This window comes from Cupriavidus sp. H39 (genome assembly GCF_050271075.1).
In the GTDB taxonomy this organism is placed as follows: domain Bacteria; phylum Pseudomonadota; class Gammaproteobacteria; order Burkholderiales; family Burkholderiaceae; genus Cupriavidus; species Cupriavidus necator_B.
Map to the genome: position 1 here is coordinate 283172 of NZ_CP189848.1, position 57671 is coordinate 340842.

Consider the following 57671-nt stretch of genomic DNA (forward strand, 5'->3'; position numbering starts at 1 on the left):
GACCCCGCCGCGGCTGGCTTCCGCACCCGCCTGTCGACCTTCCCGATGCACGACGCGCTGGCGATGTTCGCCGAGGGCGATGCCGATTTCCTGCTGTGCTACAGCCCGCCCGACCTGCCGGTGATGCTGGACGACGCGCGCTACCAGTTCCACCTGGCGGGCGTGGAGCGGCTGGTGTGCGTCAGCGCCGCCGATGCGCACGGCGCGCCACTGCACCGGCTGGGGACGGGGAAGGCCGCCGGCAAGAGCGCGGCCAGGCCGGTGCCGATGATCGCCTACGCCGAGACCCTGACGCTGGGCCGCATGGTCAACCAGGAGATCGCGCGCCGCAAGCTGGCGCCGCGGCTGGACGTGATCGCCGTCAGCGACTTTGCCGAGTCCGTGCACGAGATGGTGCGCCAGCGCATGGGCCTGGCGTGGCTGCCCGCGCGGCTGATTGCCGATGACCTGCGCGACGGCCGGCTGGTGCGCGCCATCGCCGCCGCGCGCGAGGACGACGGTGGCGACCTGGCACTCGATATCCGCCTGTACCGCCCGCGCGCGCCGATGCGGCCGCTGGCCGAGGCCTTCTGGCAGGCGGCGGTGCAGGCGCCGCGCTGAACCGCGCCGGCGCCCCTTGCCGAATTGGCAATCGCGGTTGCCAAAGCCGCACGGCCGGCCCGGTTCCGCGCTTCTACCATCGGTCCACAACCATTATTCCGGGACCTCGAGCCAAGACCATGAAAACCACCCTGCGCGCGGCCGCTGCCGCACTTTGCCTTGCCGCATCCGCCGGCGCCATCACCCAGGCCGCGGCCGCCACCTGGCCCAACAAGCCGATCACGCTGGTGGTGGGCTACACCGCCGGCGGCAGCGTCGACCTGGTGGCCCGCACCATCGCGCCGGAACTGGGCAAGCGCCTGGGCCAGAGCGTGGTGATCGAAAACCTGGGGGGCGCCGGCGGCACCATCGGCGCGGCCAAGGTGGTCAAGGCCGAAGCCGATGGCTATACCCTGCTGATGGGCTCGGGCAGTGAAGTCTCGATCGCCCGCCTGACCAACCCGGCGGTGCGCTATGACGGCGAGAAGGACCTGGCGCCGGTGACCTTCGTCGGCACCCAGCCGATGGTGCTGGTCGGCAAGCCCGGCCTGCCGGCAAAGAACGCGGCCGAGCTGATCACGCTGGCCAAGGCCCAGCCCGGCAAGCTGTCGTATGCCTCGTCCGGTGTCGGCACCCCGCTGAACCTGGCGGGCGAGCTGATCAAGCAGCAGGGCAAGGTCGAGATCACGCACGTGCCGTACAAGGGCGCGTCGGCCATGGCCACCGACCTGCTCGGCGGCCAGATCGACCTGGCGGTGATGGTGCTGTCGTCGGCGCTGCCGCATATCCAGGCCAACCGCGTGCAGGCCTACGGCGTGACCGGCGCCAAGCGCTCGCCGGTGGCGCCGAACGTGCCCGCGCTGGCCGAGACCCCCGCGCTCAAGGGCGTGGACATGGGTGTGTGGTTCGGCCTGATGGGTCCGGCCAGCTTGCCCAAGCCGGTGGTCGAGCGCCTGAACACCGAGATGCAGGCCGTTCTGGCCATGCCTGACGTGAAGAAGAAGCTGGCCGAGGCCGGCGTGGAAGTGGCGCCCGCCAATCCGGCGCAGTTCGGCAGCTTTATCAAGCGCGAGACCGGGCGTTATCGCACGATTGTGCAGACGGCGGGGATTCGCGAGTAAGCGATGTAATGAGCGAAATCGCTCTTGCATACGCTCACCCTCACCCCCGCCCCTCTCCCGCGTGCGGGAGAGGGAAGAACGCAATCGGCGACAGTGGGGCTGCAGCTTCACTGGATCTGCCGGTTTGCTCCCCTCTCCCGCCTGCGGAAGAGGGGCGGGGGTGAGGGCCGGCGCTGGCAGTACCGCTACCCTCATCCAACCCATCTCAAACACGACCCGGCCGGCACCGACCCGCCAGGCACCCTGAACGCACCAACTCCCATGACCCACCAGCCCACACCGATCGACGCCTACCCCGTCGACGTCGCCTTCCCCGACATCCGACCCTACGCCGCCGGCAACACCGGCATCCCCTACCTGTACACCTTCGACAGCGGCCAGCCCGGCCCGCACGTGATGGTCAACGCGCTGACCCACGGCAACGAAGTCTGCGGCGCCATCGCCGTCAAGGCGCTGCTCGACCACGGCCTGCGCCCGCGCCGCGGCCGCCTGACGCTGGCGTTTGCCAACGTCGACGCGTACCACCGCTTCGATCCCGCCAGGCCGGATGCGTCGCGCTTCGTCGACCAGGACTTCAACCGCGTCTGGACCGCAAAGGTGCTCGATGACGCCAGCCTCGATTCATCGGAACTGCGCCGCGCGCGCGCCATGCGGCCGGTGATCGACACCGTCGACCTGCTGCTGGACCTGCATTCGATGCATGAGAAAAGCCGGCCGCTGATCGTCTCCGGCCCGCTCGACAAGGGCATCGCGCTGTCGCGCGCGCTCGGTGCGCCGGCCGATGTGGTCGTCGACGAAGGCCACCCCGAAGGCCGCCGCATGCGCGACTACGATGGCTTTGGCGATGCCGCCAGCCCGCGCAACGCGCTGCTGATCGAATGCGGCCAGCACTGGGAACCGGCCGCCGTGACAGTGGCGCAGGACAGCACCGCGCGCTTCCTGCTGCATGCCGGCATCGTCGCGGAAGGCGACCTGCCGGCCGGCTGGCTGCAGCCGCTGCCCGCCGCGCAGCGCGTGGTGCGCGTGACCGAGCCGGTGGTCGCCACCAGCATGGACTTCCGCTTTGCCGGCCCCTACACCGGGCTGGAGACCTTTACCGAGGCCGGGACCGTAATCGGCTGGCGCGACGGCGAGCCGGTGCTGACGCCGTATCCGGATTGCGTGCTGGTGATGCCGTCGCTGCGCCAGTTGCGCCCGGGCGTGACCGTGGTTCGCCTGGGCCGGCTGGAGCGCTGACCCGGGTACGCTGGGCCGGGCGCGGCTGCGCCCGGCAGGATGCTGCGCACAGGGACATGGCGCGGCCCTCCGGTTGACTGCAGATGGTCTATGCGGCCGGCGTGGGCCCCGTGCCTGCGGGCGGCGGGGGCGGCGGCAGCATGCCGGGGAACAGCTGCTCGACCAGTTCATCGAGCTTGGACGACGGCTGCACGAAGTTGCTCAGGTTCAGCCCGCCCGCGCTGCGGTTGGCGTTGTAGACCGCCTTGCCGACCCGGTCGCCGTTGCGGAACACGGTGATGTCCGCGTTGTTCAGGTACGCCGTCCAGTACCAGGCACCACGCGCCGTGTACAGCGCCACCATCGGGCACGCCGCGATCGAGCTCTGCGCCTGCAGCACCTTCACCTCGAAATTGCGCCGGCGCAGCGACGACAGGAAGTTCTCGACAAAGTCATTGCCGGTGACCGGGTTCACCACCACGCACAGCAGCGTGCCGTTGGCGCCATAGTGGCCCAGCGGGCCGCCGCCGGCCGGCACCTGGAACGCCACTAACGGATCGGTGCGGTCGGGGCGGTCGACCGGCGTCACGGCCTGGTAGGTCGAGCAGCCGGTCAGCAGCAGGCCGAGGCCGGCCGCCAGCAGTGCTTTATGCATGGAAGGTCCTGGATGGCTGGGCGGCGTGCCACGCAAGGCGCAATGGCCACCGCATACCTTCACACTGTAGGCGCCGGCATGCCGATCCAATCGGCCAAACAGAAGCGCAAAACGGCCGCTTCTGGCGCGGCGGATGGCGCCTCAGCCGCCCGCCAGCCGGCCCACCAGCACCAGGCACAGCGCGGCCAGGCAGACCCCGACCACCGCCACCTGCACGCGCGTCACGGGTTTGCCGCCGAACAGCGTCTGGCTCAGCCACGCGGGCGAGATCACGCCGACAAGGGTCGCCACCATGATCAGGATGGCAAGGACGGACAGCACGGATTGCATGGCAGGAAACTCCGGGAATCGTCGCGGGCGATCAGTTGGCGCCGCCGCGCAGCAGGCAGTCGCGCAGCAGCGGCATGCCCTCGGCCAGGCCGGCGCCGTTGCACTCCACCGCCACCTTCTGGCCGCGCCGCACCATGGTGGCGCGGGCTTCCACTTCGCATTCGCGTCCGGCCGGGCCGCAGATCTGGCGCGGCAGCAGCAGCGCGCGCACATTGGCGCCCGGGTCGTTGGTGCGGATATCGACAAAGACCTGCTCGCCTTCGCGGCGGATGCCGCTGGCAACGCCTTCGACGATCAGGTACTGGTTCAGGTAGTCGCGGTCCGCTTGGCCGGGATTGTCGCGGTACGCATTCAGCAGCGCATCGGCCTGCAGCTGCGGCAGGCGGTCGGCGGGGCGTTGCGGGTCGATGCTGACCGGATCCAGCGTGCCGTCGCGCGGCACGCCGCGCACGTCGCTGGCCGCCGCCTGCGCTTGCGCCGGCGCTTCGGCCGGTGCCGCGGGCACGGCACCGCCGACATCGTCGCGGCGGTCATTGCCGGCAAACCACAACATGCCAAGGACAGCCACGGCGACGATGGCAATAAGGATTTGCTGGGTACGGTTCAACATCGGGAAGGTCCTGCGTCAGTGAAAGCGGAAGGCGAAAGGCGGATTATGCGCCCTGCCTCCGGCAAAAGCGTTCGATCGCCGCCACGGCATGGTCGACGCCGCGCTCGGCCGCCACCGCGCGGCCCAGCGTGGCGGCCCGTGCGCGCGTGTCCGGCCGCTCGGTGAAGGCGATCATCGATGCCAGCCGCGCCGCATCGATCTTGTGCCCGGCCACGTGCGGCGGCGCCACCCCCAGCGCCGCCAGCCGGCCCGCCCAGAAGAACTGGTCGCCCGCGAACGGCAGCACGATCGACGGCACCCCCGCCGCCGCCGCCGCATGCGTGGTGCCCGCGCCGCCGTGATGGATCGCCGCGGCCACGCGCGGCAGCAGCCAGTCATGCGGCGTGGGGCCCACCACATGGAAGCTGGCCGGCAACGCGGCCACGTCGATGCCGCTCCAGCCCGGATAGAACAGCGCCCGCCGCCCATCGACCGCCTGCACCAGCGCCGACACCACCTTCTGCCGGTCAAAGCCCGCCATGCTGCCGAAGCCGATATAGAGCGGCGCCTCGCCCGCCGCCAGGAACGCGCGCAGCGCCGGGTCCGGCTGCCAGTCCGGCTGCGGCGGCACGGTCCACGCGCCGGTCACCAGCCAGTCGTCATGCCAGTCAGGCGGACGCGGCACCAGGTGCGGCGACATCGCATATAGCGTCGGAAACGCCGGCCACATCGCCTTGCGCGCCGGCACGCCGAACAGCCTGGCGCGCGCCGCATTGGTGGCATTGCGGAACATCCGCCACAGCACGAAGTTGATCAGGTGATGGCTGGCGCGGTTGGCCCACCCCGGCATGCTCAGCGGCGGCAGCAGCGCCGACGGAAACGCCCGCGTCGGCGAAATCGGGAACATGCCCGCGCCAATCACCGGCTTGCCGAGCTGCTCGCCCACTGACAGCGCCACATACGCCGTCAGCCCCGAAAACACGATGCCATCCGCATCGCGCGCCGCCTGCGCCAGCTGCGCCATCCAGGCCTCGGTGTTGTCCTCGGCAATGCGCCCGAACGCGCGCGTGGCCTCGGCCACGTTGCCGCCCTCGGTCATCAGCTTGTGCAGCGCGCCGCCGGGCGTCAGCGTCTGCTGGATATCGCCGGCCATGGGCGCGAACGGGACGCCGTGCTCCGCAGCCAGCGGCGCCGCCGAGCGTTCGCCCAGCATCAGCACATCGTGGCCGGCGGCCCGCAGGCCCACGGCCAACGCGACGATGGGGCGGCAGTCGCCCTGGGTGCCAAAGGTGATGAGGGTCAGGCGCATTCTTTTGGTGCTATGCCTTGGTATCCACCTGCTATTAGCTTGCTATCAACCAGCCAAGCGTAGTTTGGTCGATATAAGTTGTTGATTTGTATGGGATTTTCAGATCACTAAAGGTTCGTGCGTCATTTTCGCCCCAGATATGGGTAGGCTTGGTCAATAGAACCGCCTCACGGCACGACGCGGTACCGGCGCCATCGCCGCTCGCCAGTAAAGCTGACCTCGCCTCGGGTAATCAGGCCATCCAGCACCCGCTTGAGTTGCCTGATATGGATTTCGCCTCCGACACGATCGTGGATCTCGCCAATGGAGGACTGGGGGTATCTGCGCAAATCCTCCTGGACGAGGGCGGCAAGGCGATGTGGCTCGATCCGCTTTAGGGTGGTGCCCACAGAAAATTGCAGGCTCCGAAGCAGTTCAGGTGCGACAAAGTAGCGCGTGGCCTGGGTGCGTCCTGCCCGATGGACGACGCCCCAATTGAGAAGCCGCGAAATCCAGGGGAGCAGTGCTTCCGTCCCGGGCAACTCTAGCGTCCCAGCAAGCTCTCGCGCCGTCAGTGCGTCATGCTGAGCGAGCAGACCCAACGTGATCCGCTCACGTTGGGTGAGTTGGTATGCCTGGTCAGCCTTGGCGAGGAAGTCGACTACCTCGGGTTTGAGGATGCGCCGGTGCACGGTGACCTGGACCCGGTCATAGGACTCCAGCACTTCCGGCAAGGGCCGGCCTTGCGAAAGCAGGGTCTCGTAGATTTTGTCGAAGCCACTGCCCTCGCGCTCCATCAATTTGAGATCGTGGAACAGGCGCGCAAGATGCTCATTACGGCGAACCGTGGTGTGCAGAACGTTCTGTGGCGTGACCCCCAGTGGCAAGGGACCCGGATTGACAATCTCAAGCCGCTCCGGATGCAGATTGAGGAAGATGTCGCCGCGCTGCGTATAAGGACGATGCACGAGCGCATTCACCAGCAATTCACGAATGACCACCTCGTCGAAGGCCGGAAGCTGTTGCCGATACAGACCATCTGGCAATTCGTGGTGTTCGCGAAAATCCGGAACCTCCAACCATACACTGTCGATCAGCGCCATAGGGCTCAGCGTGTGATCGTCCCACACCAACTTGTTGACCTTTTTCTCGTGCGCGTCGAACTTGATGAACTGTATGACGGGTGCAGAGCTTAGTTGTGCGCGGTGGTACTGCCGGCCCACGCACAGGATACCGAGATGGGTCAGGTAGGGGCCGCGGGCAAGCTGGTAATGATCCAGCGTCTCGTCGGCCGTCTTCTCCTTGATCGACGGTTTGACGCGGTCGGAGGCCCGCAACGCCGCGATCAATCGCTCGCACAGTACCGGGTCAGCTTCAGCGCGAGGTATCTGTAGTGTGGTTAATGTTTCCCAAGGCAGGGCAGCTCGTTCAGACGCCAGTCGCACGACGTCTTCTCCGACCAGAGGCCTGCATTGATCCGCTATGCGAAGGTAATAGCGGCCGTCCGTAGTTGAGGCGATCGAGGCGGAGCGCGGAATGGCCAGATCAATGTACTGTCCGCCATTTTTTGCAGTTACTACCGTCGGAAGGACAGAGACATTGACGGTCAACTCCGAAAGCTTGCGACGCAGTTGGTCAGGCAGCTCCGGTGCGATGCGCTGACCGGCTGGCGGTTCGTTGTGATTGTCTTCGATGCCGATGTGCAGGTGTCCGCCAGTGGCGTTGGCGAATGCGACACAATCCTTGGCCAGGTTTTGCCAGTCGGCAGCCTTGCCCGATACGGCGCGCAGTGATTTGTTGTCAAGCAGCTGTCCTTCTTGGCTCACCGACGCGCTCTCCGCATTTATTTCCCGATACAAAACCGCGTAAAAATCGTCCCCAGCAGATCATCGCTGGTGAACTCGCCGGTAATGCTGTTCAGGTGCTCCTGCGCCAGCCGCAACTCTTCCGCAAACAGGTCCAGCGCCTGCGCCTGGCGTTCGCTCTGGTCAGCGGCCACGTCCAGATGCGATTGCGCCTGCCGCAGCGCGGTCAGGTGCCGCTCGCGCGCGAGGAAGGTGCCTTCGTTGCCGGACTGCCAGCCGATCAGCCGCAGCAGTTCGCGGCGCAGCAGTTCGATGCCGGCGCCGGTGCGGGCGGAGATCCAGATCTCGGTGGGGTTGGGGCCGTTGGCGGCGACCACGTGCGGGCGGTTGCCGGCGAACATGAGCTCGCCCACCGCGGGGGCCTTGTCGATCTTGTTGACGATGCGCACGATCGGCGCGCCCGGCGGCAGCTGGCCGCTGAGCTGGTCGTCGATGGCGTCGTCGATCTCGGACAGGCCGTGGCGCAGGTAGTCGGTGGCGTCGACCAGGTGCAGCACGATGTCGGCGCGGCGGATGGCGTCCCAGGTGCGTTCGATGCCGATGCGCTCGACTTCGTCGGCGGCGTGCTCGCGCAGGCCGGCGGTGTCGATGATATGCAGCGGAATGCCGTCGATCTGGATGGTCTCGCGCACGCGGTCGCGCGTGGTGCCGGCAATCGGCGTGACGATGGCCAGCTCGGCGCCGGCCAGCGCGTTCAGCAGCGACGACTTGCCCACGTTGGGCTGGCCCGCCAGCACCACCGACAGCCCCTCGCGCAGCAGCGCGCCCTGGCGCGCCTGCGCCAGTACCGCGCCGAGTTCCGCGCGGATCGTGGCAAGCTGGCCGCGCGCGTCGGACTGCTCGAGGAAATCGATCTCTTCCTCGGGGAAATCGAGCGTGGCTTCCACCAGCATGCGCAGGTGGATGACCTTGTCCACCAGCTGGCGGATGGCGTTGGAGAACTCGCCCTCCATCGAGCGCGCGGCGGAGCGCGCTGCGGCCTCGGTGCTGGCTTCGATCAGGTCGGCCACGGCCTCGGCCTGGGCCAGGTCGAGCTTGTCATTGAGGAAGGCGCGGCGCGTGAACTCGCCGGGCTCGGCCAGGCGCAGGCCGATGCCGTCGCCGGCCTGCAGGCAGCGCGTCAGCAGCATCTGCATCACCACCGGGCCGCCGTGGCCCTGCAGCTCCAGCACTTCCTCGCCGGTATAGGAGTTGGGCGCCGGGAAATACAGCGCCAGGCCATGGTCGATGACCTTGCCGTGGCCATCGAGAAACGGCAGGTAAGTGGCGTGGCGCGGCTTCAGTGCCTGGCCGCAGACGGCGCGCATCACGGGGCCGACATCGGGGCCGGACACGCGCACCACGCCGATGCCGCCGCGGCCGGGCGCGGTGGCGATGGCGGCAATGGGAAGCTGGGGAGCAGTCATGGCGGTATTGTCGCAGATCGGGTGCGGCTGGCGTGGCACGCCATGGCACGTGGAAAGCGGGCCGCCATGGCTGGCGGGGTGTCAGTTGACGTCGGGCAGCGGCGGCGGCGTGTCGTCGGGCGTCGCCGGCACGCCCAGGCAGTCGGCCATCAGCCGGCGCGCGACGATGCCGTCGACAAGGCTGCCCAGCTTGCCCTGGCGTTTGACCAGCTTGCGATGCAGGCGTTTGCTATAGCGTGCCGGCAGCACCGGCGCCAGGGCCTCGATCACATAGCGCAGTCGTTTGCCGGCAATGCGTAACGCGTGCACCGTACCAGGATCGCCCTGGCGCGCGGCCTTGCCGAGCGCGCGCAGCCGCTTGCGCCCGCGGCGCACGCGCTGGCGGGCAAACGGCGCCAGCCGGCTGCCATCGTTGCGGGCGCGCGCGGCCAGGTGGGCCAGGTGCGCCAGGTCGCGATGCAGTGCGGGCAGCGGCCAGTCGCGGTAGGCGGCCAGCGCCGTCAGCATGGCTTCGCGCGCGCTGTCGCGGCGCATGCGGGCGGTGTCGGCAATGGCGGCCAGCACCGTGTCGTCCGGCTCCAGTTCACGGGCCGGGCCGATGGTCTCGGCCAGGAACACGTCCCAGTCGCGCACCTCGCTGGTGGCGCGCGCCAGCGTACGCAGGTCGCGCTTCCAGCGGTCGCGCTCTTGCCGCGGCAAGGAAGGGCCCAGCGCCCAGACCACCGCACGCGCATGGCGCAGCGCGACGCGCAGCGCGTGCAGGTCTTCCGGGTCGTCGCGGTGGCGCAACTGGTCCAGGCACGCGTCGATGCGCGCCAGGCTGGCTTGCGTCAGTGCGGCAAAGGCAGCGGCGGGCCGCGTCTTGCGGCGCAGCTTGGGGGAATTGGCGTCGGCGTTCATGGCGGTCTGCATGCGGTCAGGCGCGCACGCGGGACGCAGATGCTCTCAGTGTAGGCGACAGCACGCGCTTGGACGGGATGCGGCGCCAACGCCGCTTCGGCGGTTGACACGCCCCGCCCTTCACGCTGGAATGCGCAGATCCCGCCGGGACCAGTGCCCTGACCCCACAAGGAACAGCCATGACCACCGAACAGGAACGGCTACTGCTGCGCGATACCATCGGGGCCGGCTTCCGCCAGGCCGCCTTTGTCAGCGATGTCGGCATCGCGCTGGCGGATTGCGGGCCCGGCTGGTGCGAGTCCACGCTGGCCATCGCGCCGCGCCATCTGCAGCACGGCGGCATCGTCCATGCGGGCGTGCAGGCCACCATGGCCGACCACACCGCCGGCGCAGCGGCGTCCACCATCCTCGAAGCCGGCCAGCACGTGGTCACCGCCGAGTTCAAGATCAACCTGCTGCGCGCGGTGCGCAGCGAACGACTGCGCTGCCGTGCCGACGTGCTCAAGTCCGGCCGCGCGATCATCGTGGTAGAGGCCGACGTGTTTGCCGACGTCCACGGTGAGTCGGTGCTGGTCAGCCGGCTGAACGCCACCATGAGCGTGCTGGACCTGGCCTGAAGCCTTTTCCGTTGAACTTGAAAGGAGCCATCCATGATCGACCACACCGGCGTCGGCGTCAGCGATTACGCCAAGAGCCGCGCGTTCTACCAGGCAGCGCTGGGCGCCATCGGCTACGTGCTGGAGAAGGAGTTCCCGGCCAGCGTCACCGGCAGCACCGACGTGGCCGGCTTCGGCACGCCGGGCCACCCTGATTTCTGGATCCACCGCGGCACGCCCAACCAGCCGCCGGTGCACGTGGCGTTCCGCGTCGACAGCCGCGCGACCGTCGATGCGTTCCATCGCGCGGCACTGGGCGCCGGCGGGCGCGACAACGGCGCACCGGGCCTCCGCCCGCACTACCACCCCGACTACTACGGCGCCTTCGTGCTGGACCCTGACGGGCACAACATCGAGGCGGTCTGCCACAAGCCCGCGTAGCGCCTCAGCGCGTCGCCACGATGAACAGGCGCGGGAACGGCAGCAGCACCGAGCCGTCCGGCAGCGCCGGGTACGCCTTGGCAATCTCGGTCTGGTAGCGCGCCAGGTAGGCGGCGCGCTCGGCGTCATCCAGCGGCTGCAGGAACGGGCGCAGGCCGCTGCCCTTGAACCACTCCACCACCGCGGCCGGGCCGCCGGCGAGCGGATGGTGGTAGGTGGTCAGCCACACGTCCACGCGCTGGCACAGCGGACGCAGCAGTTCGTAATACCAGCGTGCCGGTGCGCGTTCGGCGCGGGCCTTGCTGGCGCCGGCGAGCTTGTCGGCCCAGGGGCCTTCGGCCGCCACGCGGCGCATCAGCTGGTGCGCCGGTTCTTCCAGGTTGTCCGGCATCTGCACGGCCAGCGTGCCGCCGGTTGCCAGCTTCGACACCAGCGCCGGGAACAGGCTGGCGTGGTCGGGCAGCCATTGCAGCACCGCGTTGGCAAGGATCACGTCGTACGGGCCGGCATCGTCCCAGGCACCGATGTCGGCCACGCGGAACTGCACGTCGGGCAGGCGCTTGCGCGCGGCGTCGACCATGTCCTGCGAGCTGTCCAGCCCGGTCACCGACGCACCGGCGTAGCGCGCCAGCAGCACCTCGGTGGAATTGCCCGGACCGCAGCCGATATCCACCGCGCTGCGCGCAATCTCGTTGGGAATGGCAGCCACCAGGTCACGGACCGGGCGGGTGCGTTCGTCTTCGAAGGCGACGTATTGGTGGGCGGACCAGCTCATGGGGACTCTCCTGACGGTAAGGGCAGGCCAGTAGCATACGCCTGCCGCAGAAAGCAGAGGCCAGCCGTAGCCAGCACCGCGGGAACGAGGCTCCCCTCTCCCGCGTGCGGGAGAGGGGTGGGGGTGAGGGCCGGAGCGTCAACGAAGTAAAGGCCGTCGCTATCGCCAACGCCCGCCCTCACCCCCGGCCCCTCTCCCACTTCATGGGAGAGGAGAGCAAACCGCGCGACATTCCAACTCCATCCGTCAACGACCAAACAAAAAGCCCGGCATCGCTGCCGGGCTTCCCGATTACCGCATCTTGCTACAGGCTCAGCTCTTGGCCACCGCCACGGCCTTGCCCTTGCCGAGCATCCGGTTGATCTGCCACTGCTGGGCGATCGACAGGATGTTGTTCACCACCCAGTACAGCACCAGGCCGGCCGGGAAGAAGAAGAACATGAACGAGAACACCAGCGGCATGATCATCATGACCTTGGCCTGCACCGGGTCCGGCGGGGTCGGATTCAGCTTGGTCTGCACGAACATCGACACGGCCATCACGATCGGCAGGATGTAGAACGGATCCGGCACCGACAGGTCATGGATCCAGCCCAGCCACGGCGCGCCGCGCATTTCCACCGACGACAGCAGCACCCAGTACAGCGCAATGAACACCGGGATCTGGATCACGATGGGCAGGCAGCCGCCCAGCGGATTGACCTTCTCGGTCTTGTACAGCGCCATCATCTCCTGGTTCATCTTCTGCGGGTCGCCCTTGTAGCGCTCGCGGATCGACGTCATGCGCGGCTGCAGGTCCTTCATCTTGCCCATGGACTTGTAGCTCGCCGCCGACAGCGGGAAGAACACCAGCTTGATCAGCACCGTCAGCGCGATGATCGACCAGCCCCAGTTGCCCAAGAAGCCATGCAGCTTCTCCAGCAGCCAGAACAGCGGCTTGGCCAGGATGGTCAGCCAGCCATAGTCCTTTACCAGCTCCAGGCCCGGGGCGATCTTCTCGAGCATGTGCTCTTCCTGCGGACCGGCGAACAGGCGCGCGTCGGTGGTCACCGTGGCACCCGGGGCCAGCTGGCCCAGCGGCTGCTGCACGCCCACGCGGTACAGGTTCGGGTCGATCTGCTGGACGTAGAAGCTGTGCTCCTTGCCGGTCTGCGGGATCCAGGCCGAGGCAAAGTAGTGCTGCACCATCGCCACCCAGCCACTGTTGGTGGCGGCCGGCACGCTGGCCTTGCCCTTGGCGACGTCTTCGAAGCTGATCTTGTGGTACTTGTCGGCGTCGGTGTAGATGGCCGGGCCGGTGAAGGTGCTGTAGAACTGCGATTGCTCAACCTTGCTGCCGTCGCGCGCCAGTTCCAGGTACAGCGTCGGCGAGACCGGCGCAGCGCCGCCGTTGGTCACCGCGAACTTGGCGTCGACCACGTAGGTGCCCTTGTGGAACACATAGGTCTTGGTGAACTTGACGCCATTCTTCTCGGCGGTCAGCGCCACTTCCAGCTGCTCGGCGCCGTCCAGCGTGCGCGGGCCCGGGGCGGCGGTGAACACCGTGGTGTGGTTGGGCAGGTCGCCGCCGATCAGGCCCGAGCGGGCCATGTAGGTGCGCACGTTGTCGCGCTCGAACAGCACCACCGGCTTGCCGTCCTTCTCATGCTCCTTGAGCAGCTCCAGGCGCGACACGATGCCGCCGGCGGTGTCGATCTCGGCGCGCACCGTGTCGGTGGTCACCACGATCTTCTCGCCGGTGGGCTGCGCCGCGGCCTGCGGCGCGGCGCCGGCTGCCGGCGCGGCTGCGCCAGGCTGGACGTTGGCCTTGGGCACGTCGCCCTGCGCGGCAGCGCCGCTGGCGGCGGGCGCCGAGGCGGCCTGTTGCGTCGTGCTCGGGAAGAACATCGACGCATGGCCGTTGGCGCGCTGCCAGTTGTCGTAGAGCAGCACGAGGGACATCGAGAAGATGACCCAGAGGATGGTGCGTTTGATATCCATGTCTGGCTGTGGTCGGAGAAATCAGGGTCTGGGCAGACGGATCGCCACGGGCGCATGGCCCGCGGCGGCATGGACGGATGTGTCAGCTTCCGTGCCCGGCACGGGATCATACCCGCCTTGGGCGAAAGGATGGCAACGGCACAGCCGGCAAGCGGCCATCCAGCTGCCGCGCGCGGCGCCATGATGGATGACGGCGTCGCGGGCGTAGTCGGAACAGGTCGGCAGGAAGCGGCACTGCGAGCCCAGGTAGGGACTCAGGGCGATCTTGTAGATTCGCAGCAGGGCTAGCAGGATGCGCTTCATGGCGGGGTGGTCAGGCTGGCTGGCCTGGTGGCTGGCTTTGCGAGGGGCTCGCCGGTGGCGCCGCGGTGGGCGGTGCCGGGGGCGAGGCAGGCGGCGCGGGTGGCGGCAGTGGTTTTGCCGCTACGTCGAGCAGGCTGGCGATTTCCGCCGCGCATGCCCTTCGGACCGCCGCGCGCGTCGCAAATTCCGCGCGCGGAAACTTGGCTTGCAGGCGCAGCAGCACGTCGCGCCCCGCCAGGTGCTCACGGCGCTGGCGGAACAGTTCGCGCGCCATGCGCTTCACCAGGTTGCGCTCGGCCGCGCGCGGCGCGAACTTCTTGCCCACCACCACGCCAAGGCGGCCTTCCGGCCGGTCATTGGCGCGCACGTAGAGCACGAAATGGGGGCTGCGCCGCCGGGGCCGCAAAGCAAAAACGGATGAAAACTCATCCGTCTTTGTAAGCCTCGCGGCTTTGGGGAAGGCATGGGCTGACACGCTGGGTGACACTGGCAAGCGCTCGCAAGTAAGACTGCTGGCGCAAAGCGGCGCCCTGCGGCAAGCTCCTGGCCGACCTGAAGCCGGGGCGGTGGGCGTTGACGGGCACGCGGCACGGCTGCGGTATGCTGCAGCCGGCGCCAGGCGCGCCGTCAGGCCGGTCGCCCGGGCCTCAGATGGCCAGGCGCTTGCGGCCCTTGGCGCGGCGAGCGTTGATGACGGCACGGCCGCCGCGGGTCTTCATGCGCACGCGGAAACCGTGGGTACGCTTGCGGCGGGTAACGGAAGGTTGGTAGGTACGTTTCATGTTGCACTCTCTGGTTGATCTTGGCTTGCCCGACTCCGGCCGGTGCCGGGGTGCCGTGGCCGCCGCGTATGGTTCGCATGGGGCTGCCGCTTGCGAGGGAACTGCAGCGGCGTGTCCGACGATTCTGGTTCTGTCTTAGCTGCCGGCCGAAGGGCGCGCGCTGCAGGCTGGGTAGCCTGTGGGCGCGGACGGCACGGACAGGCCAGACCCGGCGATGCGCATACGTGATCCCCTGCCGCATCGCAGAACCCGCCATTTAAACGATTTTCGGCGACGCTGTCAAGGCGCCCCTCTGTGTGCGACGGCACAATTGCCACACCGCCGCGGAGCCCGTGGTGCGCCATTGTCCACAACGGCCAGTGGGTAACTGAAAGCGCCCCGAGCGCCACCTCTAGCGCACTCATCCACAGGCGAAGTCCCTGTTTTGCCTGAATTTTTGCCCCTTTCCGCACCCCGGAAACCCGCGCCGCAGCAGGGGTTGTGCACATCAATCCACTGCATTTGCACAAGTTGTCCACAGACTTATCCTTTGTGGATAACTCAGGGGCGGGGGTACAATCCGGGTCCAAACACAACACGGGCTGCGTGGCGCAGGCGCAACCCGGGCTCCCACCGCGGCAACGCATGACTTTACGCACGCCAGTGCGGCGAACCTGAAGGCTCGCTGGCGGCGGCATGGCATGTCGCGGAGGCCTGGACCAAGGGTATTGATTCCCAATTCGGTCGAGGCGGCCCGGATTACGCGGCGCATACGCCGCCCGTGGCGTATCCACGCCGCTGAACCAGCGGCGCCGGGTGCGATTACCCAACAACAAACAATGCAAGATTTCTGGCAGGCGGCAGCCGCGCAACTCGAGCGCGAGCTGACGCCGCAACAGTTCAAAACGTGGATCAAGCCGCTGGCGCCCGTTGCGTTCGATGAGGAAACGCATGCGCTGCGGATTGCCGCGCCCAATCGTTTCAAGCTCGACTGGGTCAAGAGTCAGTTTTCGGGGCGCATCACCGCCCTCGCCTGCGAATACTGGGAAGCGCAGGTCAGCGTCCAGTTCGTGCTCGATCCCGCCGCGTCGGGCCGCGCCGCTGCCTATATGCAGCCGGCCCAGCCCGGCATGGGCGCGGGCGGCATGGACCGCATGGAGCATCACGCAGCACCAGGTACGGGCATGGGCGGCTATCCCGGCGCCCAGCCTACCCAATCGTTGGGCGGCCAGCCCCCGTTTGCCATGCCCGGCCAGCCGGGCCAGCCCGGCTATGGCGAATACCCCACCGCGGCCGCGTACGGCCTGGGCCAGCCGCAGTACGGCAACCCGGCCGGCATGCCGTCCGCCGCCCCGGTTCCGGCCGGCGCGCGCGGCCAGGCGCCCGGCATGGGCGGGCAGCATCCCGGCCAGCACCACCCGCAGCACAACGCCGACCTGGGCGAGATCGACGTGGTCCACATGGATCCCGCCGAAGCCAGCGCCCGCTCCTACCGCGCGCCGCAGCAGGCCCAGCATCCGCATGCCGCGATGGGCCACGGCGCCACGCCGATGCCCGGCCACCAGCCCAGCGACACGGTGCATGAGCGCTCGCGCCTGAACCCGATCCTGACGTTCGACAACTTCGTCACCGGTAAAGCCAACCAGCTGGCACGGGCCGCTGCGATCCAGGTCGCCAACAACCCGGGCAAGTCGTACAACCCGCTGTATCTCTATGGCGGCGTCGGCCTGGGCAAGACCCACCTGATCCACTCCATCGGCAACCACATGCTGATGGAGAACCCGCGCGCGCGCATCCGCTACATCCATGCGGAGCAGTACGTGTCCGACGTGGTGAAGGCGTACCAGCGCAAGGCGTTCGACGAGTTCAAGCGCTACTACCACTCGCTGGACCTGCTGCTGATCGACGATATCCAGTTCTTCTCCGGCAAGAACCGCACGCAGGAAGAGTTCTTCTATGCCTTCGAGGCCCTGATTGCCAACCGGGCGCAGGTGATCATCACCAGCGATACCTACCCCAAGGAAATCACCGGCATCGACGACCGCCTGATCTCGCGCTTCGACTCAGGCCTGACCGTGGCGATCGAGCCGCCCGAGCTGGAAATGCGCGTGGCGATCCTGATGAAGAAGGCCGCCGCCGAGAACGTCAACGTTCCGGAAGAAGTCGCCTTCTTCGTCGCCAAGCACCTGCGCTCCAACGTGCGCGAGCTGGAAGGCGCGCTGCGCAAGATCCTGGCGTTCAGCAACTTCCACGGCAAGGACATCACCATCGAGGTGACGCGCGAAGCGCTGAAGGACCTGCTGACGGTGCAGAACCGCCAGATCTCGGTCGAGAACATCCAGAAGACCTGTGCGGATTTCTACAACATCAAGGTCGCTGACATGTACTCGAAAAAGCGGCCTGCCAATATTGCCCGTCCGCGCCAGATTGCGATGTACCTGGCCAAGGAGCTGACGCAGAAGAGCCTGCCCGAGATCGGCGAGCTGTTCGGCGGCCGCGACCACACCACCGTGCTGCACGCCGTACGCAAGATTGCCGACGAACGCAGCAAGGATGCGCAGCTCAACCACGAGCTGCACGTGCTGGAGCAGACGCTCAAGGGCTGAACGGCATAGTCCTGGCTGGAAGTCAGTTTTGAAGGGCCGGCCCCCCGGGGCTGGCATACTGTAGGGTGCGCGCCACGGACAACCCGTGGCGCCTGGGGAATCAACGTCAGCATCGCCGGAGCAACAGTCCGGAAAGTGGCCACCGATAAGGCTTTGCGGTGAGTCGGGCCGGGATGGCAAGCGCAGTCGGGGGCAGCGTGGCTTTTTGTGCACAGCTGTCCCGCCAGCCGGTCCCGCCCCGCTTCACCGCAGCGGCTTATCCTTGGTACAATGGCATATTAACTCCTTGATTCCTAAGTGAATTTGGAGTTGTTTGCGTTCTGCGGTCGCCGACTACAAACGACGAAGGATAAATTCAATGCAATTGGTCAAAACCTCGCGAGACAACCTGCTGCGACCGCTGCAAATCGTGAGCGGCATCGTGGAGCGCCGCCACACCCTCCCGATCCTGGCCAACCTGCTGATTCGCAAGTCCGGGTCGAACGTTTCCTTCCTGTCGACCGACATCGAAATCCAGATCACCACGCATGCGGAATGCGGCGTCGGCAGCGACAGCGTTGCCACCACCGTGGCCGCGCGCAAGCTGCTGGACATCCTGCGCGCCATGCCTGACGGCGACGTAGCCCTGTCGCTCAACGACAAGCGCATGACGGTGCAATCCGGCAAGAGCCGCTTTGCCCTGCAGACGCTGGCCGCCGAAGAATTCCCCACCGTAGCCGAAGCCAGCGAATTCAACGCCAGCGTGACGCTGCCGCAGAAGACCTTCAAGCACCTGCTGGCGATGGTCCACTTCGCCATGGCGCAGCAGGACATCCGCTACTACCTGAACGGCATGCTGCTGGTGGTGGAAGGCAAGAAGGTCATGGCAGTCGCCACCGACGGCCACCGCCTGGCCTACTGCGGCGTGGAGCTGGAGAATGAAGCCGCTGGCGTCGGCTCGCGCCAGGAAGTCATCATCCCGCGCAAGACCATCCTGGAACTGCAGCGCCTGCTGGAAGACAACGACGATCCGGTGACGGTGCAGCTGGCCGCCAACCAGGTCAAGTTCACGTTCGCCAATATCGAACTGATCTCCAAGCTGGTCGAAGGCAAGTTCCCCGACTTCCAGCGCGTGATTCCCAAGGGCTACAAGAACGCCTTCGCGATCGACCGCGTGCGCCTGCAGCAGGCGCTGCAACGCACCGCGATCCTGACGACGGACAAATTCAAGGGCGTGCGCTGCATCCTCGACACGCACATGCTCAAGATCAGCTCCACCAACGCCGACCAGGAAGAGGCGCAGGAAGAGCTGGAACTCGATTACTCGGGCGACGCGCTCGATATCGGCTTCAACGTGACCTACCTGCTCGACGTGCTTGCCAACCTCAAGACCGAGCAAGTGCAGGTCAGCCTCGGCGACTCGAATTCGAGCGCGCTGATCACCGTGCCGGACGACGACAACTTCAAGTACGTCGTCATGCCGATGCGCATCTGATGATCCGGTGACAGGACCTGTGCCACAACCAGCGCAGACAACAACCGGAGCAGCAAACGGCACGCTACGACACCCGGCCCCGGCCGGAACGTCCAGGGGATGACCATCCCGCCGCGGGGGCAGGATCGTTACGACGATCCGCCCCTTTTGCCGTTTTTAGTAACCCGCCATGCGGACCCATCGCGCCCCGCCGCCGGCATGCCAGCCATGCCCGCCCGGCCCCGATCCCGCATTCGCCGTAAGTAGGAAAGACATGACCGAACAGCAGAAACCGCAACAGGAAAACACCTACGGAGCCTCCTCGATCCAGATCCTGGAAGGCCTGGAGGCGGTACGCAAGCGCCCGGGCATGTATATCGGCGACACCTCGGACGGCACCGGCCTGCACCACCTGGTGTTCGAGGTGCTGGACAACTCCATCGACGAAGCGCTGGCCGGCTACTGCACCGAGATCCAGGTCACCATCCACAGCGACAACTCGATCTCCATCGTCGACAACGGCCGCGGCATCCCGCCCCTGGTCAAGTTCGACGACAAGCACGAACCCAAGCGCAGCGCGGCGGAAATCGCCATGACCGAGCTGCACGCCGGCGGCAAGTTCAACCAGAACAGCTACAAGGTATCGGGCGGTCTGCACGGCGTGGGCGTGTCCTGCGTGAACGCGCTGTCCAAGTGGCTGCGCCTGACCGTGCGCCGCGACGGCCAGGTTCACCTGATCGAATTCGCCAAGGGCGACGTGCAGAACCGCATCGTCGAGACCGTGAACGGTCCCGACGGCCAGCCCGTTGAAGTCTCGCCGATGAAGATCATCGGCGCCACCGACAAGCGCGGCACCGAAGTCCACTTCCTGGCCGACGAAGAGATCTTCACCAACGTCGAGTTCCACTACGAGATCCTGTCCAAGCGCATCCGCGAGCTCTCGTTCCTGAACAACGGCGTCCACATCAAGCTGGTCGACCAGCGCACCGGCAAGGAAGAAGACTTTGCCTTCTCCGGCGGCGTGAAGGGGTTTGTCGAGTACATCAACCGCTCCAAGAGCGTGCTGCACCCCAATATCTTCTACGCCAACACCGAAAAAGACGGTATCGCCGTGGAAGTGGCCATGCAGTGGAACGATGGCTACAACGAGCAGGTGCTCTGCTTCACCAACAACATCCCGCAGCGTGACGGCGGCACCCACCTGACCGGCCTGCGCGCCGCGATGACGCGCGTCATCAACAAGTACATCGAAGAAAACGAAGTCGCCAAGAAAGCCAAGGTGGAAACCACCGGCGACGACATGCGTGAAGGCCTGTCCTGCGTGCTCTCCGTAAAGGTGCCGGAACCCAAGTTCAGCTCGCAGACCAAGGACAAGCTGGTCTCGTCCGAAGTGCGCCTGCCGGTGGAAGAACTCGTCGGCAAGGCCCTGAACGACTTCCTGCTGGAAACCCCGGGCGACGCCAAGATCATCTGCGGCAAGATCGTAGACGCCGCCCGCGCCCGCGAAGCCGCCCGCAAGGCCCGCGAAATGACGCGCCGCAAGGGCCTGATGGACGGCATGGGCCTGCCCGGCAAGCTGGCCGACTGCCAGGAAAAAGACCCCGCCCTGTCAGAACTCTTCCTGGTGGAGGGCGACTCCGCAGGCGGCTCCGCCAAGCAGGGCCGCGACCGTAAGTTCCAGGCCATCCTGCCGCTGAAGGGCAAGATCCTGAACGTAGAGCGCGCCCGCTTTGACAAGATGCTGTCCAGCCAGGAAGTGCTGACGCTGATCACCGCGCTGGGCACCGGCATCGGCAAGGACGACTACAACCTGGACAAGCTGCGCTACCACCGCATCATCATCATGACCGACGCGGACGTGGACGGCTCACACATCCGCACGCTGCTGCTGACGTTCTTCTACCGGCAGATGCCTGACATCATCGAGCGCGGTTATGTGTATATCGCGCAGCCGCCGCTGTACAAGATCAAGCATGGCAAGGAAGAGCGGTATATCAAGGATGATGTCGAGCTCAATGCTTATCTGTTGAAGCTGGCGATGGAGAAGGCTGTGCTGGTGCGGCCGGATGGGTCGGAGATCAATGGTGACGCCCTGACCGAACTGGCTCGCCAGTATCAGCTAACTGAAGGCGTGATTGGCCGTCTGTCGCGTGTTGTGGATACGGACGCGCTGCGTGCCATTGCGGACGGCGTGACGCTGGATCTGGATAGTGCTGCGGCGGCGGAGGCTTCAGCGGTGGCGCTGAAGGCTAAGCTGGCGGAGATGCATGCCAAGACGTTGATTGGGGCTGCGGTCAACGACGATGGTACGGCTGATGTGTATGCGCAGTTTGATGAGAAGACCGACAAGCATCGGCTGATGATTGCGCGGCGTCATCATGGCAACGTGCGGTTGTCGCATCTGGATGCGGACTTTGTCCACGGGGCGGATTACGCGGCGCTGTCCAATGCTGCCAAGACTTTCCAAGGGCTGACGCCTGAGGGTACCAAGGTGCAGCGCGGGGAAGGGGACAAGCTGCGCGATCAGACGGTCAACGATTTCCATGGCGCAATGCAATGGCTGCTTGCCGAGGCCGAGCGCGGCGTCTCGCGTCAGCGCTATAAGGGTCTGGGTGAGATGAACCCTGAGCAGCTGTTTGAGACGACGCTGGATGTTACCCAGCGGCGTTTGCTGAAGGTGCAGATTGAGGATGCTATTGCGGCGGATCAGATCTTTACGACCCTTATGGGGGATGAGGTGGAGCCGCGGCGGAACTTTATTGAGAGTAATGCATTGGTGGCGAGGAATATTGATGTTTGATTGACCCACAAAGGCGTAGGGCGCCAGAATAATTGCGACTGAGACGCCTTGGTTTTGGGACTGAGTTACCTGACTGGTGCGACTAGTTGTCGGGTGATGAGGGAAATGAGAGCTGTGTCAAATTACTAAAAAAATAATGACACGATCAATAAAAAAAGCCACCTGAGGGTGGCTTTTTTTGTTTATCTCGGATCTGAGGGTAGGTAAAGGATAGTAAAACGCCAAGTGACTTTGGCGAAAAGGTTCTGATTCTTGGCCCCGGGCGAGGTGCCGAGGCAATGGAGGCCAGGTCCTGATATGCTGGGTATCGAAAATGGGCTGCATCTCGAACCCTGAGAAAGTCTCCTGCGGCTTTATGGAATCGCGTCCCCGCAGAGGCATAGACCTAGCCTTGCCTCCAAGGCCCCGACCGGGTACGCCTTGTCAGTGCTAGAACGGCAAGGAGTCCTAATGGTGGCCTGAGGCCGCCGTCGCAGCCCCACGTCCCATTGATCGGCTGCTGGTCTTCACAATGTCAGCCGGAGCCTTTCCGGCGCAAGGTGTCCGCCAGACTATAAGAGGCCTCGGTTTCGTACAATGGCTCACGGTTGTCCGGAGACCGACTGCGCTACCCTTCATTAGTAGGGGGTTTCTCGCGAAAAACGGAGGATTCCAACGGTGACGCGGTCCGGAAATACCCCCGTAGGGCGTCCGCTGCGCCATAATCGGGAGCGGCCGGGTGCTTTGTGACGGCAGCCTCGCGAAGTTGTCTGATTGCTTGACACTAAAGTAAGAATTATTAACTGTCGGAAAGTTCGACGGCTAACTTCGCCGGTCCGCCATGCGGAACAGGGCGTTTGCATCATCTCAGTACGCGATAACTAGAAGAAATCTGGGTTGGCTTAGGTCATGCGCTACTTTGAAGAAAATGTCGAGTATGAAAGCGTCCCGCGGTGGGTTAGGGCGGCGCTTAATCTGGCCTACCGCTGGCGCGAAAAAGGTGGAGGGAGCCGTCGGATCGGACTGCTCTCTATGCCCTGCGAGTCCGAGGTTGCAGGCCTCATTGCGCTAGGCGCTCTCCGGCGCGATCTTGAGTGCGCTACCGCAAACTGCCTTGATACTCAGTTTGATCTCCTGCTGGAGGTGTGCCGGGATCGGGTGGGTGCATCCTCGCGGAACCGGGAGCCTTCAGGCGAGGCCACGTGGGACGTGCGCAATACCGCCGATGGAAGCTGCTGGAACTTTGTAAGCTACGAAGCCACCTCTGACCAGATTGTTGTCAGAGACCACCGCTACCGGGAGTTCGTCAGGCGCGCTGGCAGACAGATGCCCAATCCGAACGGCGCGTGTCTGTGCTACATCGGGCGGGAACAGGCAATGGAGTGGCAGTTGCATGGCTTTGCCCCGCCGGAGGTATCGTCAGACGGAAGTGCTCTTGATCATTCGACATACAGTGCACTGCCCGACTGCGATGGGACGATTCACGAAGCCAATCTCCGCAGATCGTATTCGGGTCTGATTCTCGTGGGACAAGGCGGCGGGCGCGATTCCGCCTACATGCAAAAGTTCTATTCTGCTGGATTTCAGTTCCATGGCCAGCGTCTGCCGTTGGGTGAGCTACTGACACTGCACCACAATGAGCGCAAATGCATTCAGCGCCTGCGTTTTGTCAGCCAGCGTGCGCACAAGGACGAGCAATGCAGCGCAGCATCACTTGTGGTCGCCGACGGGATTACGGCGTTTCGCGATGCAGAAAGGCTCTTTCCTGCCAGCGACATCATCGGCGTGTGCAATCGTGATGCGTCCCCCGAAGCCGTAGACCAGTTGAGATCTTGGCTGAACGAAGGTGTCCGCTATTACTCGGACACGAATGCCGCGCACTTTCTGCAGCATAAGCTCCCTTCCGGGATGCTTCTGCGAGTGCTCCAGCAGCGGAGAACATAGCGATGCGTGCGCCATCAATGCCGACAACTGCACGGATGCAGCTTCTGGAGCAGAGTCCACCGGTTCAGGAAATCCATATAGGGGAGTCAGCACTGTTTTCTGCGATCCGCAGGCACATGCGGGTTCTCTTCTCTACCATGTACCGGCAGGAAGGGGATGCGCATGAGAATGAGCAGGCGCTAGCACTGCGATTCGAAATGATGAAATGGCTAACGTCGCCTTTGATGCCCGATCAAGGCATGTTTCAGCGGTGCGGGCTGGACGATGACCGCCGTGTCCGGCAGCAATGGGGCGTAGAAGCGTCGCAGGCCGTTTTATTGTTAAGGGATCTGATAGATCGTTACGCCAAAGAGGGTTCCGTACTCAATAGCGAGTTTCTCCGGCTCATTGTCGACCTTGCAGGAGAGCTAGCGGAAGACCGCGTCAGGATCTGTTGCCATACCAAGGAGCGCGATCTGTTCCGCGATCTGCTCAACGGGCTTTGCGAGCTTGATGACTATGCCTTCATATGTAACCTTTCCGAGTACCGCAGCAATTTACCCTTCAATACCCTGATCCGCTTCGGGCCGTTGCGCACGAGCGGCATGGCAAAGTTACCAGAAGCCGTAATCGCCTCGCCCTTGTATCGGCGCATCGTGCGTTTTGTCTGGTCGGGCCTGAGCGATGAGGAAGGGTTTTCTGCAGATCCGGTGCTGTCTGCTCACAATTATCTGGCAAGCATGGACACTGTGCGGCTTCCAGCCATTGCGAGGCCGGTGATATGGGGCCATTCTGCGGACACAGAGGCGCCCGCGGTGATGGAAGAGGCGGATGATGTCGCGTTCTATTCCGATACTGTCAGGCCACCGGCAGCTTCGGTTCGCTGCGTCATGGTGGAACTTCCCGGCGAGTATGGAGTGCTGCTGCGCCCGGGCGCCCACCTGCTTATTTACAGCCCTCGTAGCGAAGGCCCGCGGCCGATCGGCTACCGTACCCTCGGCGAAGTCGAGCCTGGCGATTACCTGTTGGTGCACGATGCGGATGCAAATCTGGGTGAGGTGAGCGTCGACGCAGCCAGCGCGCCGCTGGCCTCCCTGTGGAAAAAGGCGTTGCGTGACCTTTACGAACGGGATGCTAGGCATTGTGTTCAGAAGATGAAGCGCGCTGGAATCGAGTTGCAGGACCTCCATCGGGCCGTCGAGTCATGGACCGCCATGCACGGCACCGTCATCCGCGCTCCCCGGCGAAGAGACCATTTCAGGGCGTTGCTGACACAGGTGCTTGATCCGGAACTGATTGCCTCCCGGATGGAGAGCGGAGTGCGGGTGCCCGGCTGGCGCCGCGCCTGGGTTGAGGTGGAGTCTTCGCGGGCCTCAGCCATCCGCCATGGTGTGGTCGAGAATGCCATTGTCAATGAAGTTCTTGTGACGGAACTCAGTCGCGAAGTCGATGACGATTTCCGCGCCATGATTTCCGGTAGCGTTGCCTACCGTCACAGGCTGTCGGCGGCCAGCGGCCTGGTCGGAAGCGTGTTGTTCCGACCGGTAATAGCGCTGTCGACAGACTTTGCCGCCCCGGCGGACACGTTCGGAAAACCGCTCAGGCTACCGGTTATCGAGCAGTATCGCGCTGACACTGAGGGAGAGCGCTTATGCGCATGATTCCTGGCTATATCGATGAGGCGGCTCCTCCGGGGGAGGTCGCTGTGTTCCGGAAACTGGAGAGTGCCGGTTCCAACTGGACCGTGATTCATGCGTTGGATCTCGCTCCCTACAACCGGCACAGGCGCACCGAGCTCGACTTTGTGATCCTGATACCGGACATCGGCATACTTTGCGTGGAGGTCAAGTCGCAACGCGAGATCGGTTTTGACGGCGAGCGCTGGTACCCGGACAGTATCAGCCGATCGCCGTTCAGGCAGGCGCAGGATGCCCGCTATGCGTTGCATCGCCGACTGGCCGAGCGCCTTGCCAGCTTCGCGCACGTTCCTGTTGTCCACTGCTGCATTTTCCCCAAGGCAGACTTTGCCGTACCGGCGAACATGTCGGTCCAGCCATTCGAAGTTATGGACCGCGGCCGGTTTGAGGCGTGTGCCACAGGGGATCAATTCTGTGATGCGCTCAAACGCATGGCCAGACGGATAGTTGATTCGGATCCGGTGATCAGGCCCTTAAACGCATCGCTTACCGCGCTGCAGATCGAGAGCTTGGTGAGTTTCTGCTTTCCGATCCGTATGCGGCGGCCTGAGAAGGAGACTGAAAGCCGCTATCGCGAAGAGGAACTTGAGAAGCTGCTGAGGGACCAGCAGCGCCCGGTGATGCAATTGACCCAGTACAACCAGCGTGTCCTCGTCGAAGGCGGCGCCGGGACGGGAAAGTCGCTGATCGGACTTGAAGTCGCCCGACGCAAGGCCGCGGAAGGACGTCGGGTCGGATACCTGTGCTTTAACCGCCTGATCGGTCAATGGGCAGCCAGGGAACTCGAGGCTGACCGTCATCCGCACCTTGCCGGCGGCTCTGCCTACAGCATGCTGATGTCCCTGACGGGTATTGAGCCCCCCGTAAAGCCCGACGCTGAATTCTGGTCGGATCTGCCCCTGCAGATCCAGGACCGTCTCACGGACCCAGCCTGCGCGCAGGATGCGCGCTTCGATTATCTGATCATTGATGAAGCGCAGGATATCCTCGGACGCCCCGATCTGCTGGATTGCATCGGACTGCTGCTGGACAAGGGCATAGCCGAGGGCAACTACCTGATGCTGGGCGATTTCCGCAATCAGGTTCTGACCAATGCCTCCGGCGTCAAAAGCAACCTAGAGGCGGTCGGAGGCCGTGCCGCCCGATGGATGCTCACTGAGAACTGCCGCAACTACCAGTCCATTGGCGAAGCAGCGATGACCCTCTCGAAGGCAGAGCCGGACACCTATTCCGGCTACCTGCGTCACGGCGGCGGCTTGGAGACCTGGCAGCTGGCCCTGTACGAAGACGAGAAGGACCAGGTGCAACGGATAAGTACCTGTATCAGCCAAGCCGTGGCGAGCGGCTTTCGGGAGGACGACATCACCATCCTCGCGTTCGGTGCGCAGCAGCAGTCGCTGCTGAGCCAGCTGCACGAATCTTCAGCGCGGCATTTCGTCCCGGCGGGGGCGGCAGCCAAAACAGGAGTGCGTTTCTCAACGGTTTCAGCCTTCAAGGGGATGGAGAGTAAGGTCGTCATCATTGCGGACGTCATGCCATCAGAGACCGGGTTCGATCGCAGTCGTTTCTATACGGGTATCACGCGGGCCAGAGAGCGGCTCTATCTCTTTTGTCACCAATCTGGAAAATCACAACTGGCCGGATGGCTGAGCGGGAAAGAACAATGAATACTGAGCGTTCGGCGGAGATTGAATTTCTGCGCGGCGAACTGATGGGTCCGGCGCGACCGTTGAATATCGATCGTTCCGGCGTCACGGTTACGTTTGATGCGCAGGGTTGCTTCCAGACGCCGGCCGAGACGGCCGGGACACTCTATTGGATGCCCGATAGCAACGGCACCCTGCAAGAGATCGTGCATTACCGCGGTGAGACGCCCCTGCAGAGGTATGGCGCAGGTCTGTTGCATCCGAAGAACCAGGTGCGCGGCCAAGTTATTGATGAACCGGCGGCGCAGCCCGGCAAGTCTCATCAGGCCGAAGAGGATGCGTCGGTAGAAACCGTGCAGGCGGTGGTTGATGAGCTTACCGAACCCGCACTTCCAGCGACACATGGCGAGAGCGGCGACAGCGCCGGATCGGGCGATGACGATGACTTCGAAGTCAATAGCGCCGACATGTATCAGCCGTCGGTGATGGGCATCAGTTTCTGTCTGGACGACGTACCGGGCGAGATCGTGGTGGCGCTTCCGCCAGAGAAGCGATTCTTCTGGCAGCGGCCCGACGCAACGCCTTTTGCGCTCAATGGCCGCTATGAGCGGTGTACCCGGATCATGCGGCCCGAGGGGGCCAGCGAACAACGCTTCGATGCATGGCGGCGGCTGCCGGCGACCACTCCCGACACGCTGGAACGATTTGTTCTGAGCGACCTGCGCACGGGCATCACCGTATCCCGGATCGTGGCATCGAAAGGCGGGCCTCGTCTGCAGATTCAGCTGTTTCCCCGCCTCATGCATGGAAAATGGATTATTACGTGTGTGCTGCGAAACCTGACGGACGCACGTCAGTTGCAGACCGAGGAGGCGCGCATCGGTGGCGTTCTTTTCCAAGCGTATTTTGAAGTACGGGTGGAAGGGGGAGCGCAATTCAGCCGGTACCCCGAAGGGATCAGACCCTTCGAGCAGTTTGATGCCGATGAGCAGACGCTTGCACTGTTATACCGCGACGCTGCCACTTGGGCTATCGGGCATGGATGCGCGGGTGGCTGGGACGTAACCGGAGGCGAAACTCCAAAGGCAGTCTTCGCGGACGCAATGCCCGCCGTGGAGTTGCCGAGCATGACCCCCGACATCACCGGCCTCGACGGAAAGCCCGTCACGCTGTCGATGCGCCAGCTGGCTGGGATAATGTCTGCCGAGGTCGCCGCAGAGGGCTGGAAGGCGCTCGATAGCCTTGCTCATGAATACGCAACGTGGATGGCTTCAAGGGAGGGGGACGTTGCCGGGCTGGAAAAGCGCTACCATCCCGTCGCTTCGCGCCATCTTGAATCGTGCCGGACGTGTCTGGACCGCATCCGGAACGGCATAGCGCTGCTACGCAGCGATAATAAGGTACGTGAGGCATTCTGTCTGGCAAATCAGGCCATGCTGCTGCAGCAGATTGCGTCTAAACAGATTACCCGACGACCGCTTTTCCGCTTCGACGGGTACGTTGCAGCAGCAGAACTCCCGCGCAACCAGCCGCGCACGGCATGGGATGTCTGGGAGGCGGGTGCAGAGAGCGGCAATATCGGGCGTTGGAGGGCTTTTCAGGCGGCATTCCTGCTCATGAGCCTTGCAGGTCTTGCCGATAAGGATTCGGCCGACCGTGAGGTGGTCGATCTCATCTGGTTCCCGACAGGGGGCGGCAAGACCGAGGCGTATCTGGCGGTGGCAGCGTTTTACATGTTCCATCAGCGCCTCATTGCCCGGGACGATGAGCCCTTACGCCGTGATGGAACGAACGTTTTCATGCGCTACACACTGCGTATGCTGACGACGCAACAGTTCCAGCGTGCAGCCAGTCTGATCTGTGCCATGGAACAGATTCGCGCACGCAGGCGGCACGACAGTCTGTCGTCACTCGGCGACAAACGTTTCTCACTGGGCCTGTGGATCGGCGGCGACGGCTCGCCAAATACCTGGGAGGAGGCAAACACACGGATCGGCAAGTATGCAAGGGGCGACAACGAAGGCAATCCACTCGTGCTCACGGAATGTCCATGGTGCCGCAGTGCGATCGGCCGCATGGAGTCCGGGCCGCCCGGCCGCGCCAGAAGGGGTCCTCAAAACAATATTGCGGGGATCTCAGCAAAAGACCGGCGCCCGTTCCTGAAGTGCTCTGATCCGCTATGCGCGTACGGCGGCGAGCATGATAGCCTGCCGGTCGAAGTCATCGATGAGTCGATGTATAAAGAACCCCCGTCCATGTTTATCGGCACGGCGGACAAGTTCGCCATGCTTGCCTGGAAGCCGGAAGCTGGCGCGCTATTTGGACTTCATCACGGGAGTGCGGGCGCTGTTCAGCCTGTAAGCCAGCCGCCCGGCCTGATCATTCAGGACGAATTTCACCTGATCTCCGGCCCTCTCGGTACGATCTACGGCCTGTACGAAGGCGTTTTCGAGCGTCTTTGCAGCATTAAGCAACGTACTGGCATGGTCAGGCCTAAGGTCATCGCCTCAACAGCCACCATCCGCGGAGCCGTGGATCAGGTCAAGGCTGTGTACGCACGCGAAGAACTCCAGTTGTTCCCCAGCCCGGGTCTGACAATGGGCGACTCGTTCTTCGGACAGTACGCGAAACGTGGGGATGACTTGGCTGAAGGGCGTTTGTATCTGGGAATCCACGCTACCGGATATAAGTCATTCATGACAGCCCAGGTCCGGACATTTTCCGCTGCATTGTTCAGGCCATCGCTGTTCAGCGAGAGCGAGAGAGACGCGTGGTGGACCCTGCTTGCGTTCTACAACAGCTTGCGCGAACTTGGTGGCGCGCGCACGCTTTTCGTGTCTGATATCACTGCCAGGCTGAAGGACTATGCGCACCGCTATCGTCTCACCGGCGAGGAGATTCGATACCTTAATTCGGTTGAGGAGCTCACCAGCCGGCGCGGACAGGCGGAACTGGTTCAAATGATGGACCGGCTCTCGCTCCCTGGAGTGAGAAGGGCGCCTTGGACGCATGTCTGGCATCCAACATCATTGAAGTTGGGGTGGATATCGACCGGCTGGCGCTGATGGCGGTCGTGGGGCAGCCAAAATCGACCGCCCAGTATATTCAGGTCACAGGCCGCGTCGGTCGCCGGTGGGATACCAGACCGGGGCTGATTCTTGCCCTGTTCAATCCGTCGAAGAGCCGCGATCGGTCCCACTTCGAGCAGTTTCACAGCTACCACCGTCGCCTTTACGAGCGCGTCGAGCCAACCTCCGCAACCCCCTTTTCCGTGGCAGCAGTCGAGCGTGCGCTGGCCGGAGTGTTGTTGCTCTGGGCCAGGCAGCGATACCGGGCGGTGTCGCCCGGCGAGGCCTTTGGGAGCTACGAGCATCACTTGGAGGAAGCAATGGATATGCTCGCAGAACGTTGCCGAGCCATCATGCATGAGCAGCCTGACGAGGCTGAGCGTGTGTGTCAGGCGATGTCCAACGTCGCCGCGGGGCTTCGCAGAAAGTGGCAGAACAACCCGCAACAGTGGTGGGCCTATCCACAGCGCACAGATGGTGAATACCTGATGCTGTGGTCGGGTGTGCACGCCACGCCCATGCAAAAGCTTAAAGGCGCGCAGATTCTCAGCAGCATGCGCAACGTCGACGCAAACGCCAGAGCGGAGATCAGTTCGGATTATTTTGTAAAGGAGCAGACCGGCCATGGCCAGTGAGATTCGCTTGGGACAACTGATCGCGCCATTCGGCCCGGGAAGCATTTACACGGATAAAAACGGGGTACCGAACATCGTCTGCGGTCTGGACTTCTGGTACAAAAAACAGGACGGGCAAGGGGAATGGCAGGTGGGCGAAGCGGCCATGCACAAGCATGTCATCGATGAACCCAGACTCTCCGCTTTGCTTTGTGTATCCCATTTTCGCCTGCCTCCGCAGTATGGCTTCGACGAGCAAAATCCGGAGCTGTCGAAGCTTCAGGTCCAGACGCACCGATTCCCTACGTGGTATGTGGATAGCACCACCCGAAAGCTGCGTCGGTTCAGCCTGAATACGGTAAAACTTACGCCGCCCGAAAACGGCCCGGCCAGGTGGCGGCCAGTCCGGTTCATCATGGTCTGTGCGCATGGCCATATTGCAGACTTCCCTTGGAAGTCATGGTGCGGATGCACGTGCCCAGGCGACGAAGGGCTCGAGCTGCATGATTCGGGCGGTCCGGATCTGCGTTCCGTACGAATCAGCTGCAAGACATGCACGAAGTCCAAGACGCTGGCAGGTGCGATGTCCGTGGAAAGAGAGCCGGCAACGGGAAAGATCGCCAAATCGGGACTGACGAAAGCAGGTCCGTGTAACGGCGAACGGCCGTGGCTCGGGTCGGCGACCGAGCGTTGCAGCGAGGCTCCAGTAGGCGTTCTCGTAAATCAGTCCAATATCTATTTCGGAAGGACGATCTCGTCCATCTATCTGCCTGACCTGACAAGCGAGCGCGAAATTGTCGACATACAGGAGATATTGAGGGAGCAGGCGCAGAATCTCGCTGCGGCAAAGGTGTTCTACGACATGAATATGCGCAGTAATGCCCTGGAGCTGCTGCAGTCCATCCTCAAGCCTCACTACAACAACAACGCGCTTCCTGCCGACGAGGCAATCTTCGCGGCATTCGAGTCCCTGAATCGGGGAACCCCGGTGGCGAGTGGGGTAGCTAAGCCTACCGGGAAAGAGTCGGATACCCTGACGTTTCGCAGAGCCGAGTACAACGTCCTGCGTAATGAGGTGCAGGCAGGCAAGAGTAAAGAGCTGCGGGTCGTCCCGAGTGAGGTGCCAGCGGCGTTCAATGGCTGGCTCAGTGCGATCAATCTGGTAGAGCGGCTGCGGGAAACACGGGTCTTTTATGGATTCGACCGCTTGGTGCGCTCTCCTGATCCGCTTCAGAGCATGCCGTCATCCGCCATGAAGCAACTGTTTTTGCATCCTCCCGAGCCGCTTCACCAGTGGCTTCCTGCTGTCAAGAACTACGGCGAGGGACTTTATTTCGAGCTTCGCGAGGAGATGATAGCCAACTGGCTCGACAAAAATGCCGCCTGGCTGCAGGCGCGGCTTGAGCCGATTTTCGTCAATCGGATGGCCGCGGAGACCATGCTGATGCCTCCTTCGCCGAGTGCCTGTATGTGGCAATGGGCTGCCCGTTATCTTCTGGTTCACACACTTGCGCATATTGTGATCGGGCAACTGGTCTTCGAGTGCGGGTATTCGTCTGCGTCGCTGAAAGAGCGGCTTTTTGTGTCAAACGATGCCGCGGCGCCAATGGCAGCGCTTCTTGTCTATACGGCAGCGGGAGATTCCGAAGGCAGCTTGGGTGGACTGGTCCGCCTCGGGCGCAAAGAACTGCTTGAGCCAATGATGCGCAGGGCCATTTCGCGCGCGTCGTGGTGTTCAGCCGACCCTGTGTGCTCCGAGAACTTGGGCGGCACGGGTTCCCGGCTGGTGAACAAGGCGGCGTGCCATGCCTGCGTCCTCTTACCGGAGACGGCTTGCGAGACGATCAATAGCGGACTCGATCGCGCTATGGTGGTGGGTACACCACAAGAGCCAGAAGTCGGGTTCCTGTCCGATCTGGTTCTGGGGTTTGCCCTCTGAGGGAAATCGGTTTCGCTCGGGATGGGTGCCTATTTCGTAATCAGACTGAGGCCCCCAAGACGACGAGACGATACCTTTCCGCGGCTCGCTCGTTGGCGCTACCATTGCCTTTGTCCCTAGGCGCAGGTACGGCTGCGGGCGCGCAGCAGCTCGATGAATTCTGCGACGGTCATGATCTGGTCAAGCTGCTCTCGCAGATAGGATTCGTGCAGAGAGCGCGGGACAACCAGATGCAGATTCGAGCGCTGCATCTCCAAGGTCTGGGTGAGCGATATGCCCGGCTCCAGCGTGAGCAGGTGCTTTGGCGAGATCCGGTCCGCTTCTGCAAGAACCTGCCGCCAACGGTCCTTGCAGGAAGTCTTGGCTGCCAGCATTGTGAGCTGTGAGGCGGGGAAGGATCCATCGTGATACTCGGCCTCGCCTGGAAACAAAAAATCCGGGCCATTGCGTTTTTCCGTCCTGGCCTCTCGCTTGAACACAATGCTGTGCTCGTGCAGCAACGCTTCGATATGATTGCCGAACGCCCAGCCCGCACGCGATTTTCTCCGGTTGTGCACTGACAGGGAGTACCCGACGAAGGCGTCCACATCAGACTGGCCGTCCACAACAAATCCTTCCTGCAATCGCTGACCGACAAAATGTCGCTCGAGCGTCATGAAGAGGCGCTCTTCCAAATCCATCCATGACAGGAGTGCCCCGTCGGGATCAGCAATGGGATCAGCATCCGCGGCCATCTTCCGGGCAAAATGCGAGAACTTTACAGTCGGGGGAAACAAGTTTTCCCGTGCCTCTCTGAAGTGTTTGAGAAGCTTCTCGAGCAGGCTGTCCTCGGTTGTCACTACTTCGACATTGATAAGGTCGAGGACGTACCTGGCTGCAATGTCAAGCTGGCGCTCGCCCGCTTCCCTGAAGTCGATCTGCTGGAGGTCCGTACTGTCACTCTCCGGGAGTCCGAAGAGCCATAGGAGCTGTCGTTCGATGGAGCTCTGCCGTTTGCAGAAGAGCGCAAGGACCGGGCCCTCCTGGGGCTTGCACAGAAACAGCCTGTCTCCGGATTTTGCCCGGTAGACAACTTCCTCCGCTCCAGCCGGATAGTACAGCCTGTATTCGGCACCGCGGTGCGATTTTCCTCTCCGGCTGTCATACCAAGTGCCGTGCAGCGCAAGAGTCGCTGGTTCGGCGTCGTCCTCCAGCCAGACATACGTCACCTGAATCGACGACTTTTCAGCGGGCGTGCCCAGAAAGGCGCGGAAGACATCAATACCCTGCAGCTCATGACCGTTCGAAATGGAGGGATCAATCTCCGTACCTTGGAGAGTCTTTGTGCCAACACCTTGGAAGTAATCAGACAGCGCGCCCTTATTCACGTCTCACCTTTGTAGCTGATTTGGCGGCACGGTGCCGTCCCCAAGAAAGCGTACATATGCAAAATACGTTACGTCAATGCAACTGCCTGGGGATATAAGACTGCCGGCGCTTCTGTTCTGAGCCTCCCGGCGATGGCCGCTGGGTCAAATGAGTGATATGATGTCACGAAATAAGCACCCGAATACGCATCCATGAGCGCACGCGACGAAGAACTGGGCCTGATCAAGCAATTGCTGGAAATCTATGATCAGAAGGCGATTGCGTCACATTTAAATAGCCGGCTGCCGAACAGCCTGTGCAGGGAAACCATCAATCGGTGGGCGAACGGAAAAGCTGATCCTTCGCTGACCTACGCAGAGTTCCGCGCGCTGGAGGAGCTTCTTCCGAAGCCCCCGAAGAACCATCCGAATTACGAATTTGATTTCATTGATTTGTTTGCCGGGATCGGTGGCATCCGGCGCGGGTTTGAGGCCATCGGAGGTCGATGTGTTTTTACCAGTGAATGGAATGCTCCGGCGGTCCGTACCTACAAGGCGAACTACTATTCGGATCCGGCGTTTCATACGTTTAACGACGATATCCGCAAAGTGACAAGAAGCGACCGGGATGATATTCCGGAAGAGCAGGCATACCGCCTGATTGACGACGATATTCCGGACCATGACGTGCTGCTGGCAGGCTTTCCCTGTCAGCCATTTTCCATTGCAGGCGTGTCCAAGAAGAATGCGCTCGGACGCGCGCATGGATTTGAATGCAAGACGCAGGGGACGCTGTTCTTTGACGTCGCCCGAATCATCAAGGCGAAGCGCCCCGCTGCGTTTTTGCTTGAGAACGTCAAGAACCTAAAGAGTCACGACAAAGGCCGGACCTTTAAAGTCATCACGGAGACCTTGGAAGAGCTCGGGTATTGGGTGGCGGACGTAGATGCTGAGGGCACTGATGACCCTAAAATCATCGATGGACAACACTTTGTGCCCCAGCACCGCGAGCGAATCGTGCTTGTAGGTTTCCGAAAAGATCTGGGTGTGCACGAGGGGTTTTCGTTGCGGGATATCGAGAAGACGTTCCCCGCGACAAAGCCAAAACTTTCCGACATCCTGGATGAAAAGGTGGAGGAAAAGTACATCCTTACGCCTAAGCTCTGGGAGTATCTTTTTAACTATTCCCTTAAACATAAAGCCAAAGGAAACGGCTTTGGATATGGACTAGTCAAAGGGGGGGATATTACACGTACGCTGTCCGCTCGCTATTACAAGGATGGATCAGAGATTCTCGTTGACCGAGGATTTAATCCGAAGAAGGAGTTTCATCATCCATCAAACATCAAGAACCGACCGCGCCGTCTCACCCCTCGCGAATGTGCCCGTCTGATGGGGTACGACGGCATAGGTGAGTCGTACTTTCGGATACCGGTCTCGGATACACAGGCGTACAAGCAGTTCGGCAACTCTGTAGTTGTTCCTGTGTTCGCCGCAGTCGCAAGGCTGATGAAGTCGAGGATCATCGCCGCAAAAGCGAGGGCAGCGCAGACCAGCCGTATCGCTGCATAACGTATTGACAGACGTGCACAGTCCCGCCGTCCGCTCGCGCAACATGCGGGCGATCCGGCATAAGGATACGGCTCCCGAGCTGCAGATTCGGCGGGCACTGCATGCCCGGGGGTTTCGCTTCACACTGCATAACCGGAAGCTTCCTGGGACCCCCGATCTTGTCCTTCCAAAGTATTCGGCTGTAGTGTTTGTGCACGGGTGTTTTTGGCACGGGCACCAGTGTCCGATGTTCCGATTGCCTGGCACTAGAACCGATTTTTGGAAGGCCAAGATCGATGCCAATGTCCGAAGGGATGTGCTTGCCAACGAAACGCTGCTGAAAGACGGGTGGAGAGTGGCAACGGTGTGGGAATGCTCCTTGAAGGGTCGCAACCGATTGATGCCCGAGGATGTTGTCGATCAGCTCGCGGCTTGGCTTGTCGAGGGACATTCTTGGAAGCTTGAGTTGCGTGGACGGGGCTCTGCGGCCGATTCAGAAGGGCTAGTGACGGATACAAAGGTGGCAGGATCCGGGGCGGACTATACGGCAGCCAGCTAGAAAAGAACCGCTCAGAAAGCCCACTGCAACCCGGATCCGCAATCGATTTTCACATATGCCGGCATGTGGACAGCCAATGCATTCCCACTCGCTTGTGAACACTTCGAGTGGCAATAGCCTTGAAGCTCTGACTTCCCTGTCGTTGAAATCGAACTCATAGCTGGGCACTCAACCAGCGGTTTGGGGTAGAAGCTCTTGGGGCGCTCAGCATGGCCCGCCGTAAAAGATAGGAACTGTCTTATACCGGCTCGCAAGGAGAGCACACATAATTTGCTTGTCGTCGGGATTTCGGCGATCAGGTTTGACAGCCTGCTTTATATACAACGAACGAAGCAATCGGCAGTATTCTTCTGTTCGTGAGCCATGCGCGTCTCTTCGGGCGAGCCTTGGCGGGGGAGCCCCTCACGGCTCACCGGATTGTATATGGCCGGTCTGTCAACCCTGCCTCGTGCTCGCCCACCCCGGTTGACAGCGGACGGCGAGTCTCTATTTCCATATACGGAGGTTCGCAATGCAACCCACCACCCCGGCTCCCCAAGAGCTCACCCTCGCCCAAAAACAAGCCCAACTAGCCGAAAACCTGGCCAAAGTTGACCGCGCCCAGTTCCGCCGCCGCGCCAAGGCTGCCCCACCGCAACCCAGCAAAGCTATCACCCTCGAGGACCACATCCTCGAAGTCAGCGACGATCTTCTGCGCGTCAGCGCCGGTTTCCAATCCGTCCTGACTTTGCTGGACTTGCAGGCTGGCGATGTTCCTGACAGCATCGGTCTCCACGCCCTGCTTCTGCCGCTTAGGCGGCAGATCGACCAGTGTGCCGACCGCCTGCAGGCGCTTGTCTGACGAGGTATGGGCCCGCGCAACGCGGGCCTGAAAGCAAAGCGGCGCGGGCCAATTGGTCTCGCGCCGCTTTGGTAGTGCTGCAAGTTGATGCTTCAGTGTCCGGCAAGATCAAGCCGTTGATCACTGAGACCTACTCAGGCAGGTGCATTTCAATTGCGGCGGACAGGCCGCGGCCTATCCCTTGTAGCCGTACAGGCCCCCGGCCAAAAGCCGTGCACATGCCCACGTTGCAATCATGCAGAGAATGGCTTCCCACCCTCGTCCGGTGACTGTCAGCCAGCCTGCCCAGAGAAAGCCGGCGAGACCCAGCACCAAGGCGCAAAGGAGGCGAGCGATTGCAATGCGCCAGCGCCATGGGAGCGGGGCCGTCTTTTTGTCCTTGTGGTCAGTCATTGCGTCCCTCTGTGCTGGATCGAAGCCCTGTCTTCGAGCACATTCATTTGCGCTGACACAATTAAGCTATGTCGTCCTGTTCGCTCCTTCGGTGCGCGCGGACACGTTCGGATATTCATTCCAAGTAGTGACTTCAATGTCCGCCGATTGGACTCAACGCATCCAGCTCCGCCAGCACACCATCCGTCAACCCAACCTCCCCCGCCCCCAAGTTCTCCCTCAAATGCCCCGCCGACGAAGTCCCCGGGATCAACAACACATTCGGCGCCCGATGCAGCAACCAGGCCAGCGCCACCTGCATCACCGTCGCCCCGATCCCTTCCGCCACCTTTGACAACCCTGCTGACTGAATCGGCGTGAACCCGCCGAGCGGGAAGAACGGCACGAACGCAATCCCCTGCTCCGCCAGTTCATCCACCAGCGCATCATCGCCACGCTGCACCAGGTTGTACTGGTTCTGCACACAGACAACCGGCGCAATCTTCTGCGCCTGCGCCACCTGCGCCGATGTCACGTTGCTCAGCCCGATGTGGCGGACCAGCCCCTGCCTTTGCAGCTCGGCCAGCGCGGTGACTTCCCTTTCGATCGAGCCTTCCGTCGGCGCATGGATATCCCCCATGAGCCGCAGGTTGACGACATCCAGCACCTCCGCACCCAGGTTGCGCAGGTTGTCATGGACCGCTTGCCGGATGGCCTCCGGCTCAAGCGCCGGCAGCCAAGAGGCGTCTTCGCCGCGGCGGGCGCCTACCTTGGTGACGATCACCAGGTCATCCGGATAAGGATGGAGGGCTTCGCGGATGAGCTGATTGGTGATGTGCGGGCCGTAGAAATCACTTGTATCGATGTGGTTGACGCCGGACGCGACGGCTTCGCGCAGCACGGCGATGGCTGCGTCACGATCCTTCGGCGGGCCGAACACGCCGGGCCCGGCGAGCTGCATGGCGCCGTAGCCCATGCGGTTCACGGTGCGGCCGGCAAGGGTGTAGGTAGTGGCGGGGCGGTGAGGTTGGTGCGTGGTGGACATGGCGCTCTCCTTGATTCGGTTTGGCTGAACAGGTGGCGCCAGTATGGTTGGCGTTGCAGTGTTTGATAATCCGGCCTAGATTGAATGGGCTGTTTCAAAAATTGAACACTGGTATGGAATTCAACGATCTGGCCGCGTTCGTGTCGGTGGCCCGCGCCGGGGGCTTCCGGGATGCGGCGCGGATCAGCGGCGTGTCGGCGTCAAGCCTCAGCATCGCCGTGCGCCGCCTGGAGGCGAAGCTGGGCCTGCGCCTGCTCAACCGCACCACACGCAGCGTCGCCCCGACCGAAGCGGGGCTGCGCCTGCTCGAGCGGCTCACGCCGCTGTTCAGCGAGATGGAGTCCGCGCTGGACGTCCTGAACGCCTTCCGCGACAAGCCCTCCGGCACGCTCAAGCTGAACGTGCCATCGAGCGCCGCGTGGACGGTGTTGCCAGCCATCCTCCCGCCGTTCCTGGAGGCCTACCCCGACATCCGCGTAGAGCTTGTGGTCGAGGATGGATTTGTCGATGTGCTGGCCATCGGCTGCGACGCAGGCATCCGCTATGAGGAGCGGCTTGAGCAGGACATGGTCGCCGTCCCGATCGGGCCGCGCGTGCAATGCTTCGCGACGGCGGCAACGCCTGGCTATCTCGACCGGCACGGCAGGCCGGAGCATCCACGCGATTTGCTTTCGCACGTCTGCCTGCGCGGGCAGTTCGCCAGTGGAGCCACGCCACCGTGGGTGTTCGAGCGGGATGGGGAGGAATTGCGGTTGGATCCGCCGCACCGGTTGCTGATCCGGCCTGCTGCGTCGATCGACCTGGCGATCAGTACGGCGCTGGCTGGCGTTGGGGTAATCCACATCTTCGAGGGCAAGCTGCGGCCGTATCTGGAAAGCGGGGCGCTGGAGCCGGTTCTTGAGCCTTGGTGGCAGAAGTTCTCAGGGCCGTTTCTTTACTATCCCGGGCGAAGGCATTTGCCGGCGCCGTTGCGGGCGTTTGTGGATTTCTTGAAGGCGAGCGGAGGGGTATAGCAGCCGCTCGCCTCAAGTCACAGCGCTCACAAAAGCTTCGAACGCGCTGGCCTCCACCGGCGGACAGAAAAAGTGCCCTTGCCCGTAATCGCAACCAGCAGCCACCAGGATGTCGCGCTGCGACTCGGTCTCGACGCCCTCGGCAATCACGCGGATGCGCAGTGCATGCGCCATGCTGATGATGGCGTGGCACAAGGCCACGTCGTCCGGGCCCCGCGTCAGCGAGCGGATGAAGGACTGGTCGATCTTGATGTAGTCGATGTCCAGGCGCCGCAGGTACGACAAGGACGAGTAACCGGTGCCGAAGTCGTCGAGCGCGATCTCGATGCCGGCCGCCTGGAAGCGGGAGAGCTGGTCCATGACATCGGCGTTCTGCTCCATCAGCGAGCCTTCGGTGATCTCGATGACAAGGCTGCCCACCGGCACGTTCCTACTCTCGATCATGCTGGACCAGGACTCGGGCCCGCTTGCAGGCGCGCAGAACTCCACGGGCGATTTGTTGACCGAGATCTGAAAGCCCTTGCCCAGCAGCACCTGCCAGCGCGCAAGCTGGTCCAGCGCTTCCGTCAGCACCCAGCGGCCGATGTCGATGATGAGGCCGGATTCCTCCGCAACGGCGATGAAATCGGCCGGGTGGATCGGCCCGCGCACCGGATGGTTCCAGCGAATCAGGGCCTCGGCCTTGCAGACCTTGCCCGTGCGCATATTGACAATGGGCTGGTAGTGCAGCACGAACTGCCCGGACGCCAGCGCCGTGCGCAGGTCCTGCGTGATGCGCAGGCGCTCCCTCTCCGCCTGCAGCAGCGCCTGGGTGAAGACCTTCCAGCGATTGCGGCCTTCATCCTTGGCGGCAAACATTGCATGGTCGGCGCAGACCAGCAGGGCCTCGGCGTTGTCGGCGTCCCTGGGCCAGGTGGCCACGCCGATGCTGGCCGACACCACCACCAGCTCGCCGGCCAGGCGGTAAGGCGCGGCAATCTGCTGCAGGATCGCCTGGGCAATGCCCTCGGCAACGCCGACATCGCCCACCGCGGGCAGGATCACGGTGAACTCGTCGCCGGCCAGCCGCGCTACGGTATCCGACGCGCGCACCGATGCCGAAATGCGCCGCGCCGCCTCCAGCAGCAACAGGTCGCCCTGGTCGTGGCCGAGGGTATCGTTCACCTCCTTGAAGCGATCCAGGTCGATGAACAGCAGCGCCAGCACATCCTGCGTGCCGCGCGAACGCGCAATCTCCTGCTCCAGCCGGTCGAAGAACAGGCGGCGGTTGGGCAGATCCGTGAGCGCATCGAAATACGCCTGGTGCCGGATGACTTCCTCCGCCTGGCGCTTCTCGGTCATATCATGGATCAGCGCAACGCGGCGGCGCTCGCCATACGCGTGGGCCACGTAGGTATCCACGGTCAGGTAGGCGGGAAACTCGCTGCCGTCCTTGCGGCGGATCGAGAATTCGCCGCTCCATCTGCCCTTGGCCGCCACGGTGGCCCGCAGGCGTTCGACCAGCCCTGCCGCATTGCCTGCGCCGCTGACGCTGTAGCCAGAGCGGCCCTTGATCTCCTCGAGGGTATAGCCGGTGGCGGCGGCAAAGGCCGGATTCACGTTGATGATGGTGCCATCGAGCGACGTCACCACCATGGCCTCGCTGCTGGACGAATAGACCAGCGAAGCCAGCCGCATCTCCTCCATATGGCGCCGTCGCTCCGCGATGGAGCGGCGCAGGCTGTAGTACAACAGGCCAAGCAGCAGCGTGGAAGCCATCGCACCGGCCAGGGCAACGCGGCGATAAACCTCGTAGGGCGCCAGCACCAGGTCGACCGACTCGCCCACCACGAAATTGAGCCCGAACTCCGGCAAACGGTAGTAGCCGAAGACCCGCTCCACGCCTTCGGACCCCGACACTGCCCGATAACTACCAGACTGGGGCGAGTCGCTGGCCAGGTACGGCCTGTTGCTGACCGCCCTGGCCAGCGTGCCCTCCATGGCCGGCACGCGCGCGATGACCTGGCCGGAAGTCTTGATGACCGACGCCACTTCGCCATCGCGGTTGGTGAACGATTGCGCAAAGCTGGCGAACTGCTCCGGACTGACCGAAACCACGATGACCCCGTCGAAGCTGCCCGCGCGCAGGATGGGGCGCGTGAACTGGATCGACCATTTGCGCGAGACCTTGCCCTTCACCGGGTCGCTGATGAACAGCATGTCCCGACCGCCCGCGTTCTGATGGACCCGGAAATGCTCGCGCCCGCTCAGGTCGACCTTCTCGCCGGGCACGGGCGGGGCGATGGACGAGTAGATGAGCAGGCCATGCTTGTCGATCACCGACACCTGGAACGACAGGTCCACCACCAGGTTCTCCCGCTCACGCACCATGTCGATGAACCCCGGCTGGCTGGCCAGCCAACTGGCCCGCAGGTCGAGAAGGAACTCGGACAGCCGCAGGATGCTGGATTTCGAGTAGGCGCCGAACGCCTGGGCCTCCGCCTGGGTACGCTCCGCGGCGACGTGCAGCAAGCGATCCCGCTCGCTCACGAGCTGAAACGCCGCGAACGCCCATGTTGCAATCAGCCACGCCGCCGCCCCCAGGTTCAATGGGGAAAAGACCTGGCGCAGGCGCTGCAGCGCCTTGCCATATCGGGTGGTCGAGCGTTCTGGCATCAGGGGATCGCAGCGCAGCGAAGAGTCGACATCGATAGCAGGCTAGCCGAGGTCAGGGGACCCGACAAGCAGCACGCACTTTAGTCCCGCGCTCACCGCGTTAAGCGAGGCGGTGTGCGCCTAAAGCGTCACGTCGTGATCATGCCCAGCTCGGACGCGGAAGGCTCAATACTCCGTCAACACCCATTCGCTGATCGCAGCGAAGTACTCGCGTAGCCAGGCGTTATAGCGGAGGTAGATCGGCGTTCCAGCCCCGACCCCGGCGACTTTGCCGAAGCCTGCCTTTCCCGCAATCTGCACCGCCCGCCGTACATGGAAGTCGCTGGTCATCACCACAATGGGGCGGTGGCGACGACGCCCTGCTCTTCAAGCACCAAGTAGTGCTGCAGGTTGATGCTTCGGTGCCCCCTCAAGACCGAGCCGCTGATCGCTGCGATGTCCTCACGCAACCGTTTACTCGCGCTGCGGCGGAAACCGCCTTGGCGACGAGCATGGCAAGTCCATGCGGCTTGCAGTGTACCGGCTGCCTACGTACCCCTACACCGCTTCAACGAGATCGGTATAAGCCGCCAGATGGCCATCCGCGGTAAGCAGTCGAAGCGGCTCATACATGCCCTGAGCGATCAGCAAGCGATCAAACGGGTCCCGATGAATATCCGGCAGGTTTCGGACCAGGGCTGCATGTGCCGCGCGGACCGGCAGTTCTGTGAATCCACTGGTGTCGATTGCCGAAACAAGCTCGTTCACATCGGCATCCAGCTTACCCAGTCCTGCCTTGCTCGAAGCTTCCCAGATGCTTGCGCTGCTGACAAAGACCTTCTCGGCCTCGGAAATCATCTTGCGCGCGGCTTTTGACAACTTGCGATCGTCGGCGACGGCCCACAGGTAGATATGCGTATCCAGGAGCAGGCGCATCAACGACCTTCAAACTCAGCAATCACGTCATCCGGCAGGGGGACGTCGAAATCATCTGCAACGCGGATCTTGCCTTTCAACACACCGAACCGGCGGGCGACCTTGTCTGATTCTATTGGCACCAGCCGGGCGGCTGGCTTACCGGCCTTCGCGATGATGATTTCCTCGCCCGCTGACGCGGCGTCAACCAGACGGGAAAAGTTCGTCTTGGCGTCATGGATATTGACAGTATGCATGCTCGCTCCTCATGGACTTAGTCCATCTTAGTCCAGGGATGGGTCAAGACACCTGGCAACTGAACATGGGCGGCTGATTGACACTTCGACATGCCCGCCGGTTGCCATCGAACTGGTCAAGTCGGTGCCCTCAATACTCCCTCAGGATCCAACCGCTGATCGCCGCAAAGTACTCGCGCAACCAGGCATTGAAGCGAAGGTACAAGGGCGTTTCGGCTTCTACGCCAATTGCTTCGCTGAATCCCGCCTTGCGCGCAATGCCCACTGCGCGTCGCACGTGGAAGTCGCTGGTCACCACCACGATCGCCTTCCCCGGATCAACGCCCTGTTCCTCCAGCAACCGGCGGCTGAATAACAGGTTCTCCTCGGTACTCGTACTCCGCCCCTCGCGAATCACCCTGTCCGCCGCCACGCCCCGCGCTATGAGGTAGTCAGCCATGATGTCCGCCTCCGTACACCGCAGGCCGAAGTCCTGTCCGCCACTCACAACCACTTTGGCCTCCGGCCATCTCTGCGCCTGCACCAGGCCCTGATCCAGTCGTGCAATCAACGTTGGCGACGCCTTGCAGTTGGGCGTGCCTGACCCAAGGATGACGATCGCCTTCACCGATGTCCCCGCCGGCACCGCGACGCCCATGCCGCCGCGGATGCCATAAAAGAACATCGCGACAGTGACCAGCCACGCGGCAAACGCGATCCATCCCGCGCGCCAAAGCAACTGACGCCGGGGATCGGCCTTCCGCCAGCGCGCCACGCCATCCCAGCACAGGGCGAGCAACAGGAAGGCGATTCCAATAGAACCGGGCAACACAATGCCGAAGTTGAATAGCCCCATCCGCATCAGTGCGACAGCGTCGCCAAGCAGGACGGCACCAATCAGCGCCAGGGCAAGGCGGATACTGTGCGCGCTTCGTTTCACTGCGAGGTTCTCCAGATGGCTGATGGCGAGATTATCCAGCGGCATAAATCACGGGATAGGACGAGGTGGGAACGAGTTACCGGCTTCGCATATCGCGCGGCCGAGCGCGCGTTGAGACCATTCGCACACGACAAACTCAGGACAACGTGGCGAGCAACTTGATGAAGTTGCGCTTCGCACGATAGCTGTCGCGAATCTCTTCCAGTTCCCTGGCGAACTCCGCTTGCTCGCCCAGCTTTGCCCGCAGCCTTCCGATGGCGCGCACGATTTCAAACGCCTCGTCATAGCGCATTTTGCTCTTGCCGCTGTTGACAGCGACCGGCAGTAACTGGCGATAGAGAGCAATCGCGTCATGGGGATACGTTCTGGCGCGGTATTCCGCCATCCGGGGCCACAGCTGCGTCGCTACCGGACCGCCGATGAAGGCGTCCCAGGCTGCATCATCCTTGTCTTCGGAGAGGAAGAGCTTGACGAGTTCGGTGCGTGTTGGCGTCTCCCAGGCACGGCGCTTCGATTTTCCGGGTGACTCCTCTTTCTTGACGAGCGCCCACAGATGCGCCAGGGCGCGCTCCCGAATCTCATCATGCCTGCCGATCGTGGTAGCTACGTTTATCAGCGCAGGGAACCTGTCCGCCGCGGGATGCATCTCGAAGCGACGCCATGCGAGCATAGCGGCCCGGTCGGGATCGCCGCGACGCAGATACGCGTCGACGCAAAAGTCGAGCAGGCGCGGGTCAACATGCCTACCCGATTCACCGAGGCCTCGCTCGGCCCAAGCGAGGCCCTCGTCCGGGCGGCCATGCTTCACGCAAGTTTCTGCTATCTGGAGAAAGCGGTACGGAACCGAGAGGTCCTTGGAGAGGATTCGGATCAATGCATCAATGTCGCCGTCTAGCTCGGCCAGGCTTTGCATGGTGTGCTCGATACGCATCCGTTGCGGCTCGGATGACGGATACCGTTCCTTCACCGGAGGCAGCGGCGGTAGGGCTTCCCACGCTTCGCTCACCAGTTCGCGGTAGCGGTTCAACCCGTTCTCCCCCAAAGGTCCTGTGTAAGCGGGCAAGACATCGTGGAACGTATCTCGCTCACCTTCCATCTGCAGGCGGAACAGCCGCTCGGCAAGCCGCACCGGGTCGGGGCGGGTCTGCAGGCATGCGTCGAGGTGGACATCGGCCAGCTCCATGATGCCCGGCATCACGCCACCGCCGGAATCATCGATCTGGTTAAGGCTGTGTTCCGCGCCGGCAATTGCCAGTTCGGTGAGTTCGACCACCTGCGCGGCGTGCGGTCCGGCAAGCCTCTGGCGCAGGGTGTCGGCCAGCGACATCAGGTTGTTGCCATATTCGTTGGCCTCCCTCCAGTCCAGCGGCCGGGAGATGCGCGTGGCCTGCCGCACGGCCGCTTTCATGCTTGGGAAATCAGACGCCTGCGCCGAACGAGCGGCGATCAGCAGTTTGTCGCGTAAGGTCCGGTCGTGCTCGACGGCTTCCAGCAGCAGGTCCTGAAGCGCGTCCTTGTCTAGGGTCGCCACGTATTCGCGGATCACCTCTCCGTAAGTCTTGCGCTTCTTGCGTGGTTTTTTCTCGCGGGTGGGCTCTTCGGGATGGAACACCTCTGCGCCCGAGTTTTCTAGCCAAGCGAGTGCGACGGCTACCGCGTGCTTGCAGAAAATACCTTGGTCGCCTATCGGACAGTTGCATCCATAGGCGAGCCGGCCGTTGACAGCGACGGCCAGCTCGACGCTGTAGCGGTGCGTCCCGCTTACGGTGGCGCGAACAGCGGCCTCGTGTTCCTCAAGGCGGGACACGGCGCCGTCATGGAAATAGGCTTTGCCGCGGTTGAACGTTCCAGTGTCCGTATGCGACTGGACTTGGGCGAGGGTCAGGACTTCAGCGAGAGTAGGCACGGGCAGACATAGTGAAGACCACCTTTAAGGATCGGCCTATGGATGGACGAAGCTATGTTAGCTAAACCTTGGCCTTGGAGCGACCAACCCGGAGCCATAATGCCCGACATTCGGTATGCACTTCGAAACGCCACGACTGGATGACCGTCGTCCGCGCAAAGAAGACAAATGACACGAACCGCTCTGGTAGTTTGCCTCCTTTTGCTTTCTTTTGCTGCTCACGCTGAACCGGTGCCGGCAGCCATCATCGACAGTTGCCTGCTTTTCGACAGACAGTCGGAAGCCTCCATCTCAATAGCCCGGCTCGAAGGAGAAGCGGATCTTATAGACGACGTTACCGTGCCCGGCTACGAGTTATTCATTCCTCTGAGCGGAAACAACACGCTCCCGATTGGCTACGCAACCAGCACGCACGGAAGCGATGACTACATCTTCGTCGGAACTCGTCGCGGGTATATCCGGCGTGCGGTCGCACTCGGGAAGCATCAACCCTCGAGAATAGAGCAACCGATCCATGCCCGTTACGCGGTGCTGCGCCAACGAGGGCGGCGATATGTCTGTGCGATGGAAGGCAACGGGAACGGCAGCGCCGCCTTTGTCAGGTCGGCCTTTGTGGGGCGAATCTCATCGTCGGGAGGTACGGAGTTAAAGCTGTATTACAAGGTGGCGGATGTGAAGACGGTCAAAGCAGCAGTCGATAAGGGGATCGAGCTGAGACCATGAGTTCGGGCGACTTGGACAAGGCAACGGTCCCAGAGAAATTATCGCTTCGCTGCAAAACGTGACGCAGACTGCGTTTGGACCGGATTGGCGCGCCGATATAACTTCAGCTTCGATGGGGGAAACCCATTCACATTTCGAACCTTCACCCATGAAAACACCAACAATTGCCTCGCTGATGATCGGGGCTGCTATCGCTGGAAACGCCTACGGCGCCGTGTTGACACCGGGCATCTATCGCATTGACCCTGGTTCCTACCTGACTTCGATGCAGCGCGCGGAAGCAAAGTCCGGCGAACGCATCGACGAACGATTCGAGCATGCTTTCCCACCGGCGGCCGGTGTCACGTTTGCGGTAGTGTCGCGGGACGCGGGCTATGGGGAGCCCGAGCGCAACAGAGTGCTGTTCCTGACCGCGGACGGCTACAAGGCCGATGTCGATCATGGCGATCGGTTTTGCGTTGCCTACGCTCTGCCAAACAGGACTTACTATTCGGCCGCTCAACCATTCTGTGCTGGCGAGGAAGCGTTGTCCGATCGGACACTTGCCAGCTTTATAGTGCGGCAGCCGCCGCGGCGGCGGGATCTGGAAGGAATTCGCATCCCGCCGGAACGTACACCCACTCAGGACGACAGGATCGGCTGCCTGCTCGGCGTGTGTGACCCAGCCGCCTATGGTAAGTGGATCGACCGCGTGGAGGTTACCTACCGTACCGATCGATTTACGCTGGAAAAGGTACGTCCCTATCGGGATATTGTTTTTCTGGAAAACGCAGTCCCGGTTTTCGATTCGCGTGAGCGGACGGGTACCAGCTCTCAACTGAAGGCGGGAACGTTCGTGGCAGTGTTGGATCGTCAGGCGGAATGGTTCGAGGTCGATTACTTCGAACACGGCAACGCTCGCCATGGGTGGGTCGACCGCGATGACGTCGTCCCTGTGCAGTGGGTAGCGCAGCGTGCCACGACCCGTGACTTCCGTTTTCGCGTAGGCGTAGTGCCGGGTGACAGTGGCACGGATGCGCCCCAGCCGGTTGCCATTGAAGTCCTGAATCGGAACAGCGGCCACCGCTTGCAGGTGCTGCGCGATTTCGAGTCGGAAGCCTTCTATGCGCAGGGTGAGGAAGCCATCAAAGTAGTAGATGCCAACTTCGACGGCCATCCTGATATTGCAATATCCGGCATGTCTGGCGGCGCCGGCCCGAACAGCATGACCAACGTGTTCCTGTACGACCCGGTGCGGCGCCGGTTCAGTTTCTCCCAGGAATTATCAGATCTGCCCCAGCTGTGGATCGACCCAACGACGCGGACCGTTCACAGCGCGCAGCGTGGCGGTTGTTGCAGCCATTACTCTGAGGTCTATCGCTACGTGCGTGGCAAGCTGACGCTTGTCTCCAGCAAGGATGAATACGCGAACGGCGAGTGGGTGAGTACCACCACAGGCCGTCTACGCAACGGGAAAATGTACTACCGCGAACAGCGCCGAAGAGATAGGGGCGATTGATCAGATGCCGCGTTTGACGCCGTCAGCGCTCCTGCCCCTGGCGCAGCGCAGGCGCCACCGCACACGCGATCAGCAGCAGCGCCGCCATGATGATCAGTCCATTACGGGTGCTACCCGTTGCTTGTTCGATCACGCCCATCACCGACGGCCCGATGAACCCACCCACCAGCCCGCAGGTATTGATCAGCGCCAGCCCGCCCGCCAATGCCACACCTTTCAGCCGGGACGACGGAAACAGGAACACGATCGACTGCACCACGAAGAACATCAGCGCGGTCAGCGAAAATCCCACCAGCGCCATCACCGGGCCGGCGAAGGCGGCAATCAGCAGGCCGCTGGCCATCACCACCAGCCCCAGGCAGAGCAGGCGGCGTCCGCGCCGTGGGGTATTGGCATGTCGGGGCAGCCATGCGGCGCCGATGGCGGCAGCGATCCACGGCAGCGAATTGAGCATCCCGATTTCCACGGGCGTGAGCTTGCCGTACGTGCCGATGATGCCCGGCAGGAAGAAGATCACTGTGTAGATCGAGATCTGGTGGCAGAAGTAAATGAAGATCGCCAGCCAGACCTGCGGGTCGCGCATGGCGCCCAGGAATGAGTGACCGCCTTTGCCGGTGCTGGCATCGGCAGCTTCCGCGGCCAGCCGGCTGCGGACGGCCTGTGCCTGCGCGGGCGTCAGCCACGGCGCGCTGTCCGGACCGTCGGGGAGCTTCTTCCAGACTACCGCGGCCAGGAACACCGCGGGCAGGCCTTCGAGCACGAACATCCATTGCCAACCCTTGAAGCCCCAGATGCCATCCATGCCCAGCAAGGCGCCGCCCAGCGGGCCGCTGACGATGTTGGCGATACAGACGCCGAGCAGGAAATAGCCCACCGCCCGCGCGCGATCCTCGCGCCCGAACCAGTAGGTGAGATAGAGCATCACGCCGGGAAACAGCCCCGCCTCGGCCGCGCCGAGCAGTACGCGCATGATGTAGAAAGAGGTCTCGCCCTGGACGAAAGCCATCGCCGCGGACAGCAGGCCCCACGTCACCATGATGCGTGTGATCCAGAAGCGCGCCCCGACCCGATGCATGATCAGGTTGCTCGGAATCTCCAGCAGGGCATAGCTGAGGAAGAACAGGCCCGCGCCCAGGCCGTAGGCCGCGGCGGAGATGTTCAGGTCGACCGCGATGTGGGTCTTGGCGAGGGCAATGTTGGTGCGGTCGAGAAAGCTGATCACATAGGACAGCACCAGCAAGGGCATCAGCTTGCGGAACAGCAGTGCGGTCAGCGGGCGGTCGGTGGGCGCGGCCAGCGGCGGCGCGCCTGAGGCGGGTACGGTCTGCATGAGCGTAGTCTCCATCGGCGGATACGGTGCTATGCCCTGGGGCCGCGCATTAGCCGTTCTGCCTGGTCGGTGTCTTCAGTGTTGGCGGGATGGGTTGGGGCCGCGCCATGGCGGCCCGCTGGTTCAGAACGCGGTGCCTGCCGCGCCCTTCAGGGCGAGGATGTCGCGGGCTTCGTCCGGCGTGGCCACGTCAATGTTCAGCGCTTCCAGCACGGTCCGGATGCGCGTGACCTGCTCGGCGCTCGATGCCGCCAGCTGGCCCGGACCGATCCAGAGCGAGTCCTCCAGGCCCACGCGCACGTTGGCGCCCATGGCCGCGCCGATGGTCGCCAGCGGAAGCTGGCCTCGGCCTGCGCCCAGGATCGACCAGCGGAACTGGTCGCCGAACAGGCGGCGGGCGGTGCGGTGCATGTGCATCAGGTCTTCGGGGTCGGGGCCAATGCCGCCCAGGATGCCGAATACGGACTGGATGAACACCGGGCCACTGACCAGGCCACGGTCAAGGAAGTGCCGCAGGTTGTACAGATGGCTGATGTCATAGCACTCGAATTCGAAGCGCGTGCCGTTGGCATTGCCGATGCGCAGGATGTTCTCGATGTCCTGGTAGGTGTTCTTGAAGATCAGGTTGCGGCTGTTCTCCAGGTGTTCGCGCTCCCAGTCGTGCTGGAATTCCTTGAAGCGGTCGAGCATTGGGAACAGCCCGAAGTTCATCGAGCCCATGTTCAGCGAGGCCAGCTCAGGCTTGAACGTGGTGGCCGGCAGCATGCGCTCTTCCACCGTCATGTGCGGGCTGCCGCCGGTGGTGATATTGATCACGGCATTGGTCTCGGCGCTGATCCTGGAAAGGAACGGCCGGAACAGCTCGGGGTCCTGCGACGGGCGCCCGTCCTTCGGGTCGCGGGCGTGCAGGTGCAGGATGGCGGCGCCGGCGCGTGCCGCGTCGATGGCGGCTTGTGCGATCTCGTCGGCGGTCACCGGAAGATGGGGCGACATGCTGGGCGTGTGGATTGCGCCGGTCGGGGCGCAGGTGATGATGGCTTTGGCTCGCTTGGCCATGGTGATTCCTTGATCGGGTTGTTGGCTCGGAGGGCGGGCCGCGGAGATCCGGCGGCCCCGCGATGCGCCGGGCGCGCTAGCTGAGCGCCTGCGTCAGGCCGTCGACGACCATTTCCTGGCCGTGCACATTGGCGGCCTGGTCGCTGCAGAGGAAGCGCACCATGTTGGCGATGTCGCGCATCGTCACCATGCGCTGCAATGCCGCCTGCGACGTGTAGTCGCGCGTGACTTCCTCAAGCGGCTTGCCGAGCGACTCGGCCTTCGCGGCAATCACGGCGCGGATACGCGGGCCGTCGACCGCACCGGGCAGCACCGTGTTCACGCGGATGCCATCCCCGCCCAGTTCCAGCGCCAGCGATTTGGTAAAGCCCACCACGGCCCATTTCGAGGCGGAGTAGGCGGAACGGCCCGGCATGCCGAGATGCCCGGCAGCGGATGACAGGTTGACGATCGACGGCGCGCGCCCCTGCCGCAGGCGCGGCACCGCGGCGCGGGCGCACAGGAACTGGCCGGTGATGTTGACGGCAAGGGTGCGCTCCCAGTCGGCCAGCGACAGGGTTTCGACACCACCCGTGGGGCCGGCAACCCCGGCATTGTTGACCAGCACATCCAGCCCGCCCAAGGCGTCATCCACCGCCTGGAACAGCGCCTCGACGTCGCTCTCCTTCGACACATCGGCCCTGATTGCCAGCACGCCGGGCAGCTCGGCCACGACGCGTTCGAGGCTGTCGCCGGCCACGTCGCACACCGCAACGCGGGCGCCCGCGTCCACCAGGGCGCGCGTAATATCCAGACCAATCCCGTCCGCGCCGGCGGTCACCAGTACGCGCTTGCCGGCGAGCGATTCATCCTTCCACATGATTCCAATCTCCTGGGAACAGGCCAGTGCCTGCCTTCCGGACGAAGATTAAAACTGTGATCACAGATCAAATATAGAGAATAACCCTATGTGCTATGCTTGGCGGCATGCCCTTGAATGACCTTGTGACGCCCCTTGTCCGCCAGACGCTCAGCCGAGACGTCTACACACAGCTGCGCGACCTGCTGGTCAGCGGCCAGATGATGCCGGGCGAGCAGATTTCCCTGCGCAACATCGCCGCCGCACTGGGCGTCAGCGTCATGCCGGTGCGCGAAGCGGTGCATCGGCTGGTGGCCGAGCAGGCCCTCGAACTCACACCCAACCGCGCGCTGCGTGTGCCGCGCATGAGCGTCAGCCAGTTCGAGGAAATCACGAAGATCCGGATCGAGCTCGAAGGGCTCGCCACCGCGACCGCGGCCGAGCGCATCACCGATGAGGAGCTCAAGCAGGTACAGGCGCTGCACCGCCGCTTTGCCGACGAGATGGCCAAGCGCAATCCGGACGGCGCGGATGTCATTGCCGCGAACCAGGCCCTCCACTTTGCCGTCTACGCGGCGGCGCGCATGCCGATCCTGTTGCAGATGATCGAGTCAACGTGGCTGCGCATCGGCCCGATTCTTAACCACGACCTGCGCTCCGGGTCGCGCCGCGTGGAAGAGCGCGTCGCGGTCAGGCATCACGACAACCTGGTCGCAGCGCTGCGCAAGCACGACAGCGCGGCGGCATGTGCGGCGCTGCGCGGAGATATCGAGAGCGCTGCGGCCTATATTGTCTCGGCGGGGGTGCTGGTCAATACGGACAGGACCGAGGATGCGGCGGCCGCGCTGGTGCCCGTGAAGCGGGCTGCGAAGGCAGGGCGCGCGGCGGTGAAGCGCTGAGCAGCGCGGTGGACGTGAAGCGGTTCAAGGCACGCCAGCACCCAATCGCGTCTGGTTCCGGCTATCGCTATCGCTCAGGACGATTCTGCGACAACACCCAAAGCATGGCGCCGACAGCCTCGGTCTGCGTCCGCGTGTGGGTCTTCTCGTAAATCGCCCGCAACTGGGTGCGGACCGTCGCCACCGAAACCCCGGCACTACTGGCGTAGGCCTCAGCCGTCTTGCCTGAAACCAGCGCTTCAGCAACCGCCGCTTCCGCCGCAGACAAGCCGAACGCTTGCCGCAACTGCCGCGCGGTCACCAAGGCGGTGGTGCCGCGCTGCCTGGCTGTGATCAGCATGGTGGCATTGCCAAACACCGCGCGCGTGTCCTTGCCGGGTAGCACGGTGATGCTGAGGAAGATGTCCGGCGGTGCGCCGGATGTGGCGGGCAGCGCCAGGCTCTCGCCCTGGCGGGTTTTTGCCACGCGCGCGATGGCCGCTTGCAGGCCGACGTTATCGGCTGCCGTGGATGCAACCAGGCGCCCGTGTTCGAGTTTCAGGCTGGTGGTGGCGCGCAACGCGGATTCGGCCGCCGCATTGACAAAGACCACGCGTGAATGCCGGTCCAGCGCGAACACGGCCAGTCCCAGTTGTTCCATCAGTTCCGTGCCAAGCGCGGCATCGCGATGCAGGACCCTGGCGTCCTGCCAGAGATTGATGGCGCGCTGCAGGTGTCCGGCCATGCCTGCCGCCGCCACGCGTTCTGCCGGTGAGTAAGGCGTCCTGTCCCGCGCCCGCAACAGGCCAAGCAAGATCTCGTCGCTGTTCGGCCGAGCCAGCCGCACACCCATCAGATAGCGGAACCCGGCCGGAATCTGGAAATCCTGGAAGAACTCGCTGCGTGAAACGTCCTGCTCGCTCAGGTGGTCGTCGCAGTTGACGAACTGGCCGATGCGGGCCTGCTCCACAAAGCGGCGCCGGGGATCGAAGGCGCCATAGAACGCGTCATAACGGGCGATGACCTCATCCCATCTTACGTCCGGCGTATAGATGGAGAGATGCGGTGCATTGCGTACGGCATCCCAGCTGAACATGTGAAAGACGTTGGCGCCCAATACTTCGGTGACGGCCTGGAACGTTTCCAGAAAGCCGTCCTGCCGGACGGCGGCCTCATAGAGGTCACCGATGAGCTGATCTCTTGGCAATTCCATTCCTCCCCAGGCGCCGGTGTGCGGGCATCGTGCGTGCCCTCTGGCCGGTTCCCCCTCTCTTTATTCAGTGCATGGTCTTGCGCGGGCTATTACTGCCGCTGTGCAAGCCGCACTGCGATTTTTTTTCTGGCTTTCATCAATTTGAATGATGCCAGCCAGGGCGCCTTTTTGCAGAATTCCGCGAAAGTCGGACGGCTTCAAATCCAGTTGCCAGGTCAAAAAAATGAAGCGCGGATTAACAAAAATCACCACGGGGTGTGCTCAATATGAATTATTGAGCGCTTTCAAAGGGGTCCATTGACGTAGCCAGTCAAGCTTGACCCTCCCTCAGAGGGGAGGTGGCTGCGTTTGGGGTGTTGTCTCTTTTACAACGGTACGGGGAAGGAAATGAAACTCACACCTATTGCACTCAGCATTGCAGTGCTCGCCTTGTCGGCGTGCGGCGGCGGCGGAGATTCTTCAACGGGAGGAACCACCACCACCACTGCGCCTCCCGAGGTATCTGTGCCCGCCAAGCAGACTGTCAGCGGCGTAGCCGCGACCGGCGCGGCCATGCAAGGCGCGACGGTGACGCTGATGGACGCGGCCGGCAAGTCGGCCAGTTGCCCCGCTGACGCCACCACGGGCTCTTTCCAGTGCGATGTGACCGGCCTGACCGCGCCGTTCGTGCTGGCCGCCACCGGCAATGTGTCTGATTCCCAGGCAACGCTGATCAGCCTGAGCGCCACCGCGGGCACCCAGACCATCAACATCACGCCGTTGACCAATGCCATTGCCGCGACCATCATCGGCGACAACCCCACCAAACTGCTAGCCGACAGCAGCCTGCTGCAGTCCAAGGTCACGTCATCGGCGATCAGCACCACGGTGAAAGCGTACTCGGATGCGCTGGCCGATCTGCTGAGCGCCACGGGCAACACCGGCGTCGACCTGATCTCGGGCCCGCTCACGGCCGGTGCGCCGGGGCTGGACCGCCTGCTGGACCAGGTGAAGATCAACGTGCTGCCAGACGGCGGCGTGCAGCTGTCGTCCGTGGCCGGCGCTTCGAGCGATACGCCAGTGGTGCTGCAATTGGCACCGGGCGTGGCCCCCACGGCCAGCGACACGGCCAGCCTGCCCAGCGTTGCCACGATCGGCGGCGTACCTGTGTCCAACCTGCCCGGCGCCAGCGACCTGGCCGCGCTGCAGACCGCATTCAACCAGTGCTTCGGCGGTTCATCGACGGGCAAGGCGCGCCTGGAGGGCAATGTCGCCGCGTGCAGCCAGATCTTTGTTGACGAGGTAGCCTCCGGCAACCTGCAAGCGGGCGTTCCCGCCGCGTATTTGAGCAATGGCGCCAGCGCCGAACAGGAATTCGGACCGGGCCCGGGCGGCAGCGCTCCCGGCATCTTCGCGGACGACGAAATGAACGGCGCTGTATTCAGCCTGCCGGAGATCATCCGGGTGCAGGCGGCTGACAAGGTCTGGATGAAGCTGTCGTGGACGCGCACCGATGGCATCCGCGATGGCGTGCAGCTGATTGCGCAGGTCGCCCTGCAGCCCGCGGCGCGCACCAGCAGCGATAACGGCTGGCGCCTGGTGGGCAACCAGCGGCATATGGTGACCAAGGTCAATGGCAACGCGCAGCGCTGGGACTGGCTGAATCCGGCCAAGCCGATGACCGGCACCAACGCCTATATCAGCTCGCTGACGCTGCAGGTCGGCATCGCGGATGATCAGGGCGTGCCGGTGGATTTTGCGATCGTGAAGGGGCCGGGGCTGCGCAATGGTGTCGTGCTCAATCGCAGCAATGGCGTGTGCGGCACGCTCAATATCGTGGCCCAGCTGACGCCTTCGCAAACACCGGCCCAGGCGTCGGCGGTGCCAAGACTGAATTCCTGCCGTAACAACTACCGGCTCGCCGGTGTCGCGCAGGAAGCTTCGGCCCAGGCGCAGTTCACCTGGCCGGGCGCTACCAACAAGGCGTTTGCCGATCCGCAGCTGAGCACCACGGAGCTGGAAGCGATCACGCCGTTCAGCGCCTACACCTTCGACATCTATCAGAACGGCAATACGGCTGCGCCGGCGTACTCGTACACCGTGCGCCTGCGCACCGCGCCGCCGGCGCCGGTGGCGCTGCGCCAGTATGCCTGGCAGGATGTCAGCAAGGCCGCGCGTGACCTGCTGACCCCGGGTTCCGGCACCACGTTCACCGGCGGCAGGACGTTCCCGATGAGCTGGACCTCGGCGGCGAACGTGCCGTTCGTGAAGCGGAGCAATGTGCAGATCCGCTCGACCATCGGCGCAACGCCGGCGGTGTTCGTGAGCGGCAACGGACGTGCGCGCCCGGCGGCGCCCAATGCGGTGGTCAGCCTGGATGTGTTGGGAGACCTGGGTGCGTCGTTCCCGTCGGTAGCGGGGGCGACTGGCGCGGGCGATATGTCATTTGCCAACCTGAGCTGGACCGATCCGTTTGACCTGAACTTCACCACCAGCGTGGAGTATGACCACTAAGGCGATGGTGTGATCCGCTGCACGGCCTGGCTGCCTGATACGCGGCCAGGCCGTGGGCGGCTGATGTTTCCCTGACTTCTTGGAGACCTCCGCGACTTGCCTGTCTCCATGCCAAATTTCGAATACGACGTTCTATCGATCAGGTGGGCTGGTAATGAAAGCTCTTTCACTTTCTTCGATGGTCTTAGGAGGTCGCGTTGAGCTGCTGTCCGACCGCCGGCGCGGCCACGCATCCGGCATTGAGCGGGTTGTTAGCAGCCGGCGGTCCGCCGCCACTGCCTTCGTCCGGATGCTCTGAAGCGCCCCCGCAGGCTGCCAACAGCAAGCTGGTCAGGCCCATCGCAACCAGCGTGGCATTTCGCTGCGTCTGCATATCCGCTCCCCTTTCTTAGTCCTGCTAGGACACGGAGAAACCGCCTGCCGGCGAGCGCGTAGGGAAGTTGGTGGGCGTCATCAGCCCCCGACTGAGGCATGCGCCGGGCACGGCACGGCGCAGGGATGGCGTTATGCATGGATCCATTGCAATTGGCTCAAGTGTGTTTTTGATTTCCATCATTCCGCTGATTCGGAATGACAGACTGAGCCTATTGAATCTGCGCTAGTGCAGGGATGGGCGCTATCCGATTCTTCTGCGGAAAATGCCTAATGAGATCGTGAAATCCCGGCTCGGCATGCGCTATGTCTTTGGACTTGGGAGAAATCGAACTGAGCTACACCGGCGACGTGGCCAAGGCGCCGGGCGAAGTAAGCGGCGCCCACTGGCGTCCTGGCAAGGACACCCAGTGGGTTGCAGCGTCCCGTCGTCAGTAACTTCCAGCGCTTGCTTGTTCATGCCGCAGCAGCGGCTCCGGGATGCCGGAATCGCGCCTACTGCCTCACGTCAAACAAGCCGCGTTCACCACCCCCACCGCCAGCGAAATCACCCCCATCACCGCCCCCATCCCGCGGTTATCACTGGTAATCGCCTCGCTGACACCGCCCAGCGCCCGCGCCGCCATCAGGTAAGCCACCACCTGCACCGCAAACGCCCCGAACGCCCACAGCAAGAACATCGCAAACGTAGCGTTGTGCTGGATGCTCGACGACAGCGTCAGCGAGAACCCCAGCACCGCCCCGCCCAGCGACAACGCCGCCGCGACGTTGCCCTCGCGGATCAGCGTGAATTCCCGATGCGGCGTGACCCGCGTATAGACCAGCAGGAACAGTCCCAGCATGGCAAAGCTGGTGACGATGTAGATCAGGTAGGCAAGTGCCGGGTGCATGGTGTTGACCATTGGATGGGACTCGTTGTCAGGGTTCAGGGAAGTTGGATGGCAAGGTGCTCAGCAGGCAGCATTCAGCCGCCGCCGGAGCGGCCGCTGCTGCCGGAGCGGCCGCTGCTGCCGAAGCGGCTGGTGAAGCCGCCGCGCGATACCACCGGTGCGCGCGACACGGCGGCGGAGCGCATGGTCAGGCCCATGGATCGCCCGCCGCTGAGCGAACTGCGGCGCACGGTGGCTTCTTCCACCATCGCGGCATGCGGGGTGGCGTTGGTGAAGGACTGCGTGGGCGTGCCGTTGCGGTCGTAGACGTGCATCGGGCGCAGCGGGCCGGATGACAGATCGCGCTGGGTCTGGGTGCCGTTGGGGTGGTAGACGGTGCCGTTGGCGGTGTAGTACGGGCCGTACCAGCGCGCGTAGTACGCGCTGCTGCTGTGCGTGGTGCCGGAGCCGCCGACGGCTTCGCTGGCGGGGGCGTTGAGGCTGGAGCTATAGA

The 57671-nt window shown here is 63.3% G+C and carries 50 protein-coding genes (2 of these 50 running past the window's edge); 22 read left to right on the forward strand and 28 right to left on the reverse strand.

Translation table 11 applies throughout. The features are described from left to right. The 3 genes from ACOCMH_RS16715 to ACOCMH_RS16725 all read left to right on the forward strand — a co-directional run. Positions 1-600, forward strand: the 3' portion of a protein-coding gene (locus ACOCMH_RS16715) for a LysR family transcriptional regulator (RefSeq protein WP_427312080.1). Its footprint begins 357 nt before the window's first position; the window shows 600 of its 957 coding nt (coding positions 358-957); the start codon falls outside the window, past its left edge; its stop codon occupies positions 598-600. Between the two features lie 119 nt (positions 601-719). After that, entirely contained in the window at positions 720-1700 is a 981-nt protein-coding gene (locus ACOCMH_RS16720) for a Bug family tripartite tricarboxylate transporter substrate binding protein (RefSeq protein WP_427312081.1), read from the forward strand. 261 nt (positions 1701-1961) lie between these two features. After that, positions 1962-2936, forward strand: coding sequence for a M14 family metallopeptidase (locus tag ACOCMH_RS16725; RefSeq protein ID WP_427312082.1), 975 nt, complete (start codon positions 1962-1964; stop codon positions 2934-2936). A gap of 88 nt (positions 2937-3024) precedes the next feature. Here the strand turns inward: ACOCMH_RS16725 and ACOCMH_RS16730 are convergent, their stop codons facing one another. The 7 genes from ACOCMH_RS16730 to ACOCMH_RS16760 all read right to left on the reverse strand — a co-directional run bounded on the left by ACOCMH_RS16730 (position 3025) and on the right by ACOCMH_RS16760 (position 9948). After that, positions 3025-3570, reverse strand: coding sequence for an Sbal_3080 family lipoprotein (locus tag ACOCMH_RS16730; protein ID WP_171516515.1), 546 nt, complete (start codon positions 3568-3570; stop codon positions 3025-3027). A 141-nt stretch (positions 3571-3711) separates the two neighbouring features. Beyond that, entirely contained in the window at positions 3712-3900 is a 189-nt protein-coding gene (locus ACOCMH_RS16735) for a hypothetical protein (RefSeq protein WP_171516516.1), read from the reverse strand. Positions 3901-3931: 31 nt separating this feature from the next. Next, the gene (locus ACOCMH_RS16740) at positions 3932-4510 is read right to left on the reverse strand and encodes an OB-fold putative lipoprotein (protein WP_427312084.1); all 579 of its coding nucleotides are present in this window, start codon (positions 4508-4510) and stop codon (positions 3932-3934) included. Between the two features lie 43 nt (positions 4511-4553). Beyond that, positions 4554-5798 carry a glycosyltransferase gene (locus ACOCMH_RS16745; protein WP_427312086.1) on the reverse strand — a complete coding sequence of 415 codons (1245 nt, stop codon included), beginning with the start codon at positions 5796-5798 and terminating at the stop codon, positions 4554-4556. Positions 5799-5965: 167 nt separating this feature from the next. Next, positions 5966-7603: an ATP-binding protein gene (locus ACOCMH_RS16750; protein WP_427312088.1), complete on the reverse strand. Its 1638-nt coding sequence runs from the start codon at positions 7601-7603 to the stop codon at positions 5966-5968. Between the two features lie 17 nt (positions 7604-7620). Next, positions 7621-9048: a tRNA uridine-5-carboxymethylaminomethyl(34) synthesis GTPase MnmE gene (gene mnmE, locus ACOCMH_RS16755; RefSeq protein WP_427312089.1), complete on the reverse strand. Its 1428-nt coding sequence runs from the start codon at positions 9046-9048 to the stop codon at positions 7621-7623. Between the two features lie 81 nt (positions 9049-9129). Continuing rightward, positions 9130-9948: a CHAD domain-containing protein gene (locus tag ACOCMH_RS16760; RefSeq protein ID WP_427312091.1), complete on the reverse strand. Its 819-nt coding sequence runs from the start codon at positions 9946-9948 to the stop codon at positions 9130-9132. A 179-nt stretch (positions 9949-10127) separates the two neighbouring features. Between ACOCMH_RS16760 and ACOCMH_RS16765 the strand changes: the two genes are divergently transcribed. Together ACOCMH_RS16765 and ACOCMH_RS16770 are read left to right on the forward strand one after the other, a co-directional pair. Continuing rightward, positions 10128-10565, forward strand: a complete 438-nt coding sequence (locus ACOCMH_RS16765) for a PaaI family thioesterase (RefSeq protein ID WP_427312093.1) — start codon at positions 10128-10130, stop codon at positions 10563-10565. Positions 10566-10598: 33 nt separating this feature from the next. Next, a complete protein-coding gene (locus tag ACOCMH_RS16770) occupies positions 10599-10985 on the forward strand; it encodes a VOC family protein (RefSeq protein ID WP_427312095.1) in 387 nt (128 codons plus the stop codon). A 4-nt stretch (positions 10986-10989) separates the two neighbouring features. On the opposite strand, the gene tam is transcribed toward ACOCMH_RS16770, so the two are convergent. The 5 genes from tam to rpmH all read right to left on the reverse strand — a co-directional run bounded on the left by tam (position 10990) and on the right by rpmH (position 14825). Next, positions 10990-11760 (reverse strand): trans-aconitate 2-methyltransferase, encoded by a 771-nt coding sequence (gene tam / locus ACOCMH_RS16775; protein WP_427312097.1) that lies wholly within the window; start codon positions 11758-11760, stop codon positions 10990-10992. 312 nt (positions 11761-12072) lie between these two features. Beyond that, positions 12073-13740 carry a membrane protein insertase YidC gene (gene yidC / locus ACOCMH_RS16780; protein WP_427312099.1) on the reverse strand — a complete coding sequence of 556 codons (1668 nt, stop codon included), beginning with the start codon at positions 13738-13740 and terminating at the stop codon, positions 12073-12075. A 21-nt stretch (positions 13741-13761) separates the two neighbouring features. Beyond that, complete coding sequence (yidD, locus tag ACOCMH_RS16785; protein ID WP_427312101.1) at positions 13762-14043, reverse strand: membrane protein insertion efficiency factor YidD; 282 nt, start codon at positions 14041-14043, stop codon at positions 13762-13764. A gap of 10 nt (positions 14044-14053) precedes the next feature. Next, complete coding sequence (gene rnpA, locus ACOCMH_RS16790; protein ID WP_171516526.1) at positions 14054-14518, reverse strand: ribonuclease P protein component; 465 nt, start codon at positions 14516-14518, stop codon at positions 14054-14056. A gap of 172 nt (positions 14519-14690) precedes the next feature. Beyond that, on the reverse strand, positions 14691-14825 hold the full coding sequence (gene rpmH, locus ACOCMH_RS16795) for a 50S ribosomal protein L34 (RefSeq protein ID WP_008650850.1): 135 nt from the start codon (positions 14823-14825) through the stop codon (positions 14691-14693). A gap of 818 nt (positions 14826-15643) precedes the next feature. Here rpmH and dnaA point away from each other — a divergent pair. From dnaA to drmB, 9 genes are all read left to right on the forward strand, one after another. After that, positions 15644-17410, forward strand: a complete 1767-nt coding sequence (gene dnaA, locus ACOCMH_RS16800) for a chromosomal replication initiator protein DnaA (RefSeq protein WP_427312103.1) — start codon at positions 15644-15646, stop codon at positions 17408-17410. 358 nt (positions 17411-17768) lie between these two features. Next, on the forward strand, positions 17769-18884 hold the full coding sequence (gene dnaN / locus ACOCMH_RS16805; RefSeq protein ID WP_427312105.1) for a DNA polymerase III subunit beta: 1116 nt from the start codon (positions 17769-17771) through the stop codon (positions 18882-18884). A gap of 253 nt (positions 18885-19137) precedes the next feature. Further along, positions 19138-21663 (forward strand): DNA topoisomerase (ATP-hydrolyzing) subunit B, encoded by a 2526-nt coding sequence (gene gyrB / locus ACOCMH_RS16810; protein WP_427312107.1) that lies wholly within the window; start codon positions 19138-19140, stop codon positions 21661-21663. 888 nt (positions 21664-22551) lie between these two features. Continuing rightward, on the forward strand, positions 22552-23586 hold the full coding sequence (locus tag ACOCMH_RS16815) for a hypothetical protein (RefSeq protein WP_427312109.1): 1035 nt from the start codon (positions 22552-22554) through the stop codon (positions 23584-23586). 2 nt (positions 23587-23588) lie between these two features. After that, positions 23589-25226, forward strand: a complete 1638-nt coding sequence (locus tag ACOCMH_RS16820; protein ID WP_427312111.1) for a hypothetical protein — start codon at positions 23589-23591, stop codon at positions 25224-25226. Continuing rightward, positions 25217-26929, forward strand: coding sequence for an NERD domain-containing protein (locus ACOCMH_RS16825; protein WP_427312113.1), 1713 nt, complete (start codon positions 25217-25219; stop codon positions 26927-26929). The genes ACOCMH_RS16820 and ACOCMH_RS16825 overlap by 10 nt, the downstream gene beginning before the upstream one ends. Beyond that, complete coding sequence (locus ACOCMH_RS16830; protein WP_427312115.1) at positions 26926-29973, forward strand: hypothetical protein; 3048 nt, start codon at positions 26926-26928, stop codon at positions 29971-29973. The genes ACOCMH_RS16825 and ACOCMH_RS16830 overlap by 4 nt, the downstream gene beginning before the upstream one ends. Then, positions 29910-30611 carry a helicase-related protein gene (locus ACOCMH_RS16835; RefSeq protein WP_427312117.1) on the forward strand — a complete coding sequence of 234 codons (702 nt, stop codon included), beginning with the start codon at positions 29910-29912 and terminating at the stop codon, positions 30609-30611. The genes ACOCMH_RS16830 and ACOCMH_RS16835 overlap by 64 nt, the downstream gene beginning before the upstream one ends. After that, positions 30601-32529 (forward strand): DrmB family protein, encoded by a 1929-nt coding sequence (gene drmB / locus ACOCMH_RS16840; protein WP_427312119.1) that lies wholly within the window; start codon positions 30601-30603, stop codon positions 32527-32529. Before ACOCMH_RS16835 ends, drmB begins: the two co-directional genes overlap by 11 nt. 116 nt (positions 32530-32645) lie before the next feature. Here drmB and ACOCMH_RS16845 read toward each other — a convergent pair whose 3' ends face one another. Further along, positions 32646-33896: a type II restriction endonuclease gene (locus ACOCMH_RS16845; protein WP_427312121.1), complete on the reverse strand. Its 1251-nt coding sequence runs from the start codon at positions 33894-33896 to the stop codon at positions 32646-32648. 192 nt (positions 33897-34088) lie between these two features. On the opposite strand from ACOCMH_RS16845, the gene dcm reads away from it, so the two are divergent. From dcm to ACOCMH_RS16860, 3 genes are all read left to right on the forward strand, one after another. Continuing rightward, positions 34089-35447 carry a DNA (cytosine-5-)-methyltransferase gene (dcm, locus tag ACOCMH_RS16850; protein ID WP_427312123.1) on the forward strand — a complete coding sequence of 453 codons (1359 nt, stop codon included), beginning with the start codon at positions 34089-34091 and terminating at the stop codon, positions 35445-35447. A 13-nt stretch (positions 35448-35460) separates the two neighbouring features. Further along, entirely contained in the window at positions 35461-35985 is a 525-nt protein-coding gene (locus ACOCMH_RS16855; RefSeq protein WP_427313309.1) for a very short patch repair endonuclease, read from the forward strand. 511 nt (positions 35986-36496) lie between these two features. Continuing rightward, complete coding sequence (locus ACOCMH_RS16860; protein WP_427312125.1) at positions 36497-36826, forward strand: DUF1484 family protein; 330 nt, start codon at positions 36497-36499, stop codon at positions 36824-36826. A gap of 526 nt (positions 36827-37352) precedes the next feature. On the opposite strand, the gene ACOCMH_RS16865 is transcribed toward ACOCMH_RS16860, so the two are convergent. Further along, on the reverse strand, positions 37353-38243 hold the full coding sequence (locus tag ACOCMH_RS16865; RefSeq protein ID WP_427312127.1) for an aldo/keto reductase family oxidoreductase: 891 nt from the start codon (positions 38241-38243) through the stop codon (positions 37353-37355). Positions 38244-38356: 113 nt separating this feature from the next. Between ACOCMH_RS16865 and ACOCMH_RS16870 the strand changes: the two genes are divergently transcribed. Beyond that, complete coding sequence (locus ACOCMH_RS16870) at positions 38357-39256, forward strand: LysR family transcriptional regulator (protein ID WP_427312129.1); 900 nt, start codon at positions 38357-38359, stop codon at positions 39254-39256. 12 nt (positions 39257-39268) lie between these two features. Here the strand turns inward: ACOCMH_RS16870 and ACOCMH_RS16875 are convergent, their stop codons facing one another. The 6 genes from ACOCMH_RS16875 to ACOCMH_RS16900 form a co-directional block, all read right to left on the reverse strand. Beyond that, a complete protein-coding gene (locus tag ACOCMH_RS16875; RefSeq protein ID WP_427312131.1) occupies positions 39269-41911 on the reverse strand; it encodes a bifunctional diguanylate cyclase/phosphodiesterase in 2643 nt (880 codons plus the stop codon). A 165-nt stretch (positions 41912-42076) separates the two neighbouring features. Next, complete coding sequence (locus ACOCMH_RS16880; protein WP_427312133.1) at positions 42077-42241, reverse strand: hypothetical protein; 165 nt, start codon at positions 42239-42241, stop codon at positions 42077-42079. Positions 42242-42448: 207 nt separating this feature from the next. Continuing rightward, a complete protein-coding gene (locus ACOCMH_RS16885; protein ID WP_427312135.1) occupies positions 42449-42826 on the reverse strand; it encodes a type II toxin-antitoxin system VapC family toxin in 378 nt (125 codons plus the stop codon). Continuing rightward, a complete protein-coding gene (locus ACOCMH_RS16890) occupies positions 42826-43062 on the reverse strand; it encodes a type II toxin-antitoxin system Phd/YefM family antitoxin (protein ID WP_427312137.1) in 237 nt (78 codons plus the stop codon). The genes ACOCMH_RS16885 and ACOCMH_RS16890 overlap by 1 nt, the downstream gene beginning before the upstream one ends. Positions 43063-43192: 130 nt before the next feature. Then, the gene (locus ACOCMH_RS16895; RefSeq protein ID WP_427312138.1) at positions 43193-44026 is read right to left on the reverse strand and encodes an ElyC/SanA/YdcF family protein; all 834 of its coding nucleotides are present in this window, start codon (positions 44024-44026) and stop codon (positions 43193-43195) included. Between the two features lie 91 nt (positions 44027-44117). Next, positions 44118-45887 carry an SWIM zinc finger family protein gene (locus ACOCMH_RS16900; protein WP_427312140.1) on the reverse strand — a complete coding sequence of 590 codons (1770 nt, stop codon included), beginning with the start codon at positions 45885-45887 and terminating at the stop codon, positions 44118-44120. 168 nt (positions 45888-46055) lie between these two features. On the opposite strand from ACOCMH_RS16900, the gene ACOCMH_RS16905 reads away from it, so the two are divergent. Together ACOCMH_RS16905 and ACOCMH_RS16910 are read left to right on the forward strand one after the other, a co-directional pair. Beyond that, positions 46056-46610: a hypothetical protein gene (locus tag ACOCMH_RS16905; RefSeq protein WP_427312142.1), complete on the forward strand. Its 555-nt coding sequence runs from the start codon at positions 46056-46058 to the stop codon at positions 46608-46610. 148 nt (positions 46611-46758) lie between these two features. Beyond that, positions 46759-48108, forward strand: a complete 1350-nt coding sequence (locus tag ACOCMH_RS16910) for an XAC2610-related protein (RefSeq protein WP_427312144.1) — start codon at positions 46759-46761, stop codon at positions 48106-48108. Positions 48109-48130: 22 nt separating this feature from the next. On the opposite strand, the gene ACOCMH_RS16915 is transcribed toward ACOCMH_RS16910, so the two are convergent. From ACOCMH_RS16915 to ACOCMH_RS16925, 3 genes are all read right to left on the reverse strand, one after another. Continuing rightward, on the reverse strand, positions 48131-49438 hold the full coding sequence (locus tag ACOCMH_RS16915) for an MFS transporter (protein WP_427312146.1): 1308 nt from the start codon (positions 49436-49438) through the stop codon (positions 48131-48133). A 123-nt stretch (positions 49439-49561) separates the two neighbouring features. Continuing rightward, positions 49562-50494, reverse strand: coding sequence for a 3-keto-5-aminohexanoate cleavage protein (locus tag ACOCMH_RS16920; protein WP_427312148.1), 933 nt, complete (start codon positions 50492-50494; stop codon positions 49562-49564). A 76-nt stretch (positions 50495-50570) separates the two neighbouring features. Next, a complete protein-coding gene (locus ACOCMH_RS16925; protein ID WP_427312149.1) occupies positions 50571-51353 on the reverse strand; it encodes an SDR family oxidoreductase in 783 nt (260 codons plus the stop codon). A gap of 95 nt (positions 51354-51448) precedes the next feature. Here ACOCMH_RS16925 and ACOCMH_RS16930 point away from each other — a divergent pair, with 95 nt between their 5' ends. Continuing rightward, on the forward strand, positions 51449-52231 hold the full coding sequence (locus ACOCMH_RS16930) for a GntR family transcriptional regulator (protein WP_427312151.1): 783 nt from the start codon (positions 51449-51451) through the stop codon (positions 52229-52231). 67 nt (positions 52232-52298) lie between these two features. Here ACOCMH_RS16930 and ACOCMH_RS16935 read toward each other — a convergent pair whose 3' ends face one another. Both ACOCMH_RS16935 and ACOCMH_RS16940 read right to left on the reverse strand, forming a co-directional pair. Continuing rightward, positions 52299-53417 carry a helix-turn-helix transcriptional regulator gene (locus tag ACOCMH_RS16935; RefSeq protein ID WP_427313310.1) on the reverse strand — a complete coding sequence of 373 codons (1119 nt, stop codon included), beginning with the start codon at positions 53415-53417 and terminating at the stop codon, positions 52299-52301. A gap of 66 nt (positions 53418-53483) precedes the next feature. Next, positions 53484-53675 (reverse strand): hypothetical protein, encoded by a 192-nt coding sequence (locus ACOCMH_RS16940; protein ID WP_427312153.1) that lies wholly within the window; start codon positions 53673-53675, stop codon positions 53484-53486. 135 nt (positions 53676-53810) lie between these two features. On the opposite strand from ACOCMH_RS16940, the gene ACOCMH_RS16945 reads away from it, so the two are divergent. Then, positions 53811-55916, forward strand: coding sequence for a hypothetical protein (locus ACOCMH_RS16945; RefSeq protein ID WP_427312155.1), 2106 nt, complete (start codon positions 53811-53813; stop codon positions 55914-55916). A 184-nt stretch (positions 55917-56100) separates the two neighbouring features. On the opposite strand, the gene ACOCMH_RS16950 is transcribed toward ACOCMH_RS16945, so the two are convergent. The 3 genes from ACOCMH_RS16950 to ACOCMH_RS16960 form a co-directional block, all read right to left on the reverse strand. Continuing rightward, the gene (locus ACOCMH_RS16950; RefSeq protein WP_427312157.1) at positions 56101-56289 is read right to left on the reverse strand and encodes a hypothetical protein; all 189 of its coding nucleotides are present in this window, start codon (positions 56287-56289) and stop codon (positions 56101-56103) included. 502 nt (positions 56290-56791) lie between these two features. Then, positions 56792-57190: a DUF350 domain-containing protein gene (locus ACOCMH_RS16955; RefSeq protein ID WP_427312159.1), complete on the reverse strand. Its 399-nt coding sequence runs from the start codon at positions 57188-57190 to the stop codon at positions 56792-56794. A gap of 62 nt (positions 57191-57252) precedes the next feature. Beyond that, positions 57253-57671 carry the 3' portion of a hypothetical protein gene (locus ACOCMH_RS16960; protein ID WP_427312160.1) on the reverse strand. The gene runs 325 nt beyond the window's last position, so 419 of the gene's 744 nt are visible here — the last part of the coding sequence; its start codon lies off the right edge, out of view; its stop codon occupies positions 57253-57255.

Excerpts from the sequence above, each read along its gene's own strand:
- ACOCMH_RS16720 (WP_427312081.1), top strand. The coding sequence starts at position 720 with ATGAAAACCACCCTGCGCGCGGCCGCTGCCGCACTTTGCCTTGCCGCA.
- ACOCMH_RS16725 (WP_427312082.1), top strand. The coding sequence starts at position 1,962 with ATGACCCACCAGCCCACACCGATCGACGCCTACCCCGTCGACGTCGCC.
- ACOCMH_RS16730 (WP_171516515.1), bottom strand. The coding sequence starts at position 3,570 with ATGCATAAAGCACTGCTGGCGGCCGGCCTCGGCCTGCTGCTGACCGGC.
- ACOCMH_RS16735 (WP_171516516.1), bottom strand. The coding sequence starts at position 3,900 with ATGCAATCCGTGCTGTCCGTCCTTGCCATCCTGATCATGGTGGCGACC.
- ACOCMH_RS16740 (WP_427312084.1), bottom strand. The coding sequence starts at position 4,510 with ATGTTGAACCGTACCCAGCAAATCCTTATTGCCATCGTCGCCGTGGCT.
- ACOCMH_RS16745 (WP_427312086.1), bottom strand. The coding sequence starts at position 5,798 with ATGCGCCTGACCCTCATCACCTTTGGCACCCAGGGCGACTGCCGCCCC.
- mnmE (WP_427312089.1), bottom strand. The coding sequence starts at position 9,048 with ATGACTGCTCCCCAGCTTCCCATTGCCGCCATCGCCACCGCGCCCGGC.
- ACOCMH_RS16760 (WP_427312091.1), bottom strand. The coding sequence starts at position 9,948 with ATGAACGCCGACGCCAATTCCCCCAAGCTGCGCCGCAAGACGCGGCCC.
- ACOCMH_RS16765 (WP_427312093.1), top strand. The coding sequence starts at position 10,128 with ATGACCACCGAACAGGAACGGCTACTGCTGCGCGATACCATCGGGGCC.
- ACOCMH_RS16770 (WP_427312095.1), top strand. The coding sequence starts at position 10,599 with ATGATCGACCACACCGGCGTCGGCGTCAGCGATTACGCCAAGAGCCGC.
- tam (WP_427312097.1), bottom strand. The coding sequence starts at position 11,760 with ATGAGCTGGTCCGCCCACCAATACGTCGCCTTCGAAGACGAACGCACC.
- yidC (WP_427312099.1), bottom strand. The coding sequence starts at position 13,740 with ATGGATATCAAACGCACCATCCTCTGGGTCATCTTCTCGATGTCCCTC.
- yidD (WP_427312101.1), bottom strand. The coding sequence starts at position 14,043 with ATGAAGCGCATCCTGCTAGCCCTGCTGCGAATCTACAAGATCGCCCTG.
- rpmH (WP_008650850.1), bottom strand. The coding sequence starts at position 14,825 with ATGAAACGTACCTACCAACCTTCCGTTACCCGCCGCAAGCGTACCCAC.
- dnaA (WP_427312103.1), top strand. The coding sequence starts at position 15,644 with ATGCAAGATTTCTGGCAGGCGGCAGCCGCGCAACTCGAGCGCGAGCTG.
- dnaN (WP_427312105.1), top strand. The coding sequence starts at position 17,769 with ATGCAATTGGTCAAAACCTCGCGAGACAACCTGCTGCGACCGCTGCAA.
- gyrB (WP_427312107.1), top strand. The coding sequence starts at position 19,138 with ATGACCGAACAGCAGAAACCGCAACAGGAAAACACCTACGGAGCCTCC.
- ACOCMH_RS16815 (WP_427312109.1), top strand. The coding sequence starts at position 22,552 with ATGCGCTACTTTGAAGAAAATGTCGAGTATGAAAGCGTCCCGCGGTGG.
- ACOCMH_RS16820 (WP_427312111.1), top strand. The coding sequence starts at position 23,589 with ATGCGTGCGCCATCAATGCCGACAACTGCACGGATGCAGCTTCTGGAG.
- ACOCMH_RS16825 (WP_427312113.1), top strand. The coding sequence starts at position 25,217 with ATGCGCATGATTCCTGGCTATATCGATGAGGCGGCTCCTCCGGGGGAG.
- ACOCMH_RS16830 (WP_427312115.1), top strand. The coding sequence starts at position 26,926 with ATGAATACTGAGCGTTCGGCGGAGATTGAATTTCTGCGCGGCGAACTG.
- drmB (WP_427312119.1), top strand. The coding sequence starts at position 30,601 with ATGGCCAGTGAGATTCGCTTGGGACAACTGATCGCGCCATTCGGCCCG.
- dcm (WP_427312123.1), top strand. The coding sequence starts at position 34,089 with ATGAGCGCACGCGACGAAGAACTGGGCCTGATCAAGCAATTGCTGGAA.
- ACOCMH_RS16860 (WP_427312125.1), top strand. The coding sequence starts at position 36,497 with ATGCAACCCACCACCCCGGCTCCCCAAGAGCTCACCCTCGCCCAAAAA.
- ACOCMH_RS16865 (WP_427312127.1), bottom strand. The coding sequence starts at position 38,243 with ATGTCCACCACGCACCAACCTCACCGCCCCGCCACTACCTACACCCTT.
- ACOCMH_RS16870 (WP_427312129.1), top strand. The coding sequence starts at position 38,357 with ATGGAATTCAACGATCTGGCCGCGTTCGTGTCGGTGGCCCGCGCCGGG.
- ACOCMH_RS16875 (WP_427312131.1), bottom strand. The coding sequence starts at position 41,911 with ATGCCAGAACGCTCGACCACCCGATATGGCAAGGCGCTGCAGCGCCTG.
- ACOCMH_RS16880 (WP_427312133.1), bottom strand. The coding sequence starts at position 42,241 with ATGACCAGCGACTTCCATGTACGGCGGGCGGTGCAGATTGCGGGAAAG.
- ACOCMH_RS16885 (WP_427312135.1), bottom strand. The coding sequence starts at position 42,826 with ATGCGCCTGCTCCTGGATACGCATATCTACCTGTGGGCCGTCGCCGAC.
- ACOCMH_RS16890 (WP_427312137.1), bottom strand. The coding sequence starts at position 43,062 with ATGCATACTGTCAATATCCATGACGCCAAGACGAACTTTTCCCGTCTG.
- ACOCMH_RS16895 (WP_427312138.1), bottom strand. The coding sequence starts at position 44,026 with ATGCCGCTGGATAATCTCGCCATCAGCCATCTGGAGAACCTCGCAGTG.
- ACOCMH_RS16905 (WP_427312142.1), top strand. The coding sequence starts at position 46,056 with ATGACACGAACCGCTCTGGTAGTTTGCCTCCTTTTGCTTTCTTTTGCT.
- ACOCMH_RS16910 (WP_427312144.1), top strand. The coding sequence starts at position 46,759 with ATGAAAACACCAACAATTGCCTCGCTGATGATCGGGGCTGCTATCGCT.
- ACOCMH_RS16915 (WP_427312146.1), bottom strand. The coding sequence starts at position 49,438 with ATGCAGACCGTACCCGCCTCAGGCGCGCCGCCGCTGGCCGCGCCCACC.
- ACOCMH_RS16920 (WP_427312148.1), bottom strand. The coding sequence starts at position 50,494 with ATGGCCAAGCGAGCCAAAGCCATCATCACCTGCGCCCCGACCGGCGCA.
- ACOCMH_RS16925 (WP_427312149.1), bottom strand. The coding sequence starts at position 51,353 with ATGTGGAAGGATGAATCGCTCGCCGGCAAGCGCGTACTGGTGACCGCC.
- ACOCMH_RS16930 (WP_427312151.1), top strand. The coding sequence starts at position 51,449 with ATGCTTGGCGGCATGCCCTTGAATGACCTTGTGACGCCCCTTGTCCGC.
- ACOCMH_RS16945 (WP_427312155.1), top strand. The coding sequence starts at position 53,811 with ATGAAACTCACACCTATTGCACTCAGCATTGCAGTGCTCGCCTTGTCG.
- ACOCMH_RS16950 (WP_427312157.1), bottom strand. The coding sequence starts at position 56,289 with ATGCAGACGCAGCGAAATGCCACGCTGGTTGCGATGGGCCTGACCAGC.
- ACOCMH_RS16955 (WP_427312159.1), bottom strand. The coding sequence starts at position 57,190 with ATGGTCAACACCATGCACCCGGCACTTGCCTACCTGATCTACATCGTC.